The following is a 57,671-nucleotide window of genomic DNA, read 5'->3' as shown; positions in this document are numbered from 1 at the left end:
GACATTATCCCTTACTTTAAACAGAATAATTATTATGGCGGACTAAACAGAGGGGTTGATGCTGTTTTTGAAGTTATGAATGGTGAGTATAAAGGCACAAGACAATCATTTGGTGGTGGATTTCCTATCGGATTAATTTTTATGTTGTTCTTTATTTTCATCATCATATTAATCTCTGTATCTAAAAATAGACGCGGTGGCGGAAATAGTGGTGGTCGCACAGGTGGCGTTGATGGAAGAGACTTACTAGAAGCCATTATTTTAAGCAACATGGGGCGCGGTAGTTTCCGCAGAGGCTCTAGTGGTTGGGGCGGTAGCTCTGGCGGCGGTTGGTCTTCAGGTGGCGGTGGCGGCTTTGGCGGCGGCTTCGGTGGTGGTGGCTTTGGTGGCGGTGGTGCTTCTGGAGGTTGGTAATTATGAAAAAAATAAACCTTATAATAATTTCTATTTTAGTTTTACTGTCGTGTAAAACGAGAACTAATACTCCTGTTGTAAAATATCAACCTGTTGTACTAGATTATGCTGGCTTATTCTCTAAAAGCCAGAAGGATTCTTTATCACAAAAAATTATAACTTATGAAACTATTTCTACTAACGAAATTTGCGTTTATACTATAGACTCGCTTCCCAAAAATACAGCAGTTCATTCTCATGCTACAACATTAGCAAACACTTTAGGCGTTGGCAAAAAGGAAAAAGATAATGGCTTACTCATACTAATTTCAAAATATGATAGAGATATTGCTATTGCCACAGGTTATGGTACTGAACAACTAATCTCAGATTATGATTGCAAAAACGTTATCGATAACACAATGGTGCCTCATTTTAAAAAAGGCGATTTTTTTCAAGGCACTATTGAAGCTATAGACGCTTTAATTATACTTTGGCAGGAATAATTATCTGTGCGTATTTAAACCTTATTTATTGATTTCGCTTAGTAATATCTTTTTTAAACTAGCATTAGGCATTTGCCTAAGTTTGGGTTTAATTACGTTGCCGGCTCTGTCTACCAAAGTGTAATGAGGAATGCCCGAGATATTGAATTTTTTTGCCAAATAATTCCACTCATCGTCTGAAACCCTATAATGTTCGCCATTAATATTTGCAATAGCGTTATTCCAGGTTTTTTCTGGTGATGTTTGGTTGGTAACATACAAAAACACCACATCCTCATTTGCCATTTCTTCTTTTAATGGCTTCATTCTTTTAATTCCAGATTTACAAGGACCGCACCATGTTGCCCAAAAATCAACATACACCACTTTACCTTTAAACTTTTCTAACATTGCATCAAACAATTCATCGCCTTCATTTTTATGAACGTTATGAACGGTGTATCCACCTTTAGTTTTATTTATTTCTATGTTTTTCTTTGTTTGCTCATTTAATGCTATTAGGTAGTTTTTTAAAAATGGTACATCTATGTCTTTAGTCAACCTAGTTAACTCAGCATTACTATACACATTAAAATCTTCAAATCTTTTGCTAAGTGATTGCATTTTAATAACATTTTGTAAAAAAGAGTTCTGTTTGCCAAAAAAATCTTTAATCTTTTTATTTCGCGCTGTTATTGATCGCGCTCTGAAAATCTCTGACGCATTATCATTGTATTTATTATAAAAGGCACTAAACACACCAGTAAACTGCTCATTAAACATGCGTTCCTCTTCAATTTCTAATGGAGTTTTAAGTACTCGTAGAGCTTCTACCATTTTAGTCTCTTCGTCGGTTATTTCAATATTTTTCGCTTTAAAATAGTCTGCAACACTTAGAATAAAATGGTTGTGTTTAGGTGTTTTTCCTTCTTTTAAAGCCTTTTGAACTTCTTTAAAGTAATCTTCTTTATAGTTTTTATAAAATCCTCGTTCTACATCACCATATTTTTTATCAAACTTAGCCACTTTAGCCAGTATTTCGGGAGTTTCTATTTGCTTACTCAATTCCACCATATTTAATTCTTCAGCGGTTAGCTCCACACCATTTTTCTGCAAACCATCGGCAATTTCAACCTTAGTTAATCTGGAATTCCCTTGCCCTTTGAATATATCAGCATACATAAGTCTATTGGTAAAAAAGTAATAGCTATTTGACACTACTAATAATTCATTATCAACTATATCTTTTGGCAGAAAATCGTAATACGCATCTTTTACCTCGAACTCTTGATAAGGCATTTTATCCGTTTCTTTTTTAACTTTTTTGTTTTGATACTTCAATGAGCCTCTATACATATCGTAACCTAATAGCTCTTGATAAAACCCTAATTCTAACTCTATATTTTTTATTTGAAGGGCCTTTTGGCTTATAAAGTGTTTCTCTTGATATGCTGAAAGTGCTTTAAGCGTCTTATTTTTTAAATTCACAACTATTTTTTTATAGTCTTCTGGCGAGGTTTCCCCAATTTTCCTTCTATCTGCTCTACCTATACTTATTCTCATCTCTTTTAATGCATCAAGATCTGAATTTACCTGAGCATTATCTCCCATAAAAAGTGATGTCTTTCTATCTACATAATGAAATGTTTCTTTGTTAGGTTCTAAAAAAATTGAAAAAGCATTGGATCCCATTTTTACAAATACGGTCTGCGGATGTGTTAATGGAAATTTTGATTGAAACGTACCATCATCCTTAATTTTTACTAAATGAGATTCTTGGTTGCCTGTAAATGTATTATTTACATGTACCATAAAGGTTTTTTGTTTTATCTTACTTGAAAATCCTTTAATCATTCCGGAGTAGGTTGTGGAGTCTAAACCGAAAGTGATATCTTCAAATGTGGTATCTTCTAATAATCTTAAATTTGGATTATCTACTTTAGTTAAGCTGTAACTTTTAAGAGATTTAGGAGAACTACCAAAAGTAACTTTTCCGTCTTTACCCAATTTTGCATAAATCGTTTTTAAACGATCTCTATTTTCAAGTATAATCGTATATTTTTTACCTTTAACATCAACAGATTTGTAGTTCCAAACCATCCCATCTACAATGGCATATTTTGAATTAAAGCCATAATCCCATCGGTTGCTACCATCTGCTAAAAGCCAATTACCGCGAAGTGCTTTTGGTAATAATAAGCTGTTTTCGTCTTCTTGTAGTGTAATATCGTAAATAAGCCAACCACGTTCTTTTTCTACACCAAAATCAATAGTCTTGACAGTTTTATTTAGTGGTGGAAAATATAATTGATACATTGCTTCTCCTGATGATGGAAAATCATTTCTTTTAAATTTAGCACCTGTTACTTTGGTGACAAATAGTTTGTTATCACCGCTTGCATCTTGGATGTAAGATTCTTTATGTAAATGAAAATAACCCCACGGTAACTTTTTTAGTTTGAAATGTAGCACAGTTGTAGTGTCTAGCATTTCAATTTTTGTGAGTTCTCCTGGGTATGAGGCGAACCCATACTCTGGGTTTTCGATACTTTTTTGCGCGTTGGAATAAAGCGTTATTAACCCTAAAAAAAGAATGATAATGGCATTTTTCATAATTGTTTGTTTAATTGATTGATGATCTAATTGCTAGCAACTATTAATAATGAAATAAATTTAAGACTAAACCTGTATGTTTTTTCTTAATTAATTGATAAATATAAAATATATTTTGTTAAAACTTTAGTTTACTGGTTTTCTAACTTTAATGATATCGCCCTTATCATTTTTATATTCTTCGTACTTAAAAACGGTTGTTGTATCCATACGCTTTCTAACTCTCATAACCTCTCCTTTATCATTTTTATATGCTTCTAGTTTAAAGCCTTTAATAGAATCCAACTTATTTACAACATCAAAATATGGTTTTGCATCTTCATTATTACCTAATTTTTCTAGAATTGAGCCTTTAATAAAATTAGCGTCTCTAGTATCAGGTTTTTTTTCATAGGCTTTATCTGCCCACTGTTTTGCTAAAACTAGATTAGAGGTATCTTTATATGTGTTGAAGTTTTTATTCAACAACTCAGCAGCTCTTTTGTAATCGTAATAACCTCTTTCACTATACTCAAAGTACGTTTTTGCTTTTTCTACAAAATCATTTCGTTTTTCTATGCTGTTACTATCTTTTTCAAGCTGTGTTCTACTAAAATAAAAAGCATTTCTTATTTCCCTTTTTCTATCGTATTCCTCTTCGTGCAAACTTGAATCTACATGCCAGCTTACCAGCACTAAAACTATAAATGTTAAGAATCCTATTAAAATATAATTACTTGTTTTCATTAGCGTCGTTGTGTTTTAAGGTTTCTATAACTTCTATTAAATCGGTACTGGTTAGTTTTAACAATTTTATTTTCTCCAATAAGGCTGGTAACTCATTTTTAAAAAAATCTTTTTTCTCTCTGTTTTTAATTAACCTTACTGCATTTTCAGCAACAAAAAACCCAACGCCCCTTTTGTTTTCAAAAATGTGTTCGGTTTGTAAATAGCTGTAAGTGCGCATTACGGTGTTTCTATTTACCTCGAGTTCTGATGCCAAATCTCGAACAGAAGACACCCTTTCTTTAGGCTGTAATTTCCCCTCTAAGATTTGATTGCAAATACTTTCTGCTATTTGTAAATAGATGCCTTTTGTTGCTTTAAACTCCATATTACAACTCCTTTTCTTTTATTTTAAAATAGGCTAATGGTAATAAAAATAAACTTAAAAAAACTCCCATAACACTAAATGCTACTAGAGCAGTATCATAACCATTACTCAGGTTTCTATTAATTACCTGAATCTTAAATAGATTCACCTTGTTAGGCAGGAATAGATGATAAGAAATTAGTGTAATTAAATATGCGAAAACCAAAAGCCCGCCAAAGACCAATACGGTCTTGAATAACGCATACTTTTTAAAATAACTAGCCCCCGCCAACATAAATGTGGTTAAGGAAAATAGAGACAGTAGCCCTACGTTTCTCTCTAATTTATTTTTTACAAAATCAAGCGAATCTAAGATTCCAAAACTTGGAATATCCATAAAACCGCGGCTATACTCTTGGCTAAACACAAGTGCCGCTAGCCTAAAGCCCAACCAAAAAAACAATAAATACAAAAGATTAAAAATCATTATTCTTAATAAAAATTCATAAAAGAACTTTTCAAAGTTAGATACTGGCAACATTAAATAATTAGAAATCCCTTCTTTTGTTCTAAAAAAACTAAACGAGCTGCCAACTACCACAATTGCAAAAATCAAGTAAGACCAAACGAAATAGCTTACATAATCTGAGTGTTGTTGTTTATAATGATATTTATTTGCATTCTCCTTTAGAATTCTATAATTATCATCCAACAGATAATAACTAACAAAAAACAATACCACAAACATCACCAAGGCAAACAGTACATACTTCTTTTTATGTATTGCCATATCATATTGTATAAACTTAATAAAACGATTTACACTAAAATATTTATTCATAACCTCTTAATTAAAGTTTAATTTCGGCTTTATTTAAAACAGCTTTAAAAAGCATCTCTATATCTATTGGGGTTTCCTCGCCATCCTCTACTGGCATAATAACATCGTAACCGCCTATACTTTTTTCAGAATAAAAAACAGATTTATCTTCTAAGGATACTACTCTTTTAAATTGAAGTTTCTCAACAATAGGCATCATCTCTTCTTCAAAAATAATGTCACCTTTATCAAGAATTACAATTTTATCAATTATAGCTTCAATATCTTTTACTTGATGTGTGGAAATGATAACTAATTGATTTTCATCTACAGAGTTAATCAATACCTTTCTAAACACACTTTTAGAATGTATGTCTAAACCATTTGTCGGCTCATCTAGAAGCAACAATTTACAATTTGTAGCTAATGCAAACGCTATGGTAAACTTTTTTTGCTGGCCATGTGAAAGCTTTTGAAGTTTTTCAGATTCCAATAATTCAAAATCTTCTAGAATACGGCTCATTTTTTCTTGATCGAAATTTTTATAGAGCTTACCGTAAACTTTCGCATACGATTTTATAGAAAGTGAAGGATAGAATGGTGTTTCTGTAACCAAAAACACATCATTTAAAAAATCTGGTTCTCTTTTAAAAGGCTGATGTCCATTTACAACAACCTTTTGCTGCGCAACATCAAGCAATCCAGACATCACTTTTAAAAGCGTGGACTTACCTGCTCCGTTTTTACCAAGCAACCCAACGATATTTCCAGCTTCTTGATTAAAGTTAAGGTCTTTAAACAAACTGTTTTGTTTAGTATAGCCGTAAGAAAGATTTTGAATTGAAATCATAACTAATGTATTAGTGTGCTATTTAAGTATGACACAAAGATATAATTTTTATTGCTAATAACGATACATGTTAATTAAAAACTATTTTTATTTTTCATATGACTGAATTCTAAATAGTCATACATACATAGAATTTGTAAAAATACTTAAAGATATTACCGCTTGTATAACAAAATTAGTAGGTTATTAGCGTAACAAAAAATACATAAAAAGTAAAATAATTGCATTAAATGAGAACGTATCAAACCTAGAATAGTATTAACTATCTATTAAAACGCCCAGTAACATTACCTTCTAAAATACGTGTAACCTCATCAGTTGTTGCATAATTAACATCACCAACATAGGTGTGTTTTAGTGCACAGGCTGCACTTGCAAATTGCATAGCTTTATAATCATCGTAGTATTGCAAGCCATAAATTAATCCTGCTGCAAAGGCATCTCCAGTACCTATTCTATCTACAATATGAGTAATATCAAAATCTTCGGTTTCTCTAAAGTCTTTACCATTCCACATTCTTGCACGTATTTTATGCCAAGACGAATTGATTGACGTTCTTATTTTATCGAAAACCTTTTCTATGGAAGGAAATTTTTCAATTAGTAATTTACTGGCCTCAATAAAGTCTTCGTTAGAGTATCCAAAATTTGTATCTAAGGCCTCGTTCATTTCATTTATACCACCGATAAACACCGTAGAATAGTGTAATAACTCGGTAAGTGCTTTTTTAGGCTCTAAACCATATTGCCATAAACCACTGCGATATGTTGGGTCTGCAGATACTTGAATTCCCTTTTCTCTTGCTAGTTTTAAGCCTTCTTTTAAGGTATTAAAACTGCCTTGGGTTAATGCTGGTGTTATACCCGTCCAATGAAACCAACTACCATTAGCTAAAGCATCTTGCCAATTTACCATCTCTGGTGTAATTTCAGAAAAAGCAGAATGAGAACGATTATAAGAAATTGAACTTGGACGCATTACCGCACCTACTTCTAGAAAATATACTCCTAATGGTCTATTTGTTCTAATTATGGCAGTAGTATCTAAATCAAATTTATTTAAATATGCTATAGCAGTATCTCCAATAAAATCGTTTGATATACATGTAATATGCTTTACATTGGCACCAAAATGCGCGATAGATAAACCTACATTTACTTCGGTACCACCAAAATAAAATTCTAGCGTATTGGCTTGAATAAATTTTTTGTTTCCAAAAGGCGATAAGCGCATTAGTACCTCACCGAATGTTATAATTTGGCTCATATAGCTTATTTATGAGCTAAAAATAGTTAATAATGCTAAGAACTATTTTATTTTTAGGAATTATTTTTTTCGCATGTAAACACTTATAGGCACACCATTAAACCCAAAATTCTCTCGAAGTTTATTTTCTAAAAATCGTTTGTAAGGCTCTTTAACATATTGTGGTAAATTACAAAAGAATGCAAATTGCGGTTGCGGTGTAGGCAATTGCATAATATATTTAATTTTAACAAACTTACCCTTATACGCTGGTGGTGAGTAGTGCTCTATTATAGGTTGTAGTACATCGTTAAGTTCGCTTGTTTTAATCTTTTTAGATCTATTTTTATAAACCTCTACAGCAGTTTCTATCGCTTTGTAAATACGTTGTTTGGTTAGTGCAGAAATAAATACAATAGGTACATCAGTAAAAGGCTCCATTTGTTTTCTTATAGTTTGCTCATATTCTTTTACAGATTTATGATCCTTTTCTACCAAATCCCACTTATTTACTAATACAACGATACCTTTACGATTTCGTTCAGCCAGCCAAAAGATATTTTGTACTTGCCCATCAAAACCTCTATTAGCATCTAACACTAATAAACACACATCGGCATACTCTATAGCGCGTACACTTCGCATTACAGAATAAAATTCTAAATCTTCTTTTACTTTAGATTTTCGTCGTATTCCAGCAGTGTCTACTAAATTAAATTCAAACCCAAAACGGTTGTATTTGGTATCGATAGAATCTCTAGTAGTTCCTGCAATATCTGTAACTATATATCTATCCTCACCAATTAAAGCATTTATAAATGAAGATTTCCCCGCATTAGGGCGACCTACAACTGCAAAACGTGGTAAATCCTCTTCTTCAACCTCTTCCTTTTCAGGTAAAGCCTCTACTAAAGCATCTAATAATTCTCCTGTACCACTTCCGTTTATACTCGCAACCGTATAATAATCACCCAATCCTAAAGCATAAAATTCTACAGCATCTTCGGCACGTTTACCGTTATCCACTTTGTTTATTACTAAAAATACAGGTTTCTTAACCTTTCGTAATAAGCCGGCAACATCTTCATCCATTCCAGTTACGCCATCTTCAACATCAACCATAAAAATAATAGCATCCGCTTCATCTATGGCTAATTCTACTTGCTTATCAATTTCAGCTTCAAAAATATCATCGCTTCCAACTACATAGCCACCTGTATCTATTAATGAAAACTCTTTTCCGTTCCATTCACATTTTCCATAGTGTCGGTCTCTTGTAACACCACTTACGGCATCAACAATAGCCTCTCTTTTTTGAATCATACGATTAAAAAAGGTAGACTTACCCACATTTGGCCTTCCTACTATAGCAACTATATTACTCATATTCTTAGAATTGGCTGCAAAGGTAACACTTAATATTGAAGAAAAAACAGTAATTTACAATACAAACGGATACTATATGTCTACTAAGAATGATATTATTTTAAGACCGCGATTTAAAATTGAATTAAACGAAAGTAATACTACTATATTAAACCGATTTGAGGATTTAAAAAGCACGCAAAATAGTGTTGTTATATCAAGAATTGATACTCATGTTTTTATTAAATATCAAAAAAAAGAGCAAAACTTCTGGTCACCACAGTTACACCTAGAAATTGATGAAGTTACTACTAACTCTAGCTTACTACATGGGTTATTTGGCCCAAACCCTACCGTATGGACACTTTTTATGTTTTTGCATTTTATAATAGCATCGCTTTTTATAGCTTTTAGTATTTGGGCGTATACCAATTGGCGTTTAAAAACTGATTTTATCGTACAAATAAGCCTAATGGTGTTTATGATAATTATATGGTTTGCATTATATTTTGCTGGTCGGATAGGAAGAGATACTAGCAAAAAAGAAATGCTACAACTTCGTGATGTTATGAATAAGGTATTAAAACAAAAAAGCCTTGATTGATAAGAACCAATCAAAGCTTTTAAAACTAACTCAAACTAAACTTAACTAAATATTAAGATATACAAATATTAGCTTTTTGTACGACCTAAAAGTTACCTAATCAAGAAGTTATTATTAGATTAAGTTTAAATTACATACATATAAAATCATACAAAAATTTATTTTGAATAGATGTTTAAAGTAGCATCGTCTGGAAACTCATTTGAAACAACGAGTAATGTTTTACCGTTAGGGCTATCTTCTGGATTTATAATTAATAATCCTTCTGGAGATGTGTTTCTTAATCTTTGCACAAAGAAAGGATTATGAATATCAGTAATATTATAAATTAAAACATCTCCGCTTCTTTCTAGTCCTATAGCAGCATAGGTATTAGCGCCTTCAATATAAGTAATTACCGATTCGGGTTCAGTGCCTTTATCGTCTGATCTATTTTCTGGATAATTTCCAAAATCAAATAATGCCATTAACGTAAATTCATTTCCAGAATCAAACATCAATTCACCTGAGGTGTTCCATATAGAAAATGAACGCCCACCGTAGCCATATATTTGATCAATATCACCATCGCCATCTAAATCGCCATTAGCTGTTGTAATTTTTAAACGTCCTAGGTTTTCATCCATAGCCAAAGTTTCTGGGTCTGGATAAGCATCAGGATCTAAAATTACTCCATCGTTTATTAAATCATCACCTCTTGCTTCTTCAGAATAACCATCATAATCTCTAGCATCTCCTTCATTAGCTGTAATAATATAACCCATGCCACCTAATTCAAAATAATCAATAGCATCTGGTTGATAATAACTTTCTACAGGCCAAAAATTTAGATTACCTATTGTGTCGTCTCTATCGCTTAAATCAAAAGCAACTTCACTGTAATCTTTGGTTCCTAACGGATAAATATCTGTAATAGTTTGAGACTCTATATCTAATTTTGCAATACCATTGTTCTCTTGTAATGCAATAAATGCTGTTTTAGAATCTAAAGAAACTGTAATATATTCTGGTTCTACATCTGTACTTAAATCGGCACCAGGTCCAAAAACTCTAAAACCATTCTCTTCAAGAGTGGCCTCCTCAGTATTAAACGCATCGAAATAAATTTGGGTAGCCGTTTTAGTTGCAACATCAATTAATGTAATTGATCCTTTAGGGTCTACATCATAGTCATCATTGGGTTCACCTTCATTAGCAGATAAAATATATTTTCCATCTGGCGTAAAAGTAACCATATCGGGTAGTGCACCTGCAGTAATATTTGCATAAGGTGTTGTTAAATCGTCTGTTTTAAAAATTACAACACTACCATTGTTAGTAGCTTCTTCTGCTTCTACAGCAATTGCTAAATACCCATTTTGGCAAGCTACAGAATTTACATTTCCACCATATATAGTTATATCTATTGGATTAGCAATTACTGGGGCATTTACATTAGAAATGTTGATAACCTCAACTTCTTTTGCTTCAGAATTTGTTGAAAACACAGTTTGTGTTGTAACATCATAAGCTGAGATTTCTGGTACACCATCTCCAAAGGCAATTTTTGAGACTGTTGCAAAATAGGTAACATCTATACCGTCTTGCCCGTCCATTCCATCTTCACCTTTAAAATCTTCTTCTACACAAGATAGAAAGGTAAAACAAGCGATTAGCGCGATACTAAATAATTTAAATACGTTTTTAAGTTTCATTATAAAAAGATTGATTAATTAATCCTCTAAGATGAAACTAAAGTGTAAACTAAATGTTAGGTTAAAAAAAAGATAGTGTTAGAATTTACTTGCTATTGTAACCAAAACGTTTCAGTTGGTTTTGATTACTACGCCAATTTTTATTCACTTTTACATATAATTCTAAGTGAATCTGCTTTCCAAAGAAGATTTCTAAATCTTTTCTAGCCTCTACCCCTACTCGTTTTAATGCGCTACCTTTATGGCCTATTATAATACCTTTTTGAGTCTCTCGCTCAACCATAATTACAGATCGCATACGAATGATGTTTTCTTCTTCAAAAAACTCTTCGGTTTCTATTTCTACAGCATAAGGAATTTCTTTTTTATAGTGAAGTAGAATTTTTTCTCTAATTTTTTCGTTTATAAAAAAACGCTCGGGCTTATCTGTTAATTGGTCTTTTGGGTAAAATGCTGGAGATTCTGGTAATAGATCTAAAATACGATTAAACACTTCTTTTACATTAAAACCTCTTAAGGCAGAAATTGGAAAAATCTCTGCATTTGGTACTTTTTGTGACCATAGTTGTACTTGATCTTCTAATTGCTCTTGGTTTGAAGTATCTATTTTATTTAATAATAATATTACTGGAATTTTAGAATTGGTGATCTTATTAAAAAAGGCTTCATCTTTTAAGTTTTGCTCACCAATTTCTACCATATAAATTAAAATATCTGCATCTTCAAAAGCAGATTTTACAAAATCCATCATAGAGGCTTGAAGTTGGTAAGCTGGTTTAATAATGCCTGGAGTATCACTAAGTACTACCTGAAAATCATCACCATTTACAATACCTAAAATACGATGCCTTGTGGTTTGCGCTTTAGAAGTAATTATAGATAATTTTTCACCTACAAATGCATTCATCAACGTAGACTTACCAACATTTGGGTTACCTATTATGTTTACAAAACCAGCTTTATGACTCATATTTAAAATTTATTACAAATTTACAATCTATTTACATTCAAACTACTACAAATAAAAAAACAGGAAGCTAATAACTTCCTGTTTTTAAAATATTATAAAATAAATAATTATTTATCTAGAATTTCTATTAATTCAACTTCAAAAACTAAAGCTGAAAAAGGTTTAATTACACCACCTGGTCTAGGGTTAGCGCCATATGCTAATTCTTGTGGAATAAAGAATTTATATTTAGAACCCTCGCTCATTAATTGCAACCCTTCAATCCATCCTGGAATTACTTGCGTAACACCAAACTCTGTTGGCTCTCCTCTATCAACAGAACTATCAAAAACAGTACCGTCTGTTAATGTTCCATGATAGTGCACTTTTACTTTATCTTCGGCAGTTGGTTTTTTACCATTCCCTTCTTTAAGAACAACGTATTGCAAACCACTCTCTGTAGTTAATACACCTTCGTTAGCTACATTTTCTTTTAAAAATTTCTCTCCTGCTGCTTTATTAGCTCCAAATTTCTTTTCAGCTTCTTTGGCAGCGCGTTCTTGCTGTCTTTTCATGATTTTCTCACGATTTTTTTCAAAGTAGCTTTGTATAATACCTTGAGAGGCTGTTTTATCTATCAAAACATCTGCAGAATCTAAAACATTAAAATATCCAGCGATAAACAAATCACTATTAATATCTTCAATTTGAGATGATACACTTGTACCTACATCCATTCCAATAGCATAACTCACTGAATCTATTTCAGTTTTTAAAGCATCTTTAGTAACTGCTCCGGGTTTTTTTTCACAAGAAGCAAAACTTATAATTAATGCTAGAATTGATAGTTTAATTAATTTCATAATCTATACTAATTTTTTAATTGCGACCAAAAGTAACAAAATTAAGCACATTAAAAAAATGTATTAACGTTCTGTTTAAAAAATAAAATAATTAAAAAAAGGCTATAAATTTGATCACTATTTAGAGGGAACATATTAGCGTTTAGGATCAAAATCTGGGTGACTCGTTAAAATAAATTTATCTAATTTAAAGCCATCTTCTCGCATTGAAAAAAATATTACGTGTTCTCCTGCTTCTTTTACTTCTAGAAATATAGTTTTAGGTGTACCACAATGGTTTTCTGGAACCCTTTGTGCCGAAGACCACGTCCACTTATGTTTCCCTTTACACAACTGGATACGCTGTCCGCTTTCTGGCCAATCCCCATCAATACCTACATGAACACCATTATCTTCTGGCCCGCTAGAATATGCCTTTACCCAAACGTAATATTTTCCCGGTGTATCGATTTTAACTTTGTAACCCACCAAACCTCCAGAACCCGGTATTGGGAAGAAATTTTCTCCACGAATGAGTTTATCATCATGTGTTTTTCTAGTATCAGGTAAAGCTTCTATATAACTTTCTCCACTTGCTGTTTTGGAGTGATTTGAAATATCTAAAAAGGGAGTGTGTCCTTTTAAAGAGCGCACATACCATTCTCGCGGACTATAATTATTTGAGTTAAAATGAAAATTTTCAGCCTCTACTGCTAGAATATCATTTTGAACCAAATAAGGGGTAGCATTCTGTAACTCTCTATTTTGCAATATATTACTTTTTACAAAGGATATGCCATTCCACCTACCTCTAGACCAAGCTGTACCTCCTTTTTCTGGAAGTGTACCATTAGTATGCGCATTTGATGCTATAGTTATTGTATCATTGGTTTTTAAATACAATGTGCCCATATTAAGTTTTATTGCTTTAAATGATTCTGTAACCTTTGGGTTACTTGCACTTTTTACTTTAGTATGATTTATACTTACGTGATATGTAGATTCTCCATCCTGTTCTGCCATAGTATGCAGTACAACATTATACATACCTGTTTTACCTTTAAAAATAGTACTGGCACTTGCAAAACCTTTTCTCTGAGGTTCTTTAGAAGCATTTATAGCTAAAGCCTTATTCTTTTTATCTTTATAATAGTTTGTTTTAGTAGTAACCTTAGATGTAAAATCTGTTAACGCATTTAGTAATATTCTATTAGCATCACTTGAGGCATTAGAAATTACATCAGACTGACGCTTAATAAGTGCAACCCAGTCTTTTTCTTTATTTGGAGGCATACCAATAGAAATATGCTTACCTCCTTTTAATGTTTTTACTTTACCTTTTTGTAAGCTACCTCCTGTTCTTGGGTTGTACCAGCGCACAGAAAACTTTCCAGAAACTCCTGTGAGATTTAATGTAGTAGCTTTAACTTTTGGCAAGTAAACAGCATAAATCTCTCCATGCTTTGCAAGTACATAATCGTCTAAATTATCAGTTGCATCATCAAGAGTAACCATGTCTTGAAATGGTATATGAATTTTAAAAAAATGTAGGGCATGTTTAGTTTGTTCCCAAAGGTTGTCTCTAGAGCGCCAATCTTCGCAATTTAAATCATTGTTAGCATATTTATACCCAAAATACCACTCTACACCAGCACCACCTGCCATTAAATTTCCCCATAACACTTGGTGTCTTATTGCGTCATGTTCAGGATCGTCTGCATCTGGTTTGGCTCCTGTGTGAGCAGGCCCAATTTCATCCTGCATTACTACCCAAGGTTTACCAAAATTACTAGATTTAGAAATCCATTTTTTTGCGATTTCATGAACATCTGATGGGTGCTTAATTTGTAAAGACGGCCCATCTAAATACCTGTAACCCAAAAGCGGATTTAAAATATGATCTTGCGCATGACTTACTGCATGTGTATGCAATAAAACTAAGTTTTTATATGGGTCATGTGTTTTTATGTATTTAGACATCGCCTTTCTATCTGCATCATTTTGAGCTTTTGGTGCCCAATTTTGCCATCCATTTTCTTCACCCAAATTCCAAATAACCCCAAGGTGATGTGAAAATCTTGCTATTAATTCTCTATAATAGAGTTTACGCTGGGTTTTTAACTCACCAATATCCAACAGCAGTTCGTTTTCTGTTTCTTGAGTAACTATATGCAGCATTAAACCCAAATTGTCCATGTGATCAAACACCTTTTCCCATTGGTCTAGTTTACTACAATCAAATCGATATCTTTCGTTTTCATCCGTCCATGGCCACACATCGTTACCATCACCTTGAACATTCATTGTTAAAAAATACACCGAATTCATCTCTTTTGAAGCTAAATAATTTAACGCTCCAATAATGTTTTTGCCTTTTCCATTTTTCCAAGTAGGATCTCCATTTCTCCAATCTTTAGCATGAGGTACGTATTTATGAGATGCAGGAGTTTGGTCAAATTCAAAAAAAGCAAGGAAGTTTTCTGGGCTATCAGCACCACCTTTGATAAATGCATCTTTTGTGTCAGCATATTTTAAGTACCTGCTGTCATCGTATATTAACCGTCCTTTTTGTTTAAAACTAGAGCCTTCTTTACTAGCTTCATCTATATTGAATTCACCTCTAACACCATTAAAACTTACTGGCTCACCCGCATAAATATCATCGCTTATGGCAATATTTTTTCCTGTTCTAAAAAACACCTCGTACTCCCATTTACCAACAGCATCTGGCATAAATCGAACCTGCCAAATCTTACCCGAAGTAGCACTAGTTTCTGCGGCGTTACCATCTGCTGCAAAAAAACCTGGCACTGTAAATACTCTGCCATTATTTTTAAAAATAACATTTAACCGATAGTTTAAAAAGGGATTATTGGCATCGTTTTCTGTAATATCGTCGCCTTCAAAATTTAAGGTTATTTTTTCCCACTTTTTTAATTGTCCCTCAATAGAAACATTTTGAGCAAAAGATTGAAATATTACAATAAGTGATAGAACTAGCGTAAGGTTAATATACTTCATCATTATTACATCTTAGGAGTTAGTATTACACTCACGAAAATAGAAACATTTATTAAAAAATAATTTTTTAGTCTGAGTTTTTATTATCTATTTAATTTAGTGGTTAACAAAATACTTCCTTTATTATTTATTTTTAACGGGCTTCTCCATCTTATCTCATCCTCTGAAATAATGTTTTTAAGAGGCTTTTCTTTGAGATTAATTTCATCAAATCTACTTAAATCCAAATCTACTGGTTTATGGTTTTTATTAATTATATGAACAACCGTTTCATCTTCTATAATTCTAAACAACACATAAATACCATTTTTAGGTGCAAAATGTATGGTTTTACCTTTATGAATGGCTTTACTAGTTTTTCTGTAATTAAGTATTTTTTTAAGGAAAGATTGCATATCCTTCTGGTCATCACTTAAACCTTCCCCAGTAAACGCATTAATTTTATCACCTTCCCAACCACCAGGAAAATCTGTTCTTACTAATCCGTGGTCTCCAGGATTATTAAAATCATTCATCAAAATTTCTGTGCCGTAATATAGTTGTGGAATACGAGGCATCATTAAAATATAACTAAGCGCCATTTTAGTATTAGCTATATCACCCTGAAGTTGTGTGAAGATACGGCTCATATCATGATTATCAGGAAATACCATAATATCTTTTGGTGAGGCATAATAAAAATCGTTAGCAAGACCTTGATACATTTTTAGCAATCCTTTATCCCATTGTTCATCTTCATTTAAAGCTTCTACAATAAAGCGTTGCATTGGAAAGTCCATTGGGGATTTTAAATTAGAATTATACCCGTCTCTATTATTTGCATTAGATTGCCAATAGCCAACCAAAAGTGGATTATAACTCCACTCTTCACCTACAATACTAAAATTAGGATACTCATTCATAATTTCGCCTGCCCAACGGCTCATAAAAAATTTATCAGGATATGGGTAAGTGTCTTGACGAATACCGCCTAAGTTTGCCGTTTCTATCCACCAAATACTGTTTTGTATGGTGTATCGCGCCATAAATGGGTTTCGTTGGTTTAAATCTGGCATAGCCGGAACAAACCAACCTTCATTCATATTATTTTTATCTATTTTGGAAGCATAAATATCTTGATTTGTAGTAGACATATGATTTGTAGTTATACTTTTACTACTATCCCAACTATTAGCATTATCCTCGTAGTTTTTTTGATGGTTAATCCAATCTTTAAATGGTAAATCACTCATCCACCAATGCGCTATACCACAATGGTTAGCTACTTGATCCATAATTAATTTCATCCCTTTTTCTGCTAGTTTAGCAGATAAGGTTTTATAATCTTGTAAAGTCCCAAAACGCGGATCTATTTGATAAAAATCTGTTATGGCGTATCCATGGTAAGATCCTTGAGGCATATTATTTATTAGCAACGGACTTGGCCATATTGCAGTAAACCCCATGTCTTCAATATAATCTAAATGATTAATGATACCTTCAATATCTCCACCATGGCGTGCATAATCATCATTTCTATTAATATGGTTTTCTTTAAATGATTCTACAATATCATTATCAGGGTTTCCATTAGCAAATCTATCGGGAGTTATTAAGTATATAACATCAGAACTATCAAAACCAGTATACGTTTCAGATGCTTTTTCTCTTGATTTCAACTCGTAGGTATGAATTAAATCTTCTTCATTATCTTTTTTGAAAATGATATTGAATTTACCAGATATTGTACTTTTTGATATATTTAGAGATATAAATAAGTAATTGGCACTATCAGCTTTATTTATTCTTTCAATAGAAACACCCTTGTATGAAATTACCGGAATTCGTCCTGAAATATTAGGATGCTGTACTAATAACTCTAGAGATTGATTTTTAAAACCAACCCACCAATTTAATGGTTCTACGCGCTGTATATCATTTCTATCAATTAGCACCAAATTATCATTAGCTTCAACAACACCCATATCCTTATATTATTTTTCATGATAAAGTTATAGTAAATACGCACAGAAACCCAATTAGGACTAAGGCTTTTATAAATATTTATCTTAAATCATAATTTATTAAGTTTTAATCATAATAAAAATATTGTGATATCATAAAAAACGATTTAAATAGAAATAGATGAATACTTTGTATAGGAGTGAACCTTGGAAAATGTAGAATACTAAAAACTACTCATTCTTTAATTTTTTTCTAAACAAAAAAAGCCATAACAATTAAGTTATGACTTTTAATTTAGTAGCGGGAACTGGACTCGAACCAGTGACCTTCGGGTTATGAGCCCGACGAGCTACCTACTGCTCTATCCCGCGATATAATTTAAAAATAATTTACTTAATAATACTCAATCAAGTTGAACATTGTCTTTCGGTTCATAATGCCGACCAAATTATTTCGGATTGCAAATATACAATCCTTTTTAGGTTTCTACAAGAATAAAATTATAAAATATTATTGCTCAATACTATCTGCTTGAAAAGCAATTAATTCGGTATTTGTAAATTGAGTTGTGATTTGAATAGGGTTGCAGCACACTTCACAATCTTCTATATAAGATTGTTTAGAAATAGAATTATCTAACAACATAGATATGCTCTCCCAGCAGTGTGGGCATGTAAAATAATGTTCTTTCATTTTATAAAAATAAAAAAAGACACACTATTGTGCATCTTTTTTAACATTAACTATTTTATAAAACTACAAACTAATTATTCTTTTTCAATATCCATTGATGCGGTTGCTCCCGATTCTATGATCATTAATGATGGTGGGTTTTTTCCAGAAACACTAATGTATTCTTTATTTAATTTATTATCACTCACCATTATGGTGTTTAACTTAGTTAAATTAATAAATTCGATAGGCACATCACCAGTAAATTCGTTGGTAGATAATAACAACTCTTCTAAATCTGTTAACTGCGCCATTTCAACAGGAATTTCTCCGTCCATTTTATTATCCATAACGCTAAATTTCTTTAGCTTTTTTAGCGCCTGAATTTCACTAGGTATATTACCTGTTAAGTAGTTACTACCTATTAAAAGTTCTTCAAGGTTAGTTAAACCCATTATCTCTAATGGAATATTACCTGAAAGTTTATTACTGTATAACTTTAAAGATTTGAGCTTTTTAAGTGCTCCTAATTCAGCAGGAATCTCCCCTTCAAACTTATTCATAAATAATTCTAAAATTTCAAGATTATCTAACTTGCTTAAAAACGTTGGTATATTTCCTGTTAAACCATTAAAGCCTAAGTTTAATTTCTTTAAACCTTTAAGATTACCAATCTCTGTTGGTAATTCGCCTTGTAAATTATTAAATGGTAAGTTGATTTCAACAACCAAATTATTCTCTATTTTAACACCCTGCCATGTATCTATTGGTGTAGAAATATCCCACTTAGCATTCCATTCTGCGCCGTTTGTATTATTATACAAAGCCAATAAGGCTTCTTTATCGCTGTTTGAAACACTTGCATAAGTAGCCAAAGATGTTAAAACTAATAAGATTGTGTATTTGAGGTTTTTCATAATTAGGTTGATTAGGGACTAATTTCTTGAACGAAAATAGCATCAAAATAGATAAAAAACTATTTTTATCGATGAAATACACTAATTTTTAACATTTACAGGGTCATATGTCGATATTTAGTAATTCTCCACTTAATCTAAGCACTTCTAGTTCGGCAATTTTGGCTTGATATATGGCTTGATTTTTACCTAACTCTGCGTTTAATAAGTTAAGTTGCGCTTGCCTAAACTCAATTGAAGTAGTTTGACCAAGTTTAAATTTTTCATTGGTTCTATCAAAATTATTTTGGGAGGTACTAATATTATCTTCTTGTACTTTATAAATATGTAATTTATTCTGATAATCATCCCAAGCATTGTTAAAACTGCGTTCTATATCAATTTGAAGTTGCTCTCTTTGTAATTTTAAGGTTTCAAAATTAATTTTTGAATTTTTAACTCGCGTAAGCGTGCTTCCACCGTCAAAAAGATTCCATGTTAAATTTAAACCTGCGGAAACTCCTGAATTTGTATTTTGAATTACAAATGCTAACGGACTGTTATTTGAAGATTCATTCCACCCATAAGAACCTACTAACCCAACAGTTGGGAGCAATTGAGCTTTATTTGTTTTAATACCAAATTGACTTATGTAAATATTCTGATCAGCCTGAAGTAGAGATACGTTATTCCCCATCGTTTTTTGTAATAACTCAGACTTATCTAATTGTATTAAAAAATTAACGTCCTTATCTAACTCAAAATTATCAGATAAATGATTACCTAAAACAACATTTAAATCGCGTTTAGTAACCTTTAGTTGTTGCTTAATATTTATTAAACTTATACTGTCATTATTAATATCAACTTCAGCATTTAAAACATCTAGTTTTGTATTTTGACCATAATCAAATTGGTATTTGGCTCTTATTAATCGATTTTTACTCGCCCTAATAGTTTCTTCTAATACCTTTGAGTTTTCAGATAATTGCGCTATGGTATAGTAAATAGAAAACAACTGAAGTATGGTGTTTTCTATAGTTTCTCGAGCTTCCAACTCAGATAATTGGTACTGTTCTTTTAAACGCTTGTAATTATATAAACGCCCTAAACCATCAAACAAGGTATAATTTAAGTTGATTGAGGCGTTATACCGACGTGTTTCAGCACCTTCGGCTGTTCTTACGTTACCATCAGCTAACTGTCCTTCGGCATTTTGGCGATCTATACTAGCACCTGCAATTCCTGTTAAAGAGGGTAAGTATCCAGAATTTAAAACACTTTTATTGTTATCAGCAACTTCAACTGTATTTTTTGCAATTTTAATACCATAGTTATGTTCTAAAGCCAGTGCTATAGCTTTATCTGTGGTTAATAATTCTTGTGTATGAGTAGATATACTCGTTATAAAAAATAGTGCTAGTATGTAATATCTATTGCTCATTATTTCTATCTTGTTTTTTAAGTAGAAACTCTATGTCATCTTTTGTTACAAAATTATGCTCAAACAACCTTTTTTGATGCTTTTCGTGTTCTCTCTCTTTAACAACACGCTCTACTTCTTCCTTTGTTACCGCTTTATTTGTCCATAGCCACTTTGCTGTAGTTTTTACGCTATTACTAAATGCTAAAAAAATGGGTAATACTATTAATGTTAATACTGTAGCGAAACCAATACCGTAAGCAATTGAGACTGCCATTGGTATTAAAAACTGTGCTTGCCTACTTTCTTCAAAAATTAATGGTGCTAAACCTGCTACCGTTGTAATTGAGGTTAAAAAAATGGCTCTAAAACGTGCTCTACCTGCTTGATAAAGTGCCTCATCGAATGCTAAACCTTCTTTTAAATTACTATTGAATTTACCTATAAGTACTAAACCATCGTTTACCATTATTCCTATTAGTGCAATAATACCAAGTAAGGATAGAATATTTACTGGGAAATCATGTATCCAATGCCCCCAAGCTACCGCAGGTAAACTTAACGGAATAAGTAATATTAATAATAAAGGTTGACTGTAACTTCTAAAAGTAAATGCTATTACAACATAAATAAGTACCAAAACAATAATACCAACTGGACCAAGAGAGTTTGTTAATTTTAAACGTTCTCTATTTTGTCCTTCGTATGATGGCGTTACTGTTGGATAACGAGATAATATCTCTGGCATGATTTCATCTTTAACCTCAGCCATAATATCTGTAGAACTTGTTTTTTTTGGGTCTTTAATATCAGCTGAAATCTGTATTTCTCGTCTGCCATCCAAATGATTTATAGCAACATCACCTCGCTCAATTTTATAATTTGCAATCTCTTTTAACGGCACAAGTTGTCCATTTGGTGTACGTATGCGCATGGTTTCTAAATTCTGAATCGATGATCGCTCTGCTCTATCGTATCTTACCCAAACTCTTATTTCGTCTTGCCCACGTTGAAAGCGCTGCGCCTGTGCACCAAAAAAAGCAGCTCTAACTTGAGACATTACTGTCCTTAAATCTAACCCCAATGCGTAAGCGCTATTATTTAATTGTAATCGTATTTCCTTTATACCATCTGGATCGTTATCAGTTACATCTTTAAGTAGAATATTTTGCACTAAATTTTGTTTCAATTCAGCTTTAACCGCTTTAAGTTCTTCTATATTACTACCTAATAATGACACTGAAACTGGGCTACCACCAAAGTTACCACCACTTCCATAAACTAAACTTTCCACACCAAAAACGGGGCCTACACGTTCCCTTATTTTGTTGGTAACCATACTGGCTGTTATTGAATTTGGTCGTTCTTCACCAGGTAATAAATTAATTGACAATGATGCTGTTGACGATCCAGGACCAATGTTTCGTATCATATTTTTTACCAAATAGTCTGTAGCATCTTCACCCAAATATTCGTCGTGAATTTCCTTAGTTACTTCTGTGGCTTTTGTTTCTATAAATGTTATAATACTATCAGTAATTGCTGCGTTAGTACCATTTGGCATATTTAGTGTAATCCTAACTTGATCGCTTGCTATTTGAGGAAAAAATGCTCCTCTTATGATACCGCCTTGAAAACTTGCTCTTGTGAGAATTAAAAAAACTATGAAAAAAGAAAATGTTAAAAATTTATATTTGAGTGCAAATCGAAGTGTCGGACTATATATTTTATCACGCAGCCACGCCATAACATTATCCCCTAGTGTATTAATATATCTAAGTTTTGAAAATGCTTTTTTAAAAAACCCTGCAATACCCTCTTTTGGTTCGTTATTTTGTACTCTAAGCGCCTTAGAATGTGCTAAATGTGCAGGTAAGATTATTAAGGCTTCTACTAAAGATACCACTAAGGTTAAAATTACAACCACAGAGACCTCACCAAAAAACTCACCTATTCTACCGTCCAAAAATAAGAAAATAGAAAAGGCTAATATTGTAGTAATTATAGCAGAAATTATGGCTGGCAACACTTCCATAACGCCATCTACAGCAGCTTGTTCTGGTGTTTTTCCTTTTTCGTAATGTTGGTATATATTTTCGGCTATTACAATACCATCATCTACTAAAATACCTATAACTATAATCATACCAAATAGGGATAAAACATTTATAGTTACATTAAAATATCCCGCTAGCATAAACATACCTAAAAAAGCTACAGGCAGTCCAAAAGCTACCCAAAATGCTAAACGTGTATTTAAAAAGAGTGATAAAAACAATAGTACTAAAAGCATTCCAATAACAGCATTTTCTGCTAATAAATTAGTACGCTGTACCAATGTAATTGATAAATCTCTAACCACATTTAGCTGTATATTATCGTATTTTTGATTAAAATTTGCTATGTATGTTTTGGCTTTATCGGCAGCAGAAATTAAATCCTCAGTATTTGTGCTTGTTATGGTAACATTAATAGATAAATTACCATCATAATAATTTGAATTTGGTGTCTCAGAAAACCTATCTCTAACCTCTGCAATATCTTTAAGTTTAATAATACGCCCTGATGCATCTGATTTTACGACTAAATTAGAGAGTTCGTTAGCATAGTACGATCTAGAATTTGCTCTTATTAGATATTCTTCGGTATTCGTTTTAATTTTACCGCCAGTAGTGATAAGGCTAGATTGGTTTACAGCATTAGAAACATCGGCAAATGATAAATTGAAAGCTAGTAAGCTCGTTTCTTTTACCGCAATTTCAATCTCTTCTTCAGGATATCCAGATATTTCAATTTGAGAAATACCATCTATGGCTCTTAAATCATTCTCAACCTGCCTTCCAATCTGTTTTAATGTTGCAAGCGGTACTTGCTGCCCGCTAATAGAAAACGTTATAGTTGGTCTTAACGCCTCTTGTTTAGCAACAATTAAAGGCTCCATACCAGCAGGAAAAGAAGGTACTCTATCTACTGCATTTTTAACTTCAAGAAGCATAAAATCAATATCCCTTCCTTTTTCTATTTCCACATTAATGCTACCACTATTTTCTCTAGAGGTTGATGTAACACGGTCTACACCGTTAAGCCCTTTTAAGTTATCTTCAATTTTAAGTATTATACCTTCTTCTACTTCCTGAGGAGAAGCACCGGGATAGGTTACTGTAATATTGATGTTTTTAGAATCTACTAATGGGAAAAATGATGATTTAAGCTTTATAGCCCCAAATACACCAAAAATTAAAAAAGCAAGTACTACAACATTTACTGCTACACTATGCTTTATAAAATAGGCAATTAGTTTTCTCATACCTATTGTTGTTTAGCTTTACGTGAAGTTTTAGAGTTATTTTCACTATTTGTAGTATAGGGTTTTACTAGCATTCCTGCATAAGCACCAGGTATTGGTTTTTCTAAAATTACCGTACCATTTGGTATACCTTTCAGCACTGCTTTTGTGTCTGAAAAAAACACAGGTTCTACGCTTATAAGATCTAAAACACTGTCTCTAACTACAAAAATTTCTTTTCCTTCTTTTACTAAGCTTCTATTTATTTCTATAGCGTCATATTCTTTTTTTGCATTTAGGTTTGCTTCAAGATACATACCTTCTTTTAGCTGATTGTCTTTAACTTCTATGAATGCAGTAATAGTTTGTGTAGATGCATCAATACTGCCATTTACACGAGACACCTTACCAGAATAAGTTTGTGTGCCTTCTATATCGTTGAGCACTACAGCTTCTCCAACCTTTAAAAAACTAGCATAGTTTTTTCCTAATGCTACTTCCATTTCATAAACTGATGGATCTATAAATGCACCTAATTTTTGTCCGTTTCTTACTAATGCGCCTTCTGTAATTAATGCTTCTGTTAAAATACCAGAAAAAGGAGCTCTAATAGTATATTTTGATAAGCGTTGTTCTTGGTTTTTAACATTGTAATAACTAGAAACAATACCTCTACCCGTTATAAAATAGTTTTCTTTATCAGACGTCATTTTAGGTAATTTTGGTATTGCTTTGTCTAAATCGAAATTCTTAAGATAATTTTGCCATTTTGGAAATATTTCAGGAAAGTCTAACCTTAAATCGGGCATTACAGCAGCTATTGCATTGTATAAATTACTTTTGGAGGATTGTAAGCTTGCATAAAACTCAGCAGCATCAATACTAATAAGTATTTCGCCTTTACGATACGTCTCACCTGCTCTAAATAATTTTCTATTTGCTCTAAAAACACCTTGAACTTCAGAAAACAACTCTACTCTGCGTTTTGCTTCTAAATTACCATTAGCAGGTATTACTATTTGAATAGTACCATTGTTTACAGTATCGGTAAATACTGTTTTTACTACTTTTTCAATTACAGGTCTTTGTTTTTTTTTATTATTTGCTATTATATTGCCAATAAATATTGATGCAATAATGGCTATTCCTCCAATAATGGAAAGTATAATGTTGCGCATAAATGGTTTTGGTTATGAAATTTCTAACTCACAATTCATCATTGCAACTAGAAATATTATGCAAAAGTATTTAAATAAGAGCCGGTTGCAGTTAAAAAAAACTTAAAAGAATCTGTAGTTATTTTTACGAGCAATAATACTTTACATTAGAATGAATTTTATGATTGTAAATATTCATTTATAAAAAACCCACAAGAAAACGTATTTCGTTTTTTTGTGAGTTCTACATATACTAAGAATTAGAAAATCTCTAATTTGAATTAAGACAATGCTTCTAGTTCGAATTGAATCTTTTCCCAATCTGCCATAAGTTTTTGAAGTTGCTTTTTATTACCCTCGTAAGTATCAAAAAAGCTTTTATCGGCAACGGTAGCATCATAATTTGTTTCTAGAGCTACATCATCAGATTTTATGGTTTTTTCTAATTGTCCTATTTTAGATTCTATATTACTTAATTTATTATTTAACGATTTTAACTTTTTCTGTTCTTGATAAGAGTGTTGTTTTTTCTCTTTTGGGGTTTCCTTAACCACAGTACGTTTTTCTACTTCTCTTAAGTTTTCAACCTGTCGTTGCTCTAAATAATAATCAACATCACCTAAATATTCCTTGATTTTATAGTCTTTAAACTCATAAACTAAATTTGTTAATCCTTGAAGAAAATCTCTATCGTGTGATACTAATATTAGTGTGCCTTCAAAACGCTTTAAAGCATCTTTAAGTACGTTTTTAGATTTTATATCTAGGTGGTTTGTGGGCTCATCCATTATTAATACATTAAATGGTTGTAGCATTAGTTTTGCCAATGCTAAACGGTTTCGCTCTCCACCAGATAGTACTTTTACATACTTTTCTACCTCATCACCTCTAAATAAAAATGAGCCTAATATATCCCTTACTTTACTTCGGTTACTTTCGTTAGCTGCATCAATCATGGTATCTAAAACAGTTTTATTACCATCTAAATACTCCGCTTGGTTTTGAGCAAAATATCCTATTTGTACATTATGCCCCAATTTTAAGTGACCATCATAGTTAAGATCTCCAACAATTATTTTGGCTAAAGTAGATTTGCCTTGACCATTTTGCCCAACAAATGCGGTTTTACTATCGCGCTCAATTAATAAATCTATAGCTTTTAAAACTTGATTATCGCCATAATTTTTTGAAACAGCCTCGGCTTCTACCACGACTTTACCTGGCGTAACCGATACCGGAAAATTTAATGTCATTACACTAGTATCATCTTCGTCAACTTCAATACGTTCAATCTTATCTAATTTTTTAATTAGCGATTGTGCCATAGTAGCTTTTGATGCTTTTGCTCTAAATTTTTCAATTAATTTCTCGGTTTGCTCAATTTGTTTTTGCTGGTTTTTTTGAGATGCTAACTGCTGCTCTCTAAGTTCTTCTCTTAATATTAAAAATTTAGAATATGGTTTAGGATAATCGTAAATACGCCCTAAAGAAATCTCAATGGTTCTGTTCGTCACATTATCTAAAAACATCTTATCATGAGATACAATAACTACTGCGCCAGCATAGTTTTTTAAAAAGCTTTCTAACCAAATTATAGATTCAATATCTAAATGGTTTGTAGGCTCATCTAAAAGTAAAATATCATTATTTTGAAGTAATAATTTTGCCAACTCAATTCGCATACGCCAACCTCCAGAAAATGTATCCGTTAGGTTATCAAAATCGTCTCTATTAAATCCTAAACCTTGTAAAATTCGCTCTGTGTTGCCTTGATAATTATACCCACCTACAATTTCGTACTGATGCTGTAAATCGTTGATATCTATCATCAATTGGTTGTAACCAGCACTTTCATAATCGGTACGTTCTGCAAGTTGCGTGTTTATAGATTCCATTTTGGCCTCTAAATCTTTTATTTCAGTAAAAGCTTGATACGCTTCTTCTAATACTGTTCTGCCTAAAACAAAATCTATGTCTTGCTTTAAAAATCCAATTTTTAAGGTTTTATCTGCTGCAATTTGTCCAGAATCTGGTTCTATTTCTTTAGATAAAATTTTAAGCATTGTAGATTTTCCAGCGCCATTTTTACCTATTAACCCAATACGGTCGCCATTTCCAAGCTTAAATGTTATTTCTTCAAAAAGATATTCTCCTTGAAATGAAATTGATAAATTATGAATATTTAGCATAGATATGTGACTTATGTTACAGGGTTTTAAACTTTAAAATTTACCTTTGTTGTTGGTATTTTGATGTTACGAGAATACTATTGTTATCTCGTCTCTAAAAAATAACGTTTTAATTTTCGAGCAAAAATACATTAAAATAAATGTTTAAAAAAGGAACAAAAATTTATAGTATGTTGACGGGTTGTTGTCCTAAATGTCATCAAGAATCTATGTATAGTACTAAAAATGCTTATAACCTTTCGGAAACTCTAACAGTAAACGAGCGCTGTTCGCATTGTAATACAAAATACAGAATAGAACCTTCGTTTTTTTATGGGGCTATGTATGTAAGTTATGCGGTTGGTATCGCTTTTGGTACAGCGGCATTTGTTATTAGTAATTTATTTTTTGGAGCCAGTTTAAAAATCACCTTTATTTCAATAGTTGGTACCTTGGTTGTATTTATGCCAATCATCATGCGATTATCTCGAAATATTTGGATAAATATGTTTATGAGTTATGATGAAACTCTAGCTAAGAAAAAATAAGTTATTTAACTCTGGATAAACTAATCTCCTTTTCTAAAGGCACACCCGCCTCAATAAATTCAAAAAGTTGTTTAGCTACATAAGGACCTATCATTACGCCTCTTGTACCTAAACCATTAAGTAAATATATACTTTTATAGTTTTTATGCCTACCAACTAAAGGACGCCTGTCTTTTACTGTTGGCCTTATACCTGCGCGTTGGTTTGTTATTGTAAACGCACATGATATCATACTGTTGAGACCTTCTAAAAGTTTCGTTTTTGCTTTATCTGTGTTAGTATGTGTTAAATCATTTAATTCATATGTTGCACCAACACTGTAAAAATCGTTACCAAGAGGAATAATAAAAACTGGGCCTTTTAAAACGAAGTCAATTTTTAATTCTGGTGCATGAATAGTCAACACCTCTCCTTTTGTTGGTTTTAGTGGTAAATTTTTAAAGAATGGGTTTTTTGTTACTCCAAAACCTTCAGAAAACACAATATGATTTGCACTGTTGTTTTTATAATTTAACTCTTCATCTTCTATATTTAAAGCGTCATAATCAAACGCTTCTTGAATTAATACACTTTTGGTGTCTAAAAACGTTTTATAAGATGTAACTAGTTTATTTACGTCTATACGCCCTGTTTGTAGTACTCTACCAAATCCAAAATCAGCATTAACAGCATTATTTTTATTAGTAATGATTTTGGTTGACAGATATTTGGTTAATTTTGGTTTATCTGAAGCTGCAAACCAATTATTTTGTTCTTCAACTGAAGCAAATTTTCTATAAACAGGTGTTTTATAGTCTACTGTTACTTGTAGTAAGTCCTCCAAATCAGCGTAGTGTTTCATTGCCAAATCTAATTGCGTATCACTTTTCCAAACTGAGGTAAACCGTTTTAAAATAACAGGATTATATAAGCCTCCAGCTACTATAGAAGATTTTTGAGAGCTATCGTCAAACACGATAAAAGTTTTATTATTGTTTCTAAGTTGTTCGCAAAAGCTTATCCCAGCTAAACCTAAACCAACAATAATATAATCGTATTTCATTTTTAATATTTATGCAAAAATAAAGAATAGGTTTTGAAAGGCTTTAACTTATTAAAAAGAAAAACGCCCACTTAAAAGCGGGCGTTTTTATATTATGTTGAGATTAAATTAGTAAGTCCACATATCTAACTCAAAATCTCTAATTTTCGTTTTAATACGATCAGATTCTAGTAATTGCATTAATGCATTATCTGAAATATACTCATTAACTTTTCTATCACCTTGAACATTTTCTTCTTTATAAATATAGCCTTGAAAACGTCTGGCGTTTAATAAATGATCGAACGAATGAGGCATTGCACTATTAGCGTTATTGAATGCTTTAGCTTCATGCAAGATTTCTCTTGCATCTGGGAAAAATACCCAAAACAATTCTACTAAATCTGGATTTTCATCATCAATAAAATTAACATCTGGTGCTACAGGAGCAAGACCTAAAAGTCTGTACTTCATTTCAGCATGTCGCTTATCAAAATACCATAAGCCTTTAATATGATACTCTTGAATCTCTGCAGCTGTAATATCTCTTCTATCTATAAATTCATCTGAAAGAGATTCTCCAGCATTTAATTGTTCAATACCGTATCCAGTGGTATCAATTTTAGACAATGCACCTTCTATATCTTTTAACGTTCGTTTTGTCGTAAAATAAGAATCATCATAGATATTCTTGATTTTACCATTCTTGATGTTTTTCATTAAAACATCGTATAAAGAACGTCTATTACTACCAATATTATTGGTGTCAATAGGATAGTACAAAGAGAAATTTGCGCGTTCATCAAGATTTACCTTCTCCCACACCATTTTAGAAAACAGGATATCTCTATCATCAATATATCCATATTCTAAAGGCTTATCATTATCTATAGCCTTCTGTTCGGCTGTTCTTACCCCAATTTCATCAGGACTTTTAGCATTCAAAATATTGGCTTGAGCAAATACTCCAGATACTGTTAAAACAGCTGTAATTGTTAATAAAACACTTTTCAAATTCATCTTATTCTAATTTTATTGTATAAGGCTAACGACGGCGTTAGCCTTATATTTTAATTTGTAAGCTCTACAAATACTGGTGATACTTTTTTAAGAATCACACTTACACCACTTGCTTTAGCTTCTATATCAAATATTTGAACACCAGATCCACGCTTAGCTTTACGTAAGGCTCCTTTTGCTCTACTATCTAATCTATTGCCTCTAACACTAATTGTAGGTTGCCCTGGCACTTTAAATTTAAATCCAGTAACTCTCAATGGTAATTCAAAATCAAAATCATCAAATTTAGCACCTACAGTAGATTTTTCTAAAGCTTGACGTTGCATTTTAACAGCACCATCTTCTTTTCTTACCGTTCCTGTTGGTTTTGGTAAATCTTTAATTCTGAATTTTGCGTTATCAGATACTTTTTTTCCGTCAGGAAGTGTACCCGTAACATTTATAGTTACTTCTCTTCCTTTAACGCTTGTAGCATCCATAACATATCTACTCCCACCCGATCTTGATAATCCTTGGGCACTAGCACTAACTTTATTATCAGGAATACCTGCAAATGAAATCGTCATTGGGTTTTTAACACCTCTATACACTACATTCATTTTATCTGCAGAAATTGTTGCTGAATTTGGTTTAGCTACTGTAGCGAAAGACGAACTTACAGGAACTTCAATTTCTTCACCACCTTCACCAAAGATTAATTTACCTTCAATTTTGTGTTCTCCAACACCGCCAGTTCCTATTTTAAGTTTTACTTTACCGTCTTCAATTACATATTGATTTTTAGATAATTTTCTACCATCCAAAGTCAATTCAACACGTTTTGGTTTTGTAGTTGCATCTTTACGACCTAATACAATTTGACCATCAAATTTCTCGCCATTAAAATAAGCAGATTTTGAAGTTTCCATCAAAGTTGTATAATTTGTCATTGATACTTGATTAGCTAACTCGCCTTCTAACATTTTAGATAAAACTTGAGATTCAGTAGTTTTAATATCTGCCTGAAGCTGTGTCATTTTAGTTAAAGACGCTACTAAAGGAAATCCTTTGTAGTGATAATCTAACCAATCAACTTTAACACCATCTCTGTTTGTAACAGGTTCTGTATTAAATTTAGTATTCACTTCTTTAATAACAGACTCCATGCCTTTTTCGCCTGCTAAAACCTTAGCAACACCTTCTCTAAAATTTTTCATTTTAGTTAGAAACTCTTGACCTTCTTCTTTGATTACATCACCTTTAAAAAAGTTTTGATCTAAGTAATCTCCCTTATCCATGATTTCATAATCCGTAGGATCTTCTATTTTAGCAGTCATATTTCCTTTTAATTCTTTTAAATAAGAATCAAAATCATGTGCTAATTTATCAATTTGATCTGCTTTTTGCTTTAAAGGTTTATATTTATCTGGTGCATCTGCAGCCTTTTGTTCTAAACTAGCTACAAAGCTTGCATTTCTAGCCTCAGTCGCCTCGTTAGACTCTGTAAGCTTTTCATTCATTAATCCGAAAGCTGATAATACTTCTTTTGACATATTTAAAGCTAGCATCGCTATAAATATTAAATACATCAAGTTTATCATTTTCTGTCTTGGGGTTTGTTTTCCTCCTGCCATGTGTAATTAGGTTTTTTGGTTATTAAATTTGGGTAACCCCTAATTATTTATTCATTGCAGATAACATTCCTCCATATACACCATTAAGTGACGACAGATTTGAAGTTAAAGATGCCATTTGTTCTTTTAACTTAGCGGCGTTTTCAACAGACTCTTCGTTTATAGAAGCTTGTTTATTTACACTCTCTAATTGAACTTTGTAAAGACTGTTTAAAGATTCCATTTGTGCCGCTGCTAGAGATAATTCTTCTCCATATTTTTGAGTAGCTTGTATAGAATCTACAGTTGGTGAAATACCTTTTGCTGCACCCTCAAAGTTTTTAATGCTTTCGCCTAAGCTTGCCATTAATTCACCATCGATTTTAGCTTCTTTAAGTAAATCATCTAATTTTTGAGACAACACGCCTTTAGGGTTTTGTTGTGCTTCTTTAGCAGATGCTTGTCCTCCAGCTAATTCTGGATATACTAAAGACCAATCTACATCTTCATCAACAGGTTCGAATGCAGATAATGCAAATATAATTGCCTCTGCAACTAAACCAATTGTTAACATTAAATTACCTGTTAAGAATCCTATTTCGAAATGTGTAATTTTAAATAAAGCTCCAATAATTACAATTGATGCTCCAAGGCCATAGGCCATATTCATAAATTTTTTACTTGCTTTTGACTTTGCCATAATTTTGGTTTTTAATTTTAAGTAGATATACTACTCAAGTAGGTTAAATTAATAATTATTACTGATTTGATTTTATTAGGCTTATTTCCCGTTGTTCGTTACGTTTGTCCCCATATAATCTTGAACGGTTCTAAAACCTATATAACTTCTTGCAGAATCTGCATATTCGTAATCTCTTGAACTTACTTGCAAAAAGTAAGCCACATCTTTCCAAGAGCCACCTCTAATAACTTTTCGTGAGTTATCTTTATCGTTAACACTTGGGTTTATAGTTGATGAATACTCATAAGACGCAGGGTCGTATGATGCATTTACCCACTCTGCTACATTACCAGCCATATTATACAAATTATAATCGTTTGGCTCATAAGACTTTGCTTCTACTGTGTAAAGTGCTTGATCTGCAGCATAATCTCCACGTACTGGTTTAAAGTTTGCCATAAAGCAACCTCTATCACTTTTTGTGTAAGGACCACCCCACGGATAGGTTGCTGCTTGCAAACCGCCTCTAGCGGCATATTCCCACTCTGCTTCAGATGGTAATCTAAACCTGTTTACCAAAGCTGCACCTTTTCTAGATTTTTGGAATGTGTTTTTATTAATAGTTCTCCACTCACAAAACGCCTTAGCTTGTTTCCAAGTAACTCCAACAACAGGGTAATCCCCATAGGCTTCATGCCAAAAATAATCGTTATGCATTGGTTCGTTGTATGAATATTGAAAATCTCTAATCCAAACTGTTGTATCTGGATAAATCTCTACTTCTTCTTTTTTTATGACTTTGCTACGCTTAACACCTCTATTTTTTGCAGCTTCTTGGATATCCATGTAGCTGTATTGAAATTTAAATTTCTTTACATCCCAAGTACGTTGCCCATTGTAAGACTCTTCTAAAGGTAAATACATCGTATCCATAATCTCTGCATAGTATTCATCTAAATACTCAGAAGTATCAAAAATTAAATCTACGTCCTTATTTATTTTTCGTCCTTCATATCCTGTTGGCCCAAGTCCTGTATAGTTTTCGTACATATACTTCTCGTAAACAGACATGTTTTCTGGATCTGCGTCACTAAATGCATAGTCTCCTATAGTTCCTGCATCGGTTTGCGTTAAACCAACATCATCAGCAAGTTTAGCAAGCTCCATTCTTAACACAGAATCTCTAACCCAGTGTACAAACTGTCGGTATTCGCTATTTGTAATTTCAGTTGCATCCATATAGAAAGCTCTAACTGTAACAGTTTTTCCAGGAGCATCATTTACACCAGCAAGGTCATCATCTGCCTTACCCATTATAAATGCACCACCAGGAACAAGCTCCATACCATAAGGCTTTTCTGGATGCCATTTTTTCCCTTTAACTCCTACTAGCTCGCCTCTATCTTTAGAGCCACAACTAGCCAGTATAGTTAATACTGCGGTTAATAAAATAAACTTCTTCATATTCATAGGAAACTCGAGGTTAATTATTATAGCTTCAATTTTGAGAGCGTAAACATATTTATATATTTTCGAAAAAACAACTTTTTATCTAAAAAAATAACATTTCATCGTGAAAAATTGTCTTTTTACCGATGAAATTGACCTTTTAACTATTCTTAATCTGTTAAACAGAATTCTTTTGAAATGCTTTAAACCAACGGTTTGGCACTATATTGTTACACGCATCCAGGTAATCTTGGTGTGTGCATGGTAATAACGTGTGTCTTTTTAATTTATTATTCACTTCTGATAAAAAAGGAATCTCAACCCACCAGCGCCCTGTCTTATTACTCTTATAAAATATAAGTTCGTGAGACTCTACCATGGTATAAAACTTTTGGTAATTCCTTTCATCTGTAAAGTCATCATCTTTAACTCTACAATTAACACCTTCTATAAAGTACCAGATAATTTGTGAAATGAGCATGGATGAAATCTCATCATCATTTGAGGGTTTATAACCATATATACCGAAAGAACTTACTTTATTACTAATACCTGCATATCTAGAGATTGCACAAATTTCTTTTCCATCTAAGCCGTTTGGCGAAAATTTTTGTTTTAAACTTACCTCTGCACCTTTTACCGACTTTAAATCTATGCTTACAATATTGGCATCTCTTAAAACTGGCTCTACTATTGTGATATCCTTATTAACTTCACCTAAACGGTACGATTCAAAATACAAACGTTCCATCAAATCTATTTCTTCTTGAGAATTAAAATAGGTTTGGTATCCAATATTGGAATAATTAAATAGATTATAAGGCTCATCTAATATTACTTTACCAACATAACTATTATTCTTAATAGGTTTTGCAGAATCACCTAAATCAAACTTAGAGTCAACATTTACCAAGTTAACCATTGGCATAAGTGCATCGTAAGCACGATAATTTGCATACGTTAGGTCTTGGCTACCACCTAATAAAACAGGAATGATATTTTTTTTAACAAGAATTTCGATAGTTTCTTTTAACGCAAAATAGGTGTCTTCTACACTTTCACCTGCATTAATATCACCTAAATCGGCTATTGAAGTACTCCAGCTACCTGGATATAAAGCATACAGAGATTTTCTAATCTCATCTAATTGAAATGTTTCTCCAATATAATCTACGTCGTTTCTATTTTCTATAATCCCTAATAAAGCAATACGAACATTATCTAATTCTGGCATTCCGTTTTGGTTGGAATGTATACGTAGTTTTCTTCCCAAAGACTGCATAGACAATAATTCGTTATGTGCTAAAACCTTGTCTGATACCGGTGAGAGGAAATTAAAATTCATACTGTTAGATACTGTTTATTTTTTTGCGGTTGTTTTCTTCTTTGTAGTACGTTTTTTTGTTGCTTTTTTCTTAGGTGTTTTTGCTTCTATGATGGCTTTTGCTTCATCTAGTGTCATTTCAGAAACATCAACTGTTTTAGGAAGCTCTACTTTTATTTTACCTTTAATAACATTATGTCTACCCCATCTTGCTTTCTCAACACGAACGCCTTCATCTTCCCAATTATGAATAACTTTATCTATTTCCTTTTGAATTTTTATTTCAATCAATTCAACAATTTCGTTATCAGATAAATTATCCCAATCGTACTTTTTGTTTACATTAATAAACATATTGTTCCACTTTATAAATGGTCCAAAACGTCCTTTGCCTTTTTGCACAGGTAAATCTTTATACATATATATGGGTGCATCTGCTTTTTGTTTTTCTTTTATTAAAACAATTGCATCATCCAACTCTACGCTTAAAGGATCTGTACCTCTTGGTAATGATACAAAAGCATCACCAAATTTAACATAAGGTCCAAAACGACCGTTATTTACCAATACTTCCTCACCTTCATAATTACCTAAATTTTTAGGAAGTTGGAATAAATCCATCGCTTCTTCATAAGTAATTGTATTTAATTGTTGGTCTGGACTTAAACTTGCAAACTGCGGTTTTTCTTCATCATCAACAGTACCTATTTGTACCATTGGTCCAAATTTACCTAAACGTACACTAACGCGTTTCCCAGTTTTAGGATCTTCGCCCAAAATACGTTCTCCAGATTCTCTATCTGCATTTTCCTTAACATCTTCAACTACAGGATGGAATTTTTTGTAAAATGATTGCATCATTTCTTTCCAATCTTCTTTTCCTTCGGCAATTTCATCAAAATCTTCCTCTACTTTTGCAGTAAAGTTATAATCTAAAATAGCTTCAAAATGATTCACTAAAAAATCAGTTACAATCATACCAATATCAGTAGGGACTAATTTTCCTTTATCTGAACCAACTTTCTCTGTTAATGTTTTATCAGAAACCTTACCGTCTTGAAGTTTTAATTGGGTATAATTTCGTTCTATACCTTCAACTGTTCCTTTTTCAACATAATTTCTATTTTGAATCGTTGAAATTGTTGGCGCATAGGTAGACGGACGACCAATACCTAACTCTTCCAGCTTCTTAACTAAGGAAGCCTCTGTGTATCTTGCTGGTGGACGCGTGTAACGCTCTGTAGCAGAAATAAAACTATTTAATAAGGTTTCGTTAACTTTTAAAGCTGGTAGCATACCATCTTGCTCTGCATCTTCATCATCTGTTCCTTCAAGGTACACCTTTAAAAACCCATCAAATTTTATAACTTCGCCATTGGCAGAAAATGTTTCTTTATGTGTAGAGGTATTTATTTTAACATTTGTACGCTCTAATTGAGCATCACTCATTTGAGATGCAATGGCACGTTTCCAAATTAAATCATAGAGACGAGCTTGATCTCTATCTATATTCACAGAATGTTTAGAAAAATCTGTGGGACGTATCGCTTCATGAGCTTCTTGAGCTCCTTTGGCTTTTCCTTTATAATTTCTAGGGTTACTATAAGTATCACCGTAGGCATTTTCAATTTCTGCTTGTGCGCCTTGTTTAGCTTCATCAGATAAATTCACACTATCTGTTCTCATATAAGTAATTAAACCCGCTTCGTACAAACGTTGCGCCATCGTCATGGTTTTACTTACAGAAAAATATAATTTCCGTGAGGCCTCTTGTTGTAAGGTTGATGTTGTAAATGGTGCTGCAGGTGATTTTTTTGCCGGTTTCTTTTGAAGATCCGCTACCTTAAAATCTGCTGCGGCGTTTTTTTCTAAAAACTGATAAGCTTCTTCTTTGGTTTTAAAATTTTTAGGCAATTTTGCTTTAAATGATTGCCCATCTTCATTTGAAAATTCAGCATCAATTCTAAATGACGCTTCTGGCGTAAACCCTTGTATATCTCTTTCTTTTTCAACAATTAATCGCACTGAAACAGATTGTACTCTACCTGCCGATAATCCGCCTTTAACTTTTCTCCAAAGCACAGGAGATAATTCGTAACCCACAATTCTATCTAGCACACGGCGTGCCTGTTGTGCATCAACCAAATCATAATCAATACCTCTAGGGTTTTCAATTGCTTTTTTTATCGCTGCTTTTGTAATCTCATGAAAAACAATACGTTTAGTTTTAGCTTTATCTAATTTTAAAGTTTCTGCTAAATGCCATGCAATTGCCTCACCCTCTCGGTCTTCATCACTTGCTAACCAAACCATTTCTGCTTTCTTAGCTAATGCTTTTAGTTTTTTTACAACCTCTTTTTTATCTTTTGAAACTTGATACTTAGGATTAAAATCACCCTCAACATCTACACCTAATTCTTTTGAAGGTAAGTCTGCAATATGCCCAAAACTAGATTCTACTTTAAAATCTTTACCTAAAAATTTTTCTATAGTTTTTGCCTTAGCTGGTGACTCTACTATTACTAAATTCTTCGCCATATATCATTTTTTGAAGGTACAAATGTATATCAAAAAAAGTTTATCTGCGTTATTTATCGATATTTTACATAACGTTAACACAAAAATCGATAGAATACTTTTAAACTTTATCAGAAAACAAAACCAAAAGTAAATGCTCCAAAGATATGAGATGTAGATAGTGGAGTTTCTTTTGAATTGTATATATATTCTAGTTTAAAAATATTTCGTCTTGTCCTTAAAACACTTCCTGCTTGTAAACTATAAATGTTTTTTTCTGCTATTGAAGTAAAAGCATCGCTATCATTAAATGGACTACCTTGTATTAATGTATTAAGCGCAACATATTTATAACTACCACCTATAAAACCGAAAAATTCTTTTTTTGAAACTGAGCTTAAAGCGTTTAGTCTAGATGAATTTTGGAGTGTATTGAATTTTCCAAAAAAAAGAAATAAACTGTTTTTTAAATAAATATCTTTACTGCCAACGCTTACACTAGAATGATTTTGAATACTAGTGCTGTTTCCCAAAGGAATGTCATACACTTGTTTTATTTTAAAATTAAATAACCACTTATAAGCTATTTCATCTTGCCATGTTGGTTTTTCAATATTTAATAACTCATGAAATGCATTTTGAAGTTTTCCTGCTAAAGATTCTTCGCCTGTAATACCAGACTCAACAGATAAAAATAATGCAGACTTGAATTTTATTTTAGCTAATTCCACACCTACAAACAGCCAACCTGCATAAGGCCTATCAAAATCATTTGTATTAAAGGACGAAAGATTACTAGGCGTATATGTTTCGTTACCTACCAAAATATTAAGTTGTAACCTTTGGCTTTTTTGCTGCTTAAATAAAAATTTATTTTTAAGATATTTTCTATATGAAATGTGCAGACCGCTTGTATAATATTTATCTTGAAAAACAAACTTATCATTACTTATTTTAATATCAAGTTGCTGATTTTGAGATTCTAAAACCTGAAAACCCAAAAATAACACCACAAAAACACATAAAAGTCTTAAACTAAACAACTCGTAAAATTAAAATAAATTAAACACCTCCTATAATAGTCGCGTTAGTAGTATACTACTATCTTATTTAAAATAAAAAAGACCAAATCTTGGATAGCTTTGGTCTTTTTTATTTTTGGATATTAATTCTGTTTTATTCTCCTTTACCTATTTGTTCTATTTCGCTTTTATCATCAAGACCAATTGAATTTTTGTAAACAAAATACGCAGGTATATACGAAAAAGAAGATGTAAACAATATTCCAATAAAACACATAATAGCTCCTACAATTCCAGCTAGCATACCTGAAACAAAAGTTAATCCAAAAATAATTAACCATTTTTTATTACCTAATTTAAAACTAGCTTTTACAATGTTTGATGCAGACATGTCTGGATTAAACGCATAGATAACATTAATCATTGTAACAGGAACAACCATATATATTACTGGAAAAAAACATAAAATATACGAACCAATAAATAAACCAAATGAAATAGCTCCTATTTTAGCTGTTTTACCAAAATATGGTTTTTTGAAAAAATAAAAATAATCATCATTTGCAGTTGTATTTAAATCTTTATTCTTACAAATTTTAAAAAACGCTGCTTTAAGCCCCACCCCTATAATCATTGCAAAAAACGCAAACACTATCATTAGCCCATAAAACGGCAACATAATTGCTAAATTTGGTTGCCCACCATTGTTAAGTGACTCTGGATCCATAACTCCCATTGCAATTAATGGAATGTACATTAAAATATAAAAGGGAAGCATTAGTAGCATACTTAAAAGTAAAATTACAAATCCCTGCAGCCATACTTTTTTAAATAGCTCTATAGATTCATTAAAAATTGTACCAAAATCTAAATCTTTAGCACGCTCTATTTTTTCTAACAATGTTTCAATAGTAATCATATTTATAATCTGTTTTCTGTATTATTTCCTATTAGGTCAATTTCACTATGGGTATTAAAACCAACTACATCTTTGTAAATTAAAAACACTGGTAAATAAGCTATACTAATAGTAAGTATTATACCAATAAAACAGGCAATAACGCCAAGACATCCTAAAATGGCACATACAATCATAGTTCCAAAACTGATGAACCATTTTTTATTACCTAATGCAAAACTCAACTTTACAATTTCCATTTCACTCAACTCTGGATTGTTTGAAAATATAATCGCAAAATAAGATAGTGGCACAAACACATATATATAAGGTATTAACAACAGGGCTTGTGCAACTGCAGCAATTATAGCGTAAATGATACCTAACATTAATGCTTTTGAAAAATATTCTTTTTGGAAAAAATAAAAATATTCATCATTCGGGGTTTGTTCTTCAACTTCATATTTACACATTCTATAAAACCCCGCTAATAAAGCAATAGTTAACGTACTTATAAGTATAGTTTGTGGCAGGCTATACAATGCGTTTTTTGAATAAAATTGCGCTAAAGATTCAGCTGTTACACCTTCCATTAAAATAGTAGGATCTACTGCTAAACCTATAGTTTGAAAAATAAAACCTAGAATGGCTGCTGCAATAACGATAAACAGTACCATTAAAAAACCTTTAACCCAAACTTTTTTAAATAACTCTATGGCGTCACTAATAATGTCTCCAAAATCTAAGTTTGGTGCATTTTCTATTTTTTGCTTTAAAGCATCGTATGAATTCACACTATATAATCTGGTTAGTTATTACAATTCTTATACAATTATACATAAAAAAATCTGCCCGAAAGCAGATTTTCCAACAACATTAGTTTTAGTTTAATTTAGTAAATATGCGCCAATAAGCGCAACGTTGTTTAAGATGTATATGTTTAAATAAAATTGAATTATTATTACAATAGAAACAATTAAATATGCAATATGTTTTAATTAGATGCTTATTTCATTAAATGGTTGCGTAAAATTTAATAAAATTTTAAGAAACTAACATTTAATCTTTATGTTTTTGAATATTACATTGTTATGGCGAATAATAAGGCATTCCTAATGGCAATAAAATCTTTAAATTTAATATGACACTTTGTCATAAAAACCAATTTAATTGTATCTTTGCGGTTCATTAATAGGCAGACACGAAAATTGACCTTTAGTGGTTTCTTAATATTATGGAAAAGATTATAAACGAAAATAAACAAGGGCAATCCTTAACGCTTGATAAAAAAGAAGGCAACACTCGCAAACTTTTTATTGAAAGTTATGGATGTCAAATGAATTTTAGCGATAGTGAAATTGTAGCTTCTATTCTAAACGAACAAGGATACAACACCACTCAAAATTTAGAAGAAGCAGATTTAGTTTTAGTCAATACCTGCTCTATTCGTGATAAGGCAGAACAAACCGTTCGTAAACGCCTTGAAAAATATAATGCCGTAAAACAAAACCAAAATCCAAACATGAAAGTTGGTGTTTTAGGGTGTATGGCAGAACGACTAAAGAGTAAATTTTTAGAAGAAGAAAAAATTGTAGATTTAGTAGTTGGCCCTGATGCTTATAAAGATTTGCCTAATCTTTTAGCTGAAGTAGAAGACGGTAGAGATGCCATAAACGTGATACTTTCCAAAGAAGAAACGTATGGCGATATTGCACCTGTACGCCTAAATACAAATGGTGTTACAGCTTTTGTTTCTATAACTAGAGGTTGCGATAATATGTGTACATTTTGCGTGGTGCCTTTTACACGCGGACGTGAACGCAGTAGAGACCCACAAAGTATTATTGAAGAAATTAACGACTTATGGAATAAAGGTTACAAAGAAGTAACGCTGCTTGGACAAAACGTTGATAGCTTTTTGTGGTATGGTGGCGGACTTAAAAAAGATTTTGAAAAAGCAAGCGATATGCAAAAAGCTACGGCAGTAAATTTTGCAATGCTTTTAGATATGTGCGCCAATGCGCAACCAAAAATGCGTTTTCGTTTTTCTACTTCAAATCCTCAAGATTTTACCATGGATGTTATTGAAGCTATGGCAAAACATAGAAATATTTGCAATTACATACATTTACCTGTACAAAGCGGCAGTAACCGTATTCTTAAAGAAATGAATCGTTTACACACACGCGAAGAGTATTTTCTATTAATTGATAATATAAAACGTTTGATACCAGATTGTGCTATAAGCCAAGATATGATTGCTGGTTTTCCAACAGAGACTGAAGAGGATCATCAAGACACCTTGAGTTTGATGGCTTACGTAAAATATGATTTTGGATTTATGTTTGCATATTCTGAACGCCCTGGCACATTGGCCGAACGTAAAATGGAGGATGATATTCCAAACGCCATTAAAAAGCGTCGTTTAAACGAAATTATAGCGCTACAACAAGAGCATAGTTTAATGCGCACAAAACAGCATATTGGAAAAACCGAAGAGGTATTAATTGAAAAATTATCCAAACGATCAGATCAGCACTGGTCTGGTAGAAACACTCAAAATACCGTAGTTGTGTTTCCAAAAGGTGATTACAAAGTAGGTGATTTTGTAAATGTTAAGATCACCGATTGTACAAGTGCTACTCTAATAGGAGAAGCCGTTGGATATTCTGATAATAATTAAAATGGAATCAATACAAGCAATAAAACAACGTTTTAGCATTATAGGCAACACCCTATCTCTAAATCGTGCTATAGAAAAAACTATTCGTGTAGCACCAACTGATATTTCAGTATTGGTTACAGGCGAAAGTGGTGTTGGTAAAGAAAGTATTCCAAAAATTATTCATTCCCTTTCCCATAGAAAACATAATAAATACATAGCTGTAAACTGTGGCGCTATCCCAGAAGGCACCATTGATAGTGAATTATTTGGCCACGAAAAAGGAGCGTTTACAGGTGCAACATCCACCAGAAATGGTTATTTTGAAGTAGCCGACGGCGGTACTATTTTTTTAGATGAAGTTGGCGAATTACCACTTACCACACAAGTACGTTTATTACGTGTTTTAGAAAATGGCGAATTTATAAAAGTAGGCTCAAGTAAAGTACAAAAAACTAATGTACGTATTGTGGCAGCAACAAACGTTAATATGTTTGAAGCCATTGAAAAGGAAAAGTTTCGCGAAGATTTATATTACCGTTTAAGTACGGTAGATATTCATTTGCCACCACTTCGAGAGCGACAAGAAGACATTCATTTACTCTTCAGAAAATTTGCTAGCGATTTTGCTTTAAAATACAAAATGCCTACTGTAAAACTAACAGATAATGCAGTACAATTACTTTTAAAGCATCGTTGGGGCGGTAACATTAGGCAATTGCGTAATGTAGCAGAACAAATTTCGGTACTAGAACAAAACCGTACAGTGTCTGCCGAGGTGTTAAAAGGTTATTTACCAGTTGGTAGCGGTACAAATTTACCAGCTGTAGTTAAAACATCTAAAAGCGAAAGTGATTTTAGTAGTGAACGAGAGATTCTTTACAAGGTACTTTTTGATATGAAAAGTGATTTGAATGATTTAAAGAAACTTACTATGGAGCTTATGAAAAACGGAAACTCCAAGGATGTTGAAAAAGAAAACGAGCACCTAATTCAAAAAATATATGGTGAATCTGATGATGAAGATAATATTATGTTTGAAGAAGAAAACGTAATGGAAAGCCCCGAAGTATTATCTATACCAGAACACGTAAACGAATCTTCTACAGCAGATAAATATCATTTTGCTGAAGAAATTGAAGAAGAAGAAACACTATCATTACATGACAAAGAATTGGAACTCATAAAAAAATCGTTGGAGCGCCATAATGGAAAACGTAAATTAGCAGCATCAGAATTAGGAATTAGCGAACGTACACTATACAGAAAAATTAAACAATACGATCTTTAAATTATCGTTAAAACTAAATGAAATACATTAAATACATATCTATTTTAATCCTAGCATTTTCATTTTTTAGCTGTGGATTTTATTCCTTTACAGGAGCATCTATATCCTCTGACACTAAAACATTTCAGGTAAATCGTTTTGAAAATAATGCATTGTTAATTGAACCTGGTTTAGATCTTACCTTTAGAAATACAATGATTGCTATACTTGAAAATCAAACCAATTTAAATAATGTAAACTCAAATGGCGATATTGTTTATGAAGGTGAAATAACGGAGTATCGCATCTCTCCTACCACATCTACTGCAGAAAATACTGCGGCACAAAATAGATTAACAATTACTATAAAAGTACATTTTTTTGATAAAAACGATCCTGAAGCAGAATTTGATCAAAATTTTTCGTTTTTTCATGATTATGAAGGTACCGCACAATTATCTGGCGCTATTAAAGATACTGCCATAGAGGAAATTTTTGAGCGTATAACACAAGATATTTTTAACGCCTCTCTGGCAAAATGGTAAAACAGTTTGAATAGTCACGATTTTACATCTTTACTACAAAATCCGCAACAGATTAATGCACAAAAAACAGAGGCATTAAAATCTGTTATTAAAGATTACCCCTATTTTCAATCTGCTAAGGCATTATATCTTAAAGGTCTTAAACAGCAGGAAAGCCACACCTACAATCAAACATTAAAAATTACTGCGGCACATACCACAGACAGGAGTATTCTTTTTGATTATATCACTTCAAAAATTTTTGCTCAAAATGAAATTTCAAAATCCATAAAACAAAATATCGTTTATTTAAATGATATTAATGTTAATGTAAACGATATTTCAATCAATAAAAGTTTAAAAATTGACGATAATTTAAAACAGCAAATAAAGGATACGTCTGGAGTTTTAGACCCAGAATTATTTCAACCTAAAAACCCTTCAGAAGTAAAAACTATAAATTTTAAATTAGACGAGTCTGATACTATAGAACAAACTACTGAAGATACCAAAACACAAGAAGCGTCTGCTGAAGGTATATTAAATCTAGGGAAACCGCTAGAATTTAACCGCCGCGAAACTCATTCTTTTAATGAATGGCTAAAACTCACACGTTTAAAACCTATAAAAAGAGAGGATAAATTAGAATTAAATAGCACTATTGAAATAGAAAATACAGCTATACAATCATCTAGCAAACCAAAGCAAAATGAGATTATAGATAAATTTATTGCTAAAAATCCAAAAATCCCTCCTGTAAAATCATCTTCTGGTAAAGGCAATGTAGCTAAAGTAAAAATTAAGCAACCAGAAGCATTAATGACAGAGACTTTAGCACGTATATATTTAGAGCAAAAAAACTACAAAAAAGCGATTCAATCTTACAAAATTTTAAGTTTGAAATATCCAGAAAAAAGTAGTTTCTTTGCAAACCAAATTAAAGCAATAGAACAATTACAAGAATATAATACATAATAAATAATGGGTACGTTTACAATATTTTTAGTCCTAATCGTAGTTGTAGCATTTTTACTCGTAGTAGTAATTATGGTGCAAAATCCTAAAGGAGGTGGCTTATCATCATCTTTTGGTGGCGGTGGCACACAACAACTAGGTGGTGTAAAAAAGACCACAGATTTTTTAGATAAAAGCACATGGACTTTAGCAACATTACTTTTGGTATTAATTTTAGTATCAAATATTACTATTGGTACAGGTGAAGGCACTGTAGATTCTAAAGCATTAGACGCTGATGCGCCAACCACACAACCATTACCAAATGCACTACCTAATAATAATGCAGCACCACTACCAACAACAAATAGTACTGAAGGTACAGCTACTAATCCAGAAGGTTAAAATACTATATTTACACTATATATTAAAAGTCAACTTGCAAAAAGTTGGCTTTTTTTATGCCAATTAATTTATTAGTATAAAAATAATTAATCCGTCTCAAATATATAGCCTGTAATGCTATTGTACAAGCTATTCAATCATTATCTAAAAGACGTATTTATACATCTACATCTTACACTTCTGCAAGTTTGTCAGTTTACACACCATGGCACATTTTTAGCATAACTCTTAAGCGTTGATTAATAACCTTAATACTAAAAATATAAAACAAAATGGGAGTAAACATTAAACCATTAGCAGACAGAGTACTTATTGAACCTGCTGCCGCTGAAACAAAAACAGCATCTGGAATTATTATTCCAGACAACGCTAAAGAAAAACCACAAAAAGGTACTGTTGTAGCTGCTGGTCCTGGCACAAAAGATGAGCCAATTACTGTTAAAATTGGCGATACCGTTTTATATGGTAAATACGCAGGCACAGAGCTAAAACTTGAAGGTACAGATTATTTAATGATGCGTGAGAGTGACATTTTAGCAATAATCTAAAATGACTTTCTTCATTTCCGCGAAGGCGGAAATCTCATCAAATAAAAACAAAACACAATTAAAAGATTCCCTTCTTCAAGGGAATGTAAAACAAAAATTCTCAAAATGGCAAAAGATATAAAATTTGATATTGAAGCTCGCGATGGATTAAAGCGCGGTGTAGATGCATTAGCAAATGCAGTAAAAGTAACATTAGGACCTAAAGGGCGTAACGTAATTATTTCTAAAAGTTTTGGTGCACCACAAGTTACAAAAGATGGTGTTTCTGTAGCTAAAGAAATAGAGTTAGATGATGCACACGAAAATATGGGTGCGCAAATGGTAAAAGAAGTAGCTTCTAAAACAAACGATTTAGCTGGTGATGGTACAACTACCGCTACCGTTTTGGCGCAAGCTATAGTTAAAGAAGGTTTAAAAAACGTAGCTTCTGGTGCAAACCCAATGGATTTAAAACGTGGTATAGACAAAGCTGTTGAAGCCATTACTGCTGATTTAGAAAAACAAACTCAAAAAGTAGGTAACTCATCTGAAAAAATTAAGCAAGTAGCTGCGATTTCAGCTAATAATGATGACACTATTGGGGAATTAATTTCTCAAGCTTTTGGAAAAGTTGGTAAAGAAGGTGTAATCACTGTTGAAGAAGCTAAAGGCATGGATACTTACGTTGATGTTGTTGAAGGTATGCAATTTGACAGAGGGTATTTATCACCTTACTTTGTTACTGATTCTGATAAAATGATTGCAGATTTAGAAAATCCATACATCTTATTATTTGATAAGAAGATTTCTAACTTACAAGAGATTCTTCCAATTTTGGAGCCAGTAGCACAATCTGGTCGTCCTTTATTAATTATTGCAGAAGATGTAGACGGACAAGCATTAGCTACTTTAGTAGTGAACAAATTACGTGGCGGATTAAAAATTGCAGCTGTAAAAGCACCTGGTTTTGGAGACAGACGTAAGGCTATGCTTGAAGATATCGCTATTTTAACTGGTGGTACTGTAATTTCTGAAGAAAGAGGATTCACTTTAGAAAATGCAGATTTATCAATGTTAGGTTCTGCTGAAACTGTAACTGTTGATAAAGACAATACAACTATCGTAAATGGTTCTGGTAAAGCCGGAGATATTAAGGCAAGAGTAAACCAAATTAAAGCGCAGATTGAAACTACTACGTCTGATTATGACAAGGAGAAACTTCAAGAGCGTTTAGCTAAATTAGCTGGTGGTGTTGCTGTATTGTATGTTGGTGCTGCTTCTGAAGTTGAAATGAAAGAGAAGAAAGATCGTGTTGACGATGCATTACATGCCACAAGAGCTGCCGTAGAAGAAGGTATTGTTGCTGGTGGTGGTGTTGCTTTAGTAAGATCTAAGAAAACTTTAGAAAAAATAGCTACAGATAATTTAGACGAAACTACCGGTGTACAAATCGTAAATAAGGCGATTGAAGCGCCACTACGTACTATCGTTGAAAATGCAGGTGGTGAAGGTTCTGTAGTTATCAATAAAGTTTTAGAAGGTAAAAAAGACTTTGGTTACGATGCTAAATCTGAAGAGTATGTGGATATGCTTAAAGCTGGCATTATAGATCCTAAAAAGGTAACGCGTATCGCTTTAGAAAATGCTGCCTCTGTAGCTGGTATGATTTTAACTACTGAGTGTGCTTTAATCGATATTAAAGAAGACGCTCCTGCAATGCCTCCAATGGGCGGTGGCGGTATGCCAGGAATGATGTAGTAGCGAATTGCTATAGATAGGGATCTTACTTATATTAAAATGATGGTTTAGACCCTAATTATAAATTTTATTTTAAAAAAAACGCTTCCAAAAATTTGGAAGCGTTTTTTTGTTAATTAGTCATAGTAAATTGTATACTATATTTTAAATCGAAAAATTAATACTAAAATTAGATCATACGTTTTTGGAGAATCTAGCTTTCGCGTAATATCTTTTCCATTTTTCGTCCTCTTGCTAATTCATCAACTAATTTATCTAAGTATCTACATTTTTTGGTTAACTCATTATCAATTTCCTCAATACGATAACCGCAGATAACACCTTTAATCAATTCTGCATTTGGGTTAATTTCTGCTTCATTAAAGAAGTCTTCAAAGGTTACTTTTCTGTCTATAAGCTCTTGAATTTTAGCATCGTCAAAACCAGTTAACCATGTAATAACAGTATGCAATTCTTCCTTAGTTCTTCCCTTTTTCTCAACTTTATCGACGTAATGTGGATACACCGAAAAAAATTTCATTGTTCGGATGCGTTCATTGTGCTCTGGTGTTGTTTTCATGGTGTAATACGTTATTTAGTTTAATTATACCAAACCGCATAGCCCTTTCTTCGTAATTCTAAAGCTAAGGTTTCTTCCATTTTTAGTGCTTCATTTCTAGACGACATAGGGTCGATATGATTATACAAACTTGGTCTTAAATACGACCCGTATTTCTCTACAATACTAGAAGAAATCTTATATCCTTTTTTAGTTCTATGCCCTGTTTTATGTTGCATTAATCGCTCCTTGGGTGTTTTACTCGTCATACCTACATACAAACATTCTAACACGCCATTAAATTGCGGATTAGCTGCTCTAAATTTAGCATTTTCTGTGAATACACGTTTGTGCAATTCTATAACATAAATTCGGTATTGTATTTTAGGCATGGTAGAAAATTAGCTTATCCTTTGTGCTCTTCTTTTACATCCTCATCCCGATACTTGCAGCAAGCATGAACGGTAGCATAAGCTTCATCGGTTGCTTTTTCATCTTTTACATCATGTCCTGCAGCTAGCACTTGTTTTTCTATAGTTTTTACATCTGTTTTACGTTCGTCATAAATCAATTTTAATTCATGGGTATCTATACTCCATGTGGCAAATTTTACACCTTTTGTGTTTAAACATGCCTTTTCAATTCGTGCTTTACACATACCGCAAACACCATCAACTTCCATTGAGGTTTTTGCGTTTTTGTTTTGCGCAAAGGTTACTGTTGCTGTTAGCATTAATGCTATTATTATAATTTTTTTCATGTTTTATGTTTTAAATGTTTTAGATACTGAAATAAATTCAGCTTGACACTAGGTTTTTAAGATTCCTGCTTACGCAGGAATTTGATTATTTTATTCTATACCGTAAACCAGCATAATACAATCTTCCAAAAATAGGACCGTATACAAAAGTTGAATCAAAATTCGCACCAAACGGATTATCTACGGCTAAAATTGGATTTGACTGTCTTACATTCGTAATGTTTTCACCACCTAAATATACTTCAAATTTAGGAGAAAACACTTTGGTAACTTGCGCATTTAACGTGGCTATTGTTGGTGTTCGCTCTGGTAGTTGAAATTGCACGGGATTAGGTAATGTTGAAGCATATCGCTGATCGCTTAACCAATTAAAGGTAGCATCAAACTTCCAACGACCGCTGTTTTCTTTTAGATTAGTTTCATACCCCACATTCGCAAATATCCGATGTTTTGGCGTCAAGGGGCGCTCTAATCTTCCAGAATTATAATCGGTTTGTACATCGTACAATTTATAAGCCGTTCTTAAATCAAACCCTTCAAAAGCATTATAATTTAATTCTGCTTGAAAACTATTTGCAAAACTTTTACCTTCAAGATTATAAAAATTGATGGCTTGTGGGTTTTCCCAATCTACAACCACTTGATTTTTAAAATCGGTTTTATAATAATCTAACGTAATATCAGCTTTTTTTCCAAAAAGGTTGAAACCTTGCAAATAGGACACACCATAATTCCATGCTATTTCTGGATCTAAACCATAAATAGTTCCACCAGAACTCAAAATATTAATTTGTCGTGATGTTGCAAATAACTGCTGATTTTCAGTAAAAATATTAGCACTTCGTTTTCCTCTTCCAAAAGATGCTCGAAATGCCGACTTACCCCAAGGCGAATAGCGCGCATGCACTCGTGGTGTGATAAACGTACCCAGTAAATTATGATGATCGATACGAATGCCTGCAGTAATATTAAACAGCTCCAAATTATCATGGCTATACTCAAAAAAAGCACCAACTGAATTTTCAGTACGTTCATAATCCGTGGCATTTACAAATTCATCATAATGATCGTAAGTATAACTTAATCCTGTTTTTATTTTATGTCGGGAATCACTAATAATCGAATTGTATATAGCATTGGCATATAAACTATTGTGGGTTATATCGTAGGTATTTAACCCAAAATAAGAGTCTTGTTTATGGCTACTAAACGCTGTTTGCACACCTAAACTTTGCCATGGCACTTCTGGATTTACATACCCAAATTTTGTAGAAACTTCGTAACGTCTAGTATTAATTTCGCTGCCCCAATTATTTATTGTACCTCTATCTGTATCGGGATTAAAGCTAAGTTCACCAGCTTGCTTTTCATCATCTAAAAATTTCAAATTAATAAAGCTCACAAACCCCTTTTCAGTATCCACATACTGCCAACGGTTCATAATATTTATTTGATTAAATAACGGCATATCCAAAAACCCATCATCGTTAACATCATGTTTTTCTTGATGTGTATTTCCATGAATATATAACCCCATATCCCACCTATTACTAACCTTGGTATTTATATGCGTATTCAACTCCAAACGCTCACTTGATGCACCGTATAAATTGACAAATAACTTATCATCTGTAGAGGGCTTTACCAATTCTGTATTAATTTGGCCTGCTATACTTTCAAAACCATTTACCACAGATCCTGCACCTTTGGTAATTTGAATACTTTCTACCCAAGTACCAGGAATAAAACTCAAGCCATAAGCTTGAGAAGCACCACGAATGGATGGTATATTTTCGGTAGCAATCAAAATATACGGACTTGTTAATCCTAACATCTTTATTTGTCGCGTGCCTGAAATGGCATCAGCAAAATTTACATCAATAGATGGATTCGTTTCAAAACTTTCCGACAGATTACAACACGCTGCTTTTAATAATTCATCGCTGCTTACATTTATAATATTTGCAGCTTTTAAGTAGGATCTTGAAGTGCTTTGTTTTCTAGCTTTAACAGTAACAGCACCCAAATCATCAGTTGATCGTAATGCATGAAGCACATGTTTTGGACTGGAAATTATTAAGGTATCTGTTTTGTAACCCACATAACTTATCACTAACTTTTTATAGTCAGTTTTGTATGAAATTGTAAAACTCCCGTCAATATCAGTAACTGTGCCTACTTGGGTATTTAACCAATAAACATTTGCACCTGCAATTCCTATATTTTCATTTTTGCTATTGGCTTCAATGATTTTTCCCGAGATAGTTTCTTGAGAAAACCCAAAAAAGGATAATAGCAATAGTATATATTTAATATGTTTCATTTTTATGTTTTAATGTGTTTTGGGCGTTACCTTTTGCTCATACCTACAAGGTCTTTAAAACCTTGCAGGATCACAAAAGGTCGGGCTTTCACTAATCTCCCGATTATTATCGGGATCCAACATGCCGTTCAATCCCTAACGCAATGGCAATTTGTTGTCAACTTAGGCCTTTAATAACATAAGTATCGCCATAATAATCATAATGCTGTTTTCTATAAATGTAGCCTTCGTCATTGGGAGTTTTAAAGCTGTTCCTAAACATGCGCATTGAATCGTTTTTTTTTGCAGCAACGTTCTAGTAACACCTATTGTAGTAATACCTAAAATAACCAGTGTTACAATGAGTGCTACTGGTATTTCAATGCGCATTAAAAACATAAGCCCTAGTGCAATTTCAATAAACGGGTATAACCAAGCGTAAATTGGAACTGCTTTTGCCAGAGGATCGTACATTCTAAATGACTTTGGAAATCCTTTTAAATCTAACAGTTTAAAAAAGCTAAAAACGATGTAGAACAATCCCATAAAATCGAGCATAAACCCCTTGACGTCCCATGGTGTAATATGCAATAAAAACGATGCTATACTGATATAACCAAAGATTAAAAACAAAGGAAATAGCTGTTGTAAATCGCTTTTCTCTTCAGCTTTAATAGGCGCTGTATTAAATATATTTTTTTCCGAAATGGAATACTTATCAGAAAGTGCGTCTTGCAATTGTTCTATTGGAATATGCTGAGACATTTCCATAGTTGCTTCGGAAGCCTCTAGATTTACCGAAGCGTTTGTTACCTCAGGAATAGCGTTAAGGGTTTTCTCTACAGAGCCTCTACAACCATTACAGGTCATTCCTGTAACTGTATATGTATGTTTCATTTTAATTTAAGATTTGAAATATTTTACCTAAAATTTCCGCAACGTTAGCATTATAGCTTGCGTTTTTACCTCTCCTTCAGGGAGGTCAGAATTGCTTTTTCGTAATTCTGGGTGGGGTAAATCAAATTAAGAAAACCTGATCTAAAACTTGTATATCATAGACCAAATTGGGCGGAGAATAATCATTATGAGGAATGACTCCTTTTGCTAAACCTTCAAAGCCATTGATGTAGGATTGGGTAAAGGCAATTAAAAATTTTTGCTGTGCAATATCTAAATCTTCAAAGGACGATAGCTTTAGTTCATTTTGTCCTTTTACAACATCAACATCATCATCGCAACATGGTTTTTGTTTCTGTTTACTATCCATGTCCATACCACAGGTTTTGGCTTCAGAAAAAATAGCAACATCTATTAACGTATCGCCACAGTAATGCTTTTCAACAGTAAAAGATAAGGTTGAAAATAGCACCAATAAGGCAAGATTACACGAGAATAGTTTATATGTTATGGTTTTAATCACGTTGCAAAATTACAAAAATTGTATTTTAAATGTTTCTATTTGTTAAATGATTAACACATGAGAGCATAGTTAGTGTAAGAAATAGTGCTGGCAGGTAAGTGCATTAGGGATTGCAGCGGCATCCTTTTTTTAACCAATAAGCACAGAAATTGCTACAGACTTATTATTTGGGAGATAGTCACGTCCTTCGTCCTCGCTATGACGTTAAAAAAAGATATAGCGGAAAGCCCGACCTCGCTTTTTTGCGGGGGAATGCCCAAAAAAATTAATTATCTTTTATTTTTTGATAGTAAAATGCTGGTAAAAGCAATATTAAAAGTAATGGCTGAATTAAAAACCTACGGATATTAAAAAATAGATAATACTCCTCTTGTTTTGGATTGGATACAAAATACAAAAAGAGCAGCATTAAAATAACGAATGCGATAGCGTAAATAATACCCGAAAATTTTACGATACTTACATCTTTAAAAGCCACATATAGAATCCCTAAAGAAATTACAGTATTTAATACATACCTTAATGTTGTGAAACCAATTAATTTAAGAACTTCTCGCCTAGGGCTATCGAGATATAGATAATCATTTTGAAAAAAGCTTAAATACGGATCATAAAACAGATCATCTTCAAAAAACCGGATTAAAATAAGTAAGCCTACCAAAAGAATGAGCGCTATGTATTTTACTGACTTAGACATTTTTTTGTTTCAGTTTAGAACATCTATTTACCCAAAATACCCATAGCAAAAACACAGTACCATAAATAATACCTGGAAAAACCACAGTGTGTAATACATCTTGATATTCGGAATAATGATACAATGCCATGGCTAAAAACACGATTCTGAATAGGTTGATGGTGTAAATTAAAACGCTACCTGCAAGCATATAGAAAACCGTGGTTTTAAGCTGCCCTGAAAATGCTATAATAAACGACAGAAACAGGATAATAACACTTATTGAGTTACAGCCTTCTATTACTCTTGCTAGATATTTGCCATTTATTAAAAGTTTCATGGAAGCTTCTTTTGGATGCGGTACCATTTGGGTATTATAACCAAATGTGCTTAATACGGCTTCGCATTGTTTGGCGACTAAATTTGTGAAATAGTCGGGATAATAAAGTGTACCGTCCGAAAATTGTAAATAAAATTTGTAGCATACCGTAAGCGCAATATACACCAACAAAAACGTGAGCATAAATTTTATAACCGACTTGTATTTTATGAATAATGCTTTCAATGTTTATGAAAGAGTTATATATTTATTTGTCTACTTTAATATTAAAAAACTACACTTGAGATACTGAAACAAGTTCAGCTTAACAAATTATAATTTGCCAAATGAATACCGAAATTACACCTTTTTAAATACTTTTACCAAAACTTTTACAGATATGAATTTTGAACAGCTAAAACCACAAGTAAAATCAATTGTTTCTAATGTTGAAAAAACGATTGATGAACGGCTACTAAGTATTTGTGAACTACTGGAAAACCATATTGAATATTACAATTGGGTGGGTTTCTATTTTAAAAATGGAGATAAAGAGGAATTAAAACTAGGCCCTTACGTTGGTGCTCCTACAGACCATACTATTATTCCATTCGGTAAAGGTATTTGCGGACAAGTGGCTGTAAGCAATGAAAATTTTGTGGTGCCTGACGTAGCTGCACAAGAGAATTATATTACGTGTTCTATTACGGTGAAGTCTGAAATTGTGATTCCCATTTTTATAAATGGTAAAAATATTGGACAGATTGATATTGATTCTCACGTTGCTGACCCTTTTACAGAAGCTGATGAGCGATTTTTGGAGTTTGTTTGCACTGAAGTGGCGAAGTTGCTTTCTTAAATTTTACTTTGATGCGATGCTAAAATCTTTTCAACTATGTGTTGAATTGCTTTCTGTTTAAAGTCAAACCAATCCTTTTTATAGTTTGAATTATCAATTAGTAATTTGAAATTTTGAAACGGTTTTCTATTGCTTAGCGCGTTTTGCAGTTTTTGTTTTAATACGATATCTGGTACTTTATTGCAATAATCTTCCATAATTCTGTAGGACTCGAAACTCCCTAACGGCTCAATTTTAATAACATCCTCTTCAGTTTGCTTTATTTTTTCTAAATCTAAGGCATAAGTTTCTTGGTACAGTTCTTCATCAAGATCCTTCATATCATTTGATATAGTAATAATTTCATTTGAACTAGGAATATAGTAACAATCATAACCGCAATCTAAATTTTCAGCTAGTTCTTTTACTATTTTCATATCAGGTTTTTTCATACCTAAAATTAATAAAATTATCATTGATTTTATTAATTTTATCTTTTGCAATTTAATTCTCGTGTTAACAACTTTTGCTTTTAGTTAAAAAAACACAGTTTTTTTCAATTATTTACAAGTTGAAATTCTAAAGGAATTAGCTACTTTTGCGTTTTATTAAAAACTCTATTTTAATAGACCTCACAGGTTTAGAAAACCTGTGAGGTCTGGTAAACAAAAACATCAATAATGAGCAACAAAAAAACCATCAAATCAGCCTTAATTTCAGTATTCAGTAAAGACGGTTTAGAACCTATTGTAAAAGAATTAGACAAACAAGGTGTAACCATTTATTCTACTGGTGGTACAGAAAAATTTATTAATGATTTAGGCGTTAATGTTGTTCCTGTAGAAGATGTAACATCGTACCCTTCCATTTTAGGCGGGCGCGTAAAAACGTTACACCCAAAGGTTTTCGGTGGTATTTTAAATAGACAAAACCATGATGGTGACGTTGCTGAATTGGCCGAGTATGACATCCCGCAAATTGATGTGGTTATTGTTGATTTATATCCGTTTGAAAAAACTGTAGCATCTGGAGCGAGCAACCAAGATATTATTGAAAAAATTGATATTGGTGGTATTTCCCTAATTCGTGCAGCAGCTAAAAATTATGCTGATGTAATTTGTGTATCATCGGTTGAGGATTATGCTGAGTTTTTAGAGTTAATTTCAGCTAATAATGGCTCAATTTCTGAAGCAGACAGAAAACGTTTTGCAGGTAAAGCCTTTAACGTATCTTCTCATTATGACACAGCTATCTTTAATTACTTCAATCAAAATAATGATGAAACCGTTTTAAAAATTAGTGATACAAATGGTAAAACATTACGATATGGCGAAAACCCACACCAAAAAGGCTTTTTCTTTGGAGATTTTGATGAGTTGTTTACCAAACTTCATGGTAAAGAATTAAGCTATAATAACCTTTTGGATGTTGATGCAGCTGTAAACTTGATGTTAGAATTTAAAGATGACGCACCAACATTTGCGGTTTTAAAACATAACAACGCCTGTGGTTTAGCACAACGCGACACACTGCACCAGGCTTATGTAGATGCTTTAGCGGGTGATCCTGTTTCTGCTTTTGGCGGTGTTTTGATTGCTAATACAAAAATTGATGTAGCTACAGCAGAAGAAATTCATAAATTATTTTGTGAAGTAGTTATTGCACCTTCTTTTTCTGAGGAAGCTTTAGCCATTTTAAAAGGCAAAAAGAATAGAATTCTACTAGTAATTCATGATATAGAAATGCCAAACACAAATGTAAGAAGTTGTTTAAATGGTGTATTGGTTCAAGATAGAAATAATGTTACAGACAAAGTTGAAGATTTAAAAACGGTTACAAGTACTGCACCTACACAAGCACAAATAGATGATTTATTATTTGCTTCAAAAATATGTAAGCACACAAAATCAAACACTATTGTTTTAGCAAAAAACAAACAACTTTGCGCTAGTGGTACGGGACAGACGAGTCGTGTTGATGCTTTAGAGCAAGCCATTCACAAAGCAGGAACTTTTAAATTTGATTTGAATGACGCTGTTATGGCAAGTGACGCCTTTTTCCCGTTTCCTGATTGTGTAGAAATTGCGAATAATGCTGGAATTACAGCTGTAATACAGCCAGGTGGTTCTATAAAAGACCAACTAAGTATTGATTATTGTAATGACAATGCCATTGCTATGGTAATGACGGGAACTCGTCATTTTAAACATTAAGCATTAAAAATTTTATTATCAAAAAAAGAGGCTGTCTTGTAAGACAGTCTCTTTCTATTTATATAATTAAAGTCATTATTATTCTTTATCGTTTATAGTGATAAGTTCAATATGCACTAAAGCTTTTCTAAATTCCAGAAAGCTAAATTACGAAGCCTATTTAAAAGTAAATACCAAAAAACCGCCTCTTTTAACAAGAGGCGGTTTTAATTCAAACTTTATATGAATTAATTTAATTTTTCATAATTCGTTTTGTTGTAGATACTCCTGTATTTTTATCTGTAATATTTAAAAAATAAGTACCCTGAGTCAAATTACTAAGGTTCAAAGTTGGGTTACGTTGCGTTGAAAATGTAGTTTGTAAAAACTTCTTTCCTAACATATCAATAACTACTACCTCTAAATCTAAATTTTGATTTCCTTTGTAATCAATAGTAATTTCATTTTGAGTTGGATTTGGATATACTGCAAAATCAAAATCAGCTTCAAAATCATTTGTAGATAATGCATCACAATCAGATCCTGATAAGCGGTTAACAGTAATTGGATTTGATAAATCAAAACATCCTTCGATATCACTAGCATTCATACCTACTTCTGCACCTGTAATGGTACCATCCCATGCTAAATACCATACCAAACACACACCTGCAGCTACATCATCAAAATCTACAACACTAAAGGTTGGTGGTAAGCCTAAAATATTACCTGCGTCATCGGTTACTACCCATGTAAAGTTCTCGCCTTGACTGTTAGCTACGGTGATTGCACCTTCTGGGATATTGTCTGCTATTCCATCCTCTACACAAAATGAGAATGGACCGCCGAATAAATCGCCGCCATTGGCTTGACAGCCATCTGCATTATTACGTTCTACAGTGATTGGATTCGATAAATCGAAACAGCCTTCGATATCATTAGCATTCTTGCCT

The 57,671-nt window shown here is 32.5% G+C and carries 51 protein-coding genes and 1 tRNA gene (1 of these 52 only partly in view); 13 read left to right on the top strand and 39 right to left on the bottom strand.

Annotated elements, in window-relative coordinates; translation table 11 throughout:
* Nucleotides 1-414: the final stretch of a TPM domain-containing protein gene (locus ACKGJY_RS12625; RefSeq protein WP_413974259.1), read on the top strand. Its footprint begins 447 nt before the window's first position; the window shows 414 of its 861 coding nt (coding positions 448-861); its start codon lies off the left edge, out of view; the stop codon is at nt 412-414.
* Nucleotides 415-416: 2 nt separating this feature from the next.
* Nucleotides 417-899, top strand: a complete 483-nt coding sequence (locus ACKGJY_RS12620) for a TPM domain-containing protein (RefSeq protein ID WP_413974258.1) — start codon at nt 417-419, stop codon at nt 897-899.
* Between the two features lie 21 nt (nt 900-920).
* On the opposite strand, the gene ACKGJY_RS12615 is transcribed toward ACKGJY_RS12620, so the two are convergent.
* The 7 genes from ACKGJY_RS12615 to der all read right to left on the bottom strand — a co-directional run bounded on the left by ACKGJY_RS12615 (nt 921) and on the right by der (nt 8,865).
* The gene (locus ACKGJY_RS12615; RefSeq protein WP_413974257.1) at nt 921-3,491 is read right to left on the bottom strand and encodes a TlpA family protein disulfide reductase; all 2,571 of its coding nucleotides are present in this window, start codon (nt 3,489-3,491) and stop codon (nt 921-923) included.
* Nucleotides 3,492-3,617: 126 nt separating this feature from the next.
* Nucleotides 3,618-4,217 carry a hypothetical protein gene (locus tag ACKGJY_RS12610; RefSeq protein WP_413974256.1) on the bottom strand — a complete coding sequence of 200 codons (600 nt, stop codon included), beginning with the start codon at nt 4,215-4,217 and terminating at the stop codon, nt 3,618-3,620.
* Nucleotides 4,204-4,584 carry a GntR family transcriptional regulator gene (locus ACKGJY_RS12605; protein ID WP_413974255.1) on the bottom strand — a complete coding sequence of 127 codons (381 nt, stop codon included), beginning with the start codon at nt 4,582-4,584 and terminating at the stop codon, nt 4,204-4,206. The genes ACKGJY_RS12610 and ACKGJY_RS12605 overlap by 14 nt, the downstream gene beginning before the upstream one ends.
* Before the next feature lies 1 nt (nt 4,585).
* On the bottom strand, nt 4,586-5,404 hold the full coding sequence (locus ACKGJY_RS12600; RefSeq protein ID WP_413974254.1) for a hypothetical protein: 819 nt from the start codon (nt 5,402-5,404) through the stop codon (nt 4,586-4,588).
* A gap of 10 nt (nt 5,405-5,414) precedes the next feature.
* Nucleotides 5,415-6,233: an ATP-binding cassette domain-containing protein gene (locus ACKGJY_RS12595; protein WP_413974253.1), complete on the bottom strand. Its 819-nt coding sequence runs from the start codon at nt 6,231-6,233 to the stop codon at nt 5,415-5,417.
* Between the two features lie 262 nt (nt 6,234-6,495).
* Nucleotides 6,496-7,500, bottom strand: a complete 1,005-nt coding sequence (locus tag ACKGJY_RS12590; RefSeq protein ID WP_413974252.1) for a sugar kinase — start codon at nt 7,498-7,500, stop codon at nt 6,496-6,498.
* Between the two features lie 60 nt (nt 7,501-7,560).
* A complete protein-coding gene (der, locus tag ACKGJY_RS12585; RefSeq protein WP_413974251.1) occupies nt 7,561-8,865 on the bottom strand; it encodes a ribosome biogenesis GTPase Der in 1,305 nt (434 codons plus the stop codon).
* Nucleotides 8,866-8,875: 10 nt separating this feature from the next.
* Here der and ACKGJY_RS12580 point away from each other — a divergent pair, with 10 nt between their 5' ends.
* On the top strand, nt 8,876-9,448 hold the full coding sequence (locus tag ACKGJY_RS12580) for a GTP-binding protein (protein ID WP_413974250.1): 573 nt from the start codon (nt 8,876-8,878) through the stop codon (nt 9,446-9,448).
* A gap of 158 nt (nt 9,449-9,606) precedes the next feature.
* Here the strand turns inward: ACKGJY_RS12580 and ACKGJY_RS12575 are convergent, their stop codons facing one another.
* The 12 genes from ACKGJY_RS12575 to ACKGJY_RS12520 all read right to left on the bottom strand — a co-directional run bounded on the left by ACKGJY_RS12575 (nt 9,607) and on the right by ACKGJY_RS12520 (nt 27,521).
* On the bottom strand, nt 9,607-11,142 hold the full coding sequence (locus tag ACKGJY_RS12575) for a choice-of-anchor I family protein (protein ID WP_413974249.1): 1,536 nt from the start codon (nt 11,140-11,142) through the stop codon (nt 9,607-9,609).
* 85 nt (nt 11,143-11,227) lie between these two features.
* Nucleotides 11,228-12,112, bottom strand: coding sequence for a GTPase Era (gene era, locus ACKGJY_RS12570; RefSeq protein ID WP_413974248.1), 885 nt, complete (start codon nt 12,110-12,112; stop codon nt 11,228-11,230).
* A gap of 107 nt (nt 12,113-12,219) precedes the next feature.
* Nucleotides 12,220-12,954 carry an FKBP-type peptidyl-prolyl cis-trans isomerase gene (locus ACKGJY_RS12565; protein WP_413974247.1) on the bottom strand — a complete coding sequence of 245 codons (735 nt, stop codon included), beginning with the start codon at nt 12,952-12,954 and terminating at the stop codon, nt 12,220-12,222.
* Nucleotides 12,955-13,089: 135 nt separating this feature from the next.
* Nucleotides 13,090-15,957 carry a DUF5060 domain-containing protein gene (locus tag ACKGJY_RS12560; RefSeq protein WP_413974246.1) on the bottom strand — a complete coding sequence of 956 codons (2,868 nt, stop codon included), beginning with the start codon at nt 15,955-15,957 and terminating at the stop codon, nt 13,090-13,092.
* An 80-nt stretch (nt 15,958-16,037) separates the two neighbouring features.
* Nucleotides 16,038-17,918 (bottom strand): glycoside hydrolase family 13 protein, encoded by a 1,881-nt coding sequence (locus ACKGJY_RS12555; protein WP_413974245.1) that lies wholly within the window; start codon nt 17,916-17,918, stop codon nt 16,038-16,040.
* A 278-nt stretch (nt 17,919-18,196) separates the two neighbouring features.
* A tRNA-Met gene (locus tag ACKGJY_RS12550) sits at nt 18,197-18,269 on the bottom strand.
* 139 nt (nt 18,270-18,408) lie between these two features.
* Nucleotides 18,409-18,591 (bottom strand): CPXCG motif-containing cysteine-rich protein, encoded by a 183-nt coding sequence (locus ACKGJY_RS12545; protein ID WP_413974244.1) that lies wholly within the window; start codon nt 18,589-18,591, stop codon nt 18,409-18,411.
* Between the two features lie 74 nt (nt 18,592-18,665).
* On the bottom strand, nt 18,666-19,487 hold the full coding sequence (locus ACKGJY_RS12540) for a Two component regulator three Y domain protein (RefSeq protein WP_413974243.1): 822 nt from the start codon (nt 19,485-19,487) through the stop codon (nt 18,666-18,668).
* Nucleotides 19,488-19,590: 103 nt separating this feature from the next.
* A complete protein-coding gene (locus tag ACKGJY_RS12535; protein WP_413974242.1) occupies nt 19,591-20,910 on the bottom strand; it encodes a TolC family protein in 1,320 nt (439 codons plus the stop codon).
* Entirely contained in the window at nt 20,900-24,196 is a 3,297-nt protein-coding gene (locus ACKGJY_RS12530; RefSeq protein ID WP_413974241.1) for an efflux RND transporter permease subunit, read from the bottom strand. The genes ACKGJY_RS12535 and ACKGJY_RS12530 overlap by 11 nt, the downstream gene beginning before the upstream one ends.
* 2 nt (nt 24,197-24,198) lie before the next feature.
* Nucleotides 24,199-25,353 (bottom strand): efflux RND transporter periplasmic adaptor subunit, encoded by a 1,155-nt coding sequence (locus ACKGJY_RS12525; RefSeq protein WP_413974240.1) that lies wholly within the window; start codon nt 25,351-25,353, stop codon nt 24,199-24,201.
* Nucleotides 25,354-25,613: 260 nt separating this feature from the next.
* Nucleotides 25,614-27,521 carry an ABC-F family ATP-binding cassette domain-containing protein gene (locus tag ACKGJY_RS12520; RefSeq protein WP_413974239.1) on the bottom strand — a complete coding sequence of 636 codons (1,908 nt, stop codon included), beginning with the start codon at nt 27,519-27,521 and terminating at the stop codon, nt 25,614-25,616.
* Between the two features lie 140 nt (nt 27,522-27,661).
* Here ACKGJY_RS12520 and ACKGJY_RS12515 point away from each other — a divergent pair, with 140 nt between their 5' ends.
* Complete coding sequence (locus tag ACKGJY_RS12515; RefSeq protein WP_413974238.1) at nt 27,662-28,048, top strand: DUF983 domain-containing protein; 387 nt, start codon at nt 27,662-27,664, stop codon at nt 28,046-28,048.
* Nucleotide 28,049: 1 nt separating this feature from the next.
* Here ACKGJY_RS12515 and ACKGJY_RS12510 read toward each other — a convergent pair whose 3' ends face one another.
* From ACKGJY_RS12510 to ACKGJY_RS12465, 10 genes are all read right to left on the bottom strand, one after another.
* A complete protein-coding gene (locus ACKGJY_RS12510) occupies nt 28,050-29,090 on the bottom strand; it encodes an NAD(P)/FAD-dependent oxidoreductase (protein WP_413974237.1) in 1,041 nt (346 codons plus the stop codon).
* Between the two features lie 108 nt (nt 29,091-29,198).
* Entirely contained in the window at nt 29,199-30,089 is an 891-nt protein-coding gene (gene gldN / locus ACKGJY_RS12505) for a gliding motility protein GldN (protein ID WP_413974236.1), read from the bottom strand.
* Nucleotides 30,090-30,139: 50 nt separating this feature from the next.
* The gene (gene gldM / locus ACKGJY_RS12500) at nt 30,140-31,702 is read right to left on the bottom strand and encodes a gliding motility protein GldM (RefSeq protein ID WP_413974235.1); all 1,563 of its coding nucleotides are present in this window, start codon (nt 31,700-31,702) and stop codon (nt 30,140-30,142) included.
* Nucleotides 31,703-31,745: 43 nt separating this feature from the next.
* Nucleotides 31,746-32,381, bottom strand: a complete 636-nt coding sequence (gene gldL / locus ACKGJY_RS12495) for a gliding motility protein GldL (protein WP_413974234.1) — start codon at nt 32,379-32,381, stop codon at nt 31,746-31,748.
* Nucleotides 32,382-32,462: 81 nt separating this feature from the next.
* On the bottom strand, nt 32,463-33,833 hold the full coding sequence (gene gldK / locus ACKGJY_RS12490) for a gliding motility lipoprotein GldK (protein WP_413974233.1): 1,371 nt from the start codon (nt 33,831-33,833) through the stop codon (nt 32,463-32,465).
* Between the two features lie 157 nt (nt 33,834-33,990).
* The gene (locus ACKGJY_RS12485) at nt 33,991-35,157 is read right to left on the bottom strand and encodes a formimidoylglutamase (RefSeq protein WP_413974232.1); all 1,167 of its coding nucleotides are present in this window, start codon (nt 35,155-35,157) and stop codon (nt 33,991-33,993) included.
* A gap of 15 nt (nt 35,158-35,172) precedes the next feature.
* On the bottom strand, nt 35,173-37,674 hold the full coding sequence (gene topA, locus ACKGJY_RS12480; protein WP_413974231.1) for a type I DNA topoisomerase: 2,502 nt from the start codon (nt 37,672-37,674) through the stop codon (nt 35,173-35,175).
* A gap of 110 nt (nt 37,675-37,784) precedes the next feature.
* A complete protein-coding gene (locus tag ACKGJY_RS12475; RefSeq protein WP_413974230.1) occupies nt 37,785-38,666 on the bottom strand; it encodes a lipid A-modifier LpxR family protein in 882 nt (293 codons plus the stop codon).
* A gap of 163 nt (nt 38,667-38,829) precedes the next feature.
* Nucleotides 38,830-39,594 (bottom strand): hypothetical protein, encoded by a 765-nt coding sequence (locus ACKGJY_RS12470; RefSeq protein WP_413974229.1) that lies wholly within the window; start codon nt 39,592-39,594, stop codon nt 38,830-38,832.
* Nucleotides 39,595-39,596: 2 nt separating this feature from the next.
* Complete coding sequence (locus ACKGJY_RS12465) at nt 39,597-40,367, bottom strand: hypothetical protein (protein WP_413974228.1); 771 nt, start codon at nt 40,365-40,367, stop codon at nt 39,597-39,599.
* A gap of 440 nt (nt 40,368-40,807) precedes the next feature.
* Here ACKGJY_RS12465 and miaB point away from each other — a divergent pair, with 440 nt between their 5' ends.
* The 7 genes from miaB to groL all read left to right on the top strand — a co-directional run bounded on the left by miaB (nt 40,808) and on the right by groL (nt 47,673).
* Nucleotides 40,808-42,256 carry a tRNA (N6-isopentenyl adenosine(37)-C2)-methylthiotransferase MiaB gene (miaB, locus tag ACKGJY_RS12460; RefSeq protein WP_413974227.1) on the top strand — a complete coding sequence of 483 codons (1,449 nt, stop codon included), beginning with the start codon at nt 40,808-40,810 and terminating at the stop codon, nt 42,254-42,256.
* A gap of 1 nt (nt 42,257) precedes the next feature.
* Complete coding sequence (locus ACKGJY_RS12455; protein WP_413974226.1) at nt 42,258-43,526, top strand: sigma 54-interacting transcriptional regulator; 1,269 nt, start codon at nt 42,258-42,260, stop codon at nt 43,524-43,526.
* Between the two features lie 17 nt (nt 43,527-43,543).
* Entirely contained in the window at nt 43,544-44,050 is a 507-nt protein-coding gene (locus ACKGJY_RS12450; RefSeq protein WP_413974225.1) for an LptE family protein, read from the top strand.
* A 6-nt stretch (nt 44,051-44,056) separates the two neighbouring features.
* Complete coding sequence (locus ACKGJY_RS12445) at nt 44,057-45,004, top strand: hypothetical protein (RefSeq protein WP_413974224.1); 948 nt, start codon at nt 44,057-44,059, stop codon at nt 45,002-45,004.
* 6 nt (nt 45,005-45,010) lie between these two features.
* Entirely contained in the window at nt 45,011-45,388 is a 378-nt protein-coding gene (secG, locus tag ACKGJY_RS12440) for a preprotein translocase subunit SecG (protein ID WP_413974223.1), read from the top strand.
* 272 nt (nt 45,389-45,660) lie between these two features.
* On the top strand, nt 45,661-45,936 hold the full coding sequence (groES, locus tag ACKGJY_RS12435; RefSeq protein ID WP_413974222.1) for a co-chaperone GroES: 276 nt from the start codon (nt 45,661-45,663) through the stop codon (nt 45,934-45,936).
* Between the two features lie 105 nt (nt 45,937-46,041).
* Nucleotides 46,042-47,673 carry a chaperonin GroEL gene (groL, locus tag ACKGJY_RS12430; protein ID WP_413974221.1) on the top strand — a complete coding sequence of 544 codons (1,632 nt, stop codon included), beginning with the start codon at nt 46,042-46,044 and terminating at the stop codon, nt 47,671-47,673.
* 193 nt (nt 47,674-47,866) lie between these two features.
* On the opposite strand, the gene ACKGJY_RS12425 is transcribed toward groL, so the two are convergent.
* From ACKGJY_RS12425 to xrtF, 8 genes are all read right to left on the bottom strand, one after another.
* The gene (locus ACKGJY_RS12425; RefSeq protein WP_413974220.1) at nt 47,867-48,232 is read right to left on the bottom strand and encodes a DUF2200 domain-containing protein; all 366 of its coding nucleotides are present in this window, start codon (nt 48,230-48,232) and stop codon (nt 47,867-47,869) included.
* 20 nt (nt 48,233-48,252) lie between these two features.
* Nucleotides 48,253-48,603, bottom strand: coding sequence for a ribose-5-phosphate isomerase (locus ACKGJY_RS12420; protein WP_413974219.1), 351 nt, complete (start codon nt 48,601-48,603; stop codon nt 48,253-48,255).
* Between the two features lie 14 nt (nt 48,604-48,617).
* Nucleotides 48,618-48,971 (bottom strand): heavy-metal-associated domain-containing protein, encoded by a 354-nt coding sequence (locus tag ACKGJY_RS12415; protein ID WP_413974218.1) that lies wholly within the window; start codon nt 48,969-48,971, stop codon nt 48,618-48,620.
* Between the two features lie 85 nt (nt 48,972-49,056).
* The gene (locus tag ACKGJY_RS12410; RefSeq protein ID WP_413974217.1) at nt 49,057-51,294 is read right to left on the bottom strand and encodes a TonB-dependent receptor; all 2,238 of its coding nucleotides are present in this window, start codon (nt 51,292-51,294) and stop codon (nt 49,057-49,059) included.
* A 162-nt stretch (nt 51,295-51,456) separates the two neighbouring features.
* Complete coding sequence (locus tag ACKGJY_RS12405; protein ID WP_413974216.1) at nt 51,457-52,170, bottom strand: heavy-metal-associated domain-containing protein; 714 nt, start codon at nt 52,168-52,170, stop codon at nt 51,457-51,459.
* 121 nt (nt 52,171-52,291) lie between these two features.
* Nucleotides 52,292-52,693: an HYC_CC_PP family protein gene (locus ACKGJY_RS12400; RefSeq protein ID WP_413974215.1), complete on the bottom strand. Its 402-nt coding sequence runs from the start codon at nt 52,691-52,693 to the stop codon at nt 52,292-52,294.
* A 265-nt stretch (nt 52,694-52,958) separates the two neighbouring features.
* A complete protein-coding gene (locus ACKGJY_RS12395) occupies nt 52,959-53,390 on the bottom strand; it encodes an exosortase F system-associated membrane protein (RefSeq protein ID WP_413974214.1) in 432 nt (143 codons plus the stop codon).
* Nucleotides 53,383-53,934 (bottom strand): exosortase family protein XrtF, encoded by a 552-nt coding sequence (xrtF, locus tag ACKGJY_RS12390; RefSeq protein ID WP_413974213.1) that lies wholly within the window; start codon nt 53,932-53,934, stop codon nt 53,383-53,385. The genes ACKGJY_RS12395 and xrtF overlap by 8 nt, the downstream gene beginning before the upstream one ends.
* 154 nt (nt 53,935-54,088) lie before the next feature.
* Here xrtF and ACKGJY_RS12385 point away from each other — a divergent pair, with 154 nt between their 5' ends.
* Nucleotides 54,089-54,547 carry a GAF domain-containing protein gene (locus ACKGJY_RS12385; protein ID WP_413974297.1) on the top strand — a complete coding sequence of 153 codons (459 nt, stop codon included), beginning with the start codon at nt 54,089-54,091 and terminating at the stop codon, nt 54,545-54,547.
* On the opposite strand, the gene ACKGJY_RS12380 is transcribed toward ACKGJY_RS12385, so the two are convergent.
* Nucleotides 54,544-55,002, bottom strand: a complete 459-nt coding sequence (locus ACKGJY_RS12380) for a UPF0158 family protein (RefSeq protein ID WP_413974212.1) — start codon at nt 55,000-55,002, stop codon at nt 54,544-54,546. The two genes, ACKGJY_RS12385 and ACKGJY_RS12380, sit on opposite strands and share 4 nt — an antisense overlap.
* A 204-nt stretch (nt 55,003-55,206) precedes the next feature.
* Here ACKGJY_RS12380 and purH point away from each other — a divergent pair, with 204 nt between their 5' ends.
* Nucleotides 55,207-56,739: a bifunctional phosphoribosylaminoimidazolecarboxamide formyltransferase/IMP cyclohydrolase gene (purH, locus tag ACKGJY_RS12375; protein WP_413974211.1), complete on the top strand. Its 1,533-nt coding sequence runs from the start codon at nt 55,207-55,209 to the stop codon at nt 56,737-56,739.
* 232 nt (nt 56,740-56,971) lie between these two features.
* Here purH and ACKGJY_RS12370 read toward each other — a convergent pair.
* A partial coding sequence (locus ACKGJY_RS12370; protein ID WP_413974210.1) for a T9SS type A sorting domain-containing protein occupies nt 56,972-57,671 on the bottom strand: 700 nt, incomplete at its 5' end.

This window comes from Hyunsoonleella sp. 2307UL5-6, assembly GCF_047345485.1.
Taxonomy (GTDB): Bacteria; Bacteroidota; Bacteroidia; order Flavobacteriales; family Flavobacteriaceae; genus Jejuia.
This window is presented reverse-complemented; position numbering and strand designations above follow the sequence as displayed.

What these genes read in the sequence shown, in the direction of transcription:
- gldM (WP_413974235.1), bottom strand. Translation starts at nt 31,702, where the DNA reads ATGGCAGGAGGAAAACAAACCCCAAGACAGAAAATGATAAACTTGATG.
- ACKGJY_RS12470 (WP_413974229.1), bottom strand. Translation starts at nt 39,594, where the DNA reads ATGATTACTATTGAAACATTGTTAGAAAAAATAGAGCGTGCTAAAGAT.
- ACKGJY_RS12455 (WP_413974226.1), top strand. Translation starts at nt 42,258, where the DNA reads ATGGAATCAATACAAGCAATAAAACAACGTTTTAGCATTATAGGCAAC.
- miaB (WP_413974227.1), top strand. Translation starts at nt 40,808, where the DNA reads ATGGAAAAGATTATAAACGAAAATAAACAAGGGCAATCCTTAACGCTT.
- ACKGJY_RS12560 (WP_413974246.1), bottom strand. Translation starts at nt 15,957, where the DNA reads ATGATGAAGTATATTAACCTTACGCTAGTTCTATCACTTATTGTAATA.
- ACKGJY_RS12565 (WP_413974247.1), bottom strand. Translation starts at nt 12,954, where the DNA reads ATGAAATTAATTAAACTATCAATTCTAGCATTAATTATAAGTTTTGCT.
- groES (WP_413974222.1), top strand. Translation starts at nt 45,661, where the DNA reads ATGGGAGTAAACATTAAACCATTAGCAGACAGAGTACTTATTGAACCT.
- ACKGJY_RS12590 (WP_413974252.1), bottom strand. Translation starts at nt 7,500, where the DNA reads ATGAGCCAAATTATAACATTCGGTGAGGTACTAATGCGCTTATCGCCT.
- ACKGJY_RS12600 (WP_413974254.1), bottom strand. Translation starts at nt 5,404, where the DNA reads ATGAATAAATATTTTAGTGTAAATCGTTTTATTAAGTTTATACAATAT.
- ACKGJY_RS12420 (WP_413974219.1), bottom strand. Translation starts at nt 48,603, where the DNA reads ATGCCTAAAATACAATACCGAATTTATGTTATAGAATTGCACAAACGT.
- ACKGJY_RS12515 (WP_413974238.1), top strand. Translation starts at nt 27,662, where the DNA reads ATGTTTAAAAAAGGAACAAAAATTTATAGTATGTTGACGGGTTGTTGT.
- gldL (WP_413974234.1), bottom strand. Translation starts at nt 32,381, where the DNA reads ATGGCAAAGTCAAAAGCAAGTAAAAAATTTATGAATATGGCCTATGGC.
- ACKGJY_RS12425 (WP_413974220.1), bottom strand. Translation starts at nt 48,232, where the DNA reads ATGAAAACAACACCAGAGCACAATGAACGCATCCGAACAATGAAATTT.
- topA (WP_413974231.1), bottom strand. Translation starts at nt 37,674, where the DNA reads ATGGCGAAGAATTTAGTAATAGTAGAGTCACCAGCTAAGGCAAAAACT.
- ACKGJY_RS12410 (WP_413974217.1), bottom strand. Translation starts at nt 51,294, where the DNA reads ATGAAACATATTAAATATATACTATTGCTATTATCCTTTTTTGGGTTT.
- ACKGJY_RS12530 (WP_413974241.1), bottom strand. Translation starts at nt 24,196, where the DNA reads ATGAGAAAACTAATTGCCTATTTTATAAAGCATAGTGTAGCAGTAAAT.
- ACKGJY_RS12385 (WP_413974297.1), top strand. Translation starts at nt 54,089, where the DNA reads ATGAATTTTGAACAGCTAAAACCACAAGTAAAATCAATTGTTTCTAAT.
- gldK (WP_413974233.1), bottom strand. Translation starts at nt 33,833, where the DNA reads ATGAATATGAAGAAGTTTATTTTATTAACCGCAGTATTAACTATACTG.
- ACKGJY_RS12545 (WP_413974244.1), bottom strand. Translation starts at nt 18,591, where the DNA reads ATGAAAGAACATTATTTTACATGCCCACACTGCTGGGAGAGCATATCT.
- der (WP_413974251.1), bottom strand. Translation starts at nt 8,865, where the DNA reads ATGAGTAATATAGTTGCTATAGTAGGAAGGCCAAATGTGGGTAAGTCT.
- secG (WP_413974223.1), top strand. Translation starts at nt 45,011, where the DNA reads ATGGGTACGTTTACAATATTTTTAGTCCTAATCGTAGTTGTAGCATTT.
- ACKGJY_RS12595 (WP_413974253.1), bottom strand. Translation starts at nt 6,233, where the DNA reads ATGATTTCAATTCAAAATCTTTCTTACGGCTATACTAAACAAAACAGT.
- gldN (WP_413974236.1), bottom strand. Translation starts at nt 30,089, where the DNA reads ATGAATTTGAAAAGTGTTTTATTAACAATTACAGCTGTTTTAACAGTA.
- ACKGJY_RS12525 (WP_413974240.1), bottom strand. Translation starts at nt 25,353, where the DNA reads ATGCGCAACATTATACTTTCCATTATTGGAGGAATAGCCATTATTGCA.
- ACKGJY_RS12395 (WP_413974214.1), bottom strand. Translation starts at nt 53,390, where the DNA reads ATGTCTAAGTCAGTAAAATACATAGCGCTCATTCTTTTGGTAGGCTTA.
- ACKGJY_RS12610 (WP_413974256.1), bottom strand. Translation starts at nt 4,217, where the DNA reads ATGAAAACAAGTAATTATATTTTAATAGGATTCTTAACATTTATAGTT.
- ACKGJY_RS12540 (WP_413974243.1), bottom strand. Translation starts at nt 19,487, where the DNA reads ATGAAAAACCTCAAATACACAATCTTATTAGTTTTAACATCTTTGGCT.
- ACKGJY_RS12485 (WP_413974232.1), bottom strand. Translation starts at nt 35,157, where the DNA reads ATGAATTTTAATTTCCTCTCACCGGTATCAGACAAGGTTTTAGCACAT.
- era (WP_413974248.1), bottom strand. Translation starts at nt 12,112, where the DNA reads ATGAGTCATAAAGCTGGTTTTGTAAACATAATAGGTAACCCAAATGTT.
- ACKGJY_RS12555 (WP_413974245.1), bottom strand. Translation starts at nt 17,918, where the DNA reads ATGGGTGTTGTTGAAGCTAATGATAATTTGGTGCTAATTGATAGAAAT.
- ACKGJY_RS12605 (WP_413974255.1), bottom strand. Translation starts at nt 4,584, where the DNA reads ATGGAGTTTAAAGCAACAAAAGGCATCTATTTACAAATAGCAGAAAGT.
- groL (WP_413974221.1), top strand. Translation starts at nt 46,042, where the DNA reads ATGGCAAAAGATATAAAATTTGATATTGAAGCTCGCGATGGATTAAAG.
- ACKGJY_RS12415 (WP_413974218.1), bottom strand. Translation starts at nt 48,971, where the DNA reads ATGAAAAAAATTATAATAATAGCATTAATGCTAACAGCAACAGTAACC.
- ACKGJY_RS12450 (WP_413974225.1), top strand. Translation starts at nt 43,544, where the DNA reads ATGAAATACATTAAATACATATCTATTTTAATCCTAGCATTTTCATTT.
- purH (WP_413974211.1), top strand. Translation starts at nt 55,207, where the DNA reads ATGAGCAACAAAAAAACCATCAAATCAGCCTTAATTTCAGTATTCAGT.
- ACKGJY_RS12535 (WP_413974242.1), bottom strand. Translation starts at nt 20,910, where the DNA reads ATGAGCAATAGATATTACATACTAGCACTATTTTTTATAACGAGTATA.
- ACKGJY_RS12620 (WP_413974258.1), top strand. Translation starts at nt 417, where the DNA reads ATGAAAAAAATAAACCTTATAATAATTTCTATTTTAGTTTTACTGTCG.
- ACKGJY_RS12575 (WP_413974249.1), bottom strand. Translation starts at nt 11,142, where the DNA reads ATGAAACTTAAAAACGTATTTAAATTATTTAGTATCGCGCTAATCGCT.
- ACKGJY_RS12615 (WP_413974257.1), bottom strand. Translation starts at nt 3,491, where the DNA reads ATGAAAAATGCCATTATCATTCTTTTTTTAGGGTTAATAACGCTTTAT.
- ACKGJY_RS12405 (WP_413974216.1), bottom strand. Translation starts at nt 52,170, where the DNA reads ATGAAACATACATATACAGTTACAGGAATGACCTGTAATGGTTGTAGA.
- ACKGJY_RS12520 (WP_413974239.1), bottom strand. Translation starts at nt 27,521, where the DNA reads ATGCTAAATATTCATAATTTATCAATTTCATTTCAAGGAGAATATCTT.
- ACKGJY_RS12510 (WP_413974237.1), bottom strand. Translation starts at nt 29,090, where the DNA reads ATGAAATACGATTATATTATTGTTGGTTTAGGTTTAGCTGGGATAAGC.
- ACKGJY_RS12380 (WP_413974212.1), bottom strand. Translation starts at nt 55,002, where the DNA reads ATGATAATTTTATTAATTTTAGGTATGAAAAAACCTGATATGAAAATA.